Below are 57,671 nucleotides of genomic sequence, written 5' to 3' on the forward strand. Positions count from 1 at the left end.
GTCGCGTCCGAATGCGCGCCCGATGGCCTCGAACGTCAGGCCAAACCCGACATGGGCGAGATACATCGCGATCTGCCGCGCGAGAGCGGCGCGCTGCGAGCCGCGCAGCCCGTTTTCAAGATCGGCGGCGGCGAGGCCAAAGTCGGCCGCAACGCAGGCGATGACCAAACGGCAAATGTCGTTCGGACGCAGCTCAGCGGAACTGGAGGATTGCGGCGGGGAAAAACCGGAAGCGGGCGATCGGACTTCAAGCATCGGAACCTCACTAGGAATTTATACCTATATCCTAGTGACGATGCAAACAGCGGGGATAGCGATCCCCGAAAAAAATCGAGGCGATCCCGGCTTGACTCCGGGATCGCCTCAATGTGGAATTATTCCTAGGCCAAAACAAGCCTGTCGTCCAAGCCTGTATTGGCCAGCCAGCCCGTTATTTCCGGCGGCGGCGCTGCTGGCCGAGACCCATCTTCTTGGCGAGCTGGGAACGGGCCACGGCGTAGTTCGGAGCCACCATCGGATAATCAGCTGGCAGGCCCCATTTCTCGCGGTATTGCTCCGGGCTCATGTTGTACTGCGTCCGAAGGTGCCGCTTCAGCGACTTGAAGCGCTTTCCGTCCTCGAGGCATACGAGGTAGTCCGAGGTCATCGATTTCTTGATGGAGACCGCGGGCCTGGCCGGCTCGGCCGCGGCCTCGGTGCCGCCGGTTGAGACCCGCACCAGCGCGGCATGGATCTGACTGATCAGGGCCGGGATTTCGGCCGCCGTCGTCGCGTTGTTGCTGACATAGGCCGACACGATCGACGCGGTCAGCTCGACGAATCCCTTGGGGGCGGTTTCGCTCATGGTGATGTCTTTCAGACGCGATCGGATGCGCAGTCGAAAACGAGCCGGCCCAAGCAAACAGATGCCCGGCGGCGGCCGTCTATACTTGGCAAGTTACTTGCCAAGTATGGAAGAACTATTGCCAGTCTGACAAGAAGAACTGAATACTGCGGCGCTTTATTTAAAGCCGCAGCGGTTCGCGCCACGTACCGAAAGCTGCCGTGCATTATCCGCGTATGTTAAGCCGCCTTGAAAGGAATACCCTCCATGAGCACAGCGAGCGATGCCCGTTTCTGGGACCGGAGTTCACGGAAGTACGCCGTCAGTGCGATTGCGGATCAGGCCGGCTATGAGCGCACGCTGGACCGGACCCGCGCCCTGCTGGGACCAAACGACCGGGTGTTGGAGTTGGGCTGCGGTACAGGGACAACGGCGCTTCGGCTCGCGGACATGTTCAAAGCTATCTTGCGACGGATATTTCCGCTGAAATGATCGCGATTGCCAATGAGAAACACGCCGCCGGCCCCATCCCGGCCCTTGTCTTCCGCACCGCGACTGCAGAAGCGCTTACACCCGATGCGGCACAGTTCAACGCGGTTCTGGGATTCAATTATCTCCATCTGGTCCGCGACCTGCCTGGCACGCTGCGCCGCATCCACGCCGTGCTGGCGGCGGAGGGCTTGTTTATCTCCAAGACACCCTGCATCGGGGATATGAATCCACTCATCAAATTTGCGCTGCCCGCGATGCGCGCGATCGGCAAAGCACCCTATGCAGGAGTCTTTCGGGCGGCGGACCTGAGGCAGCATATACGTGCCGCAGGCTTCGACATTCTTGCCACTGAAAACCACGCAACCAAGGGCAACGAGGCCCGTCCCTACATCGTGGCGCGCAAGAGATGACATGAGCGGGCGAAGCTGGGACGACGCTTCGCAGCCGTTACGGCAGACATCAAACGCCGCGCTGATCCGCGCCTAGTTGCGCTGATCCAGATGCGCGCGCAGTTCGTCGATGGAGGCGAACCGCACCATGCCTTCGGGCATCTGCGCCTCGATCGAGCCATCGGAATACAGCGAGTACGCCATCGAATCGACCACACCCGATTTCACGATCGTCACCGACGACGCATCGGCGCGCCGTGGAAATCGTTCGCGGACAGGCTCAGGCGTCTCCTGCTCATCATCGGCGGCTGGCGGCGGCGGAGTCCGGCCGTTTGGAAACAAGGATGATTCCTGCCGCGGTCTGCCGGACTGCGGCCACGCGCTCTCGAACGGACTGGGCGCATTCGTTTCAGCGTCACCGCGCTGGGTATCCTCTCCGGAGGACTGATGCTGACCTTCATCCGGCGACACCGACGAATCGCGCGGCGACAGTTCGCGGTTCTTGTCGCGCCGGGACGATGAAAACATGATGTTGCGCCGCTGGCGCGGCGTGGGTTCGGCAGGCGGCTCGAACGGTTCGCTCGATGCTCCGAGATTGCGGTTGCGGGTGATCGGATGTTCGTCCCAGGCAGCCGGTTCTGACGGCGCGCGGCCGGCATCGTGGCTATCGTCGGCAGCAAAATCATCCTGATCCCTGTCGGACGGCTGATCGCGGGTGAACAGCGTATCCTCGCGGCCAAGCCTTTCCTCGCGGCCAGTTCTTTCTTCGCGGATGGGAGACCTTGGGGGTATCGGACGGGGTGCCGCCGGCGGTTCAGGGACCGCAGCGCGCGCCGGACGAATGACTGGAACCTCAAGCTCAGCCGCCGGTTCGCGCGGCAATACAGCCGGCGTCGGCAGGCCAGTTTCCAGACGGCGGGCGAGGTTCCTGAATTCCCGGCCAACGAAATACAGCCCGATCAGGACCAGCCCGGTGCAGGACACCACGGCTCCTGCCAGGATCATCGTGTTGCCGAAGCTGAATTCCTTGATCGGAATCCCGAAAACGACCGTGAGAAGGCCGATACACAGGACGACCGTTCCGCCGATCAATAGCGCAATCATTACAAGCTCCAAACCCGCGCCAGCGGACTCAACAGGTAGAGTTCCATAATAGTTTCAAGTCAGCGCGTTACCAATCGGTAATTGAGCGCCCTTTCAACGAAAGATGCCCCGTCGGTCAGGCGCCATTCAGATTCAGGAGCCTAATCTGTCAGGCGTGCAAGAAAGCGTTCGGACCGTGGTTGTAATTTTACCCTGACCGCAATGTTGCGTTGCAATCTAAGAAAATGTGCCACAATTCACAATTACCTAAACACCGAACTGAGATACAAAGTTCCCGGGAAGCCTGCCCGGAAGATATGCAGGCGCGGGAACGCTGGATCCATTAGCTAGATGTCATCCGTCACAACATCGGCACTCGACTCGCCAGCCGGGCGCTCGATCGAGCAGACGTGCGATGACCTCGCGCTCGCTGTGCTGGCTGTTGTGACAGTCATCGCGGGTCTGACATTCAAAGACTATGGCCTTGGCTGGGACGATTACACCCACGCTGAATATGCCGATCTGCTGCTGAAGATGTTCGGCAGCGGCTTCACCGACACCAGCGCCCTCGGGTTCGCGAACCTCTACATGTATGGCGGCGGCTTCGACATGGCCGCCGCGCTGCTGCACAAGATCGTTCCGCTCGAACTGTTCGAGACGCGGCGGCTGCTGGGCGCCATCGTGGGCGTGATCGGCCTCGGCGTCACATGGCGGCTCGCGCGGCGCGTCGGCGGGCCCGTGGCCGGCCTCGCCGCGATCGTTCTGCTCGCGCTGTGTCCGACATTCTACGGGCACATGTTCATGAATCCGAAGGATGCGCCCTTCGCGGTGGCGATGGCGATCCTGATGCTCGGGCTGGTGCGGCTCGCGCAGGAATATCCGTCACCGACGCCGCACACGATCCTGATCATCGGGCTCGGCGCAGGTCTGTCGGTCGGTTGCCGCATCCTTGGCGGTCTGGCGCTGATCTATGCCGTGATCGGCTTCCTGCCGCTCTGGATTTCCGACATCCGCGTGCACGGCGCGCGTGAAACCGCGCGCCGGCTCGGCCATGTCGTTTATGTTCTGCTGCCCGGCCTGCTGCTGGGCTATCTGATCATGGGCCTCATCTGGCCCTGGGCGATTATCGACGTTGCCAATCCGTTTCGCGCGCTGACGTACTTCTCGCATTTCTTCGAGAAGCCATGGAAGGAATTATTCAACGGCGCGATCGTCTCGGTGCCGGACATGCCGTGGTCCTATCTGCCGACGCTGTTCGCGTTGCAGCTTCCGGAAGTCATGCTCGGCCTGCTCGGCGCGGGCGTCGTCGGCACGCTCGTTGCGCTGATGCGATCGGAAGTCGATTCCAGGCGGAAGACCATCCTGCTGATGCTGACGCTGGCCGCGACGCTGCCGCTGATCATCGCGATGGTGAAGCGCCCTGCTCTCTACAACGGCATCCGTCATTTCATCTTCGTCATCCCGCCGATGGCGGTCCTTGCCGGCGTCGCCTTCGCCGCCATCGTCGGCTGGCTGAAGCAGCACAGCCGCGGCGCGCAGGCGGTGTTTGCCCTGCTGTTCATGCTGGGACTGATGTTGCCGCTCAATGAAATGATCCGGCTGCATCCCTATCAGTACACGCACTTCAACCACATCGCCGGCACCGTTCGCGGCGCCGACGACCGCTACATGCTCGATTACTGGGGTCTCGCGCTCAAGCAGGCCTCCGAAGGGCTGCGGCAGGAAATCGAGGAGCGTCAGGAACCCGCGCCCCGGAACCGCAAGTGGCGTGTCGCGGTGTGCGGTCCGCAGCGCCCGGCGCAGGTCGCGCTTGGCCCTGACTTCACGATTGGCTGGGACAGTCACGCCGCCGACTTCGCCATGACGCTCGGCGAATTCTACTGCAAGGGCCTCAACGCGCCCGTGGTCGTCGAGATCAAACGTGACGACGTGGTGTTCGCGCGGGTTTACGACATCCGCGGCAAGAGCATCGCCAGCCTGCTCGCCATCCCCGCGCCCTGATCTGCCACATGGCGCCCCTGCGGCGACCGCATGTTGCGATGGCGGGATCGCAGGGCTAGGCTCTAGTGGAGTGGATTTGACATTCGCTACCCAATGGGCGGCGAGTCCGTAAAGCGAATGTCAAATCCAAACTCCACTAGAAACTTATATTTGCTAGTGGTCCGTCGATTCTAACATTCGCAAGAATGCCTGCTGAAATGGGATGCGAATGTTAGAATCGGACCACTAGGCACGAAAGATCAATAAATCGCGGGAGAAAACAGCCATGTCACCGGCCGAAGCACGCCTCAAGGAAGTCAAATCCACCATGTCGGACGCGGAATGGGAACAGCGTGTCAATCTCGCTGCCTGCTACCGCCTCGTCGCGCTGTACGGCTGGGACGATCTCGTCGACACGCATATCTCGGCGCGGGTGCCCGGTCCTGAGCATCATTTCCTGATCAATCCCTACGGACTGATGTTCGACGAAATCACCGCGTCGAGCCTAGTCAAGGTCGATCTCGACGGCAACCAGTTGAGCGAGAGCGACTACAGCATCAATCCCGCCGGCTTTACGATTCACTCCGCCGTTCACGAAGTGCGCGAGGATGCCGGCTGCGTGATGCATCTCCACACTGCGGACGGCACCGCCGTTGCAAGCTGCATGGAAGGCCTGCTGCCGCTGAACCAGACCGCGCAGCTCGTCACCGGCGACCTCGCCTATCACGACTACGAAGGCATCGCGCTCGATCACGACGAGCGCCCGCGCATCCAGAAGGATCTCGGCACCAAGAACCATCTTCTGCTGCGCAATCACGGCACGCTGACCGTCGGCCGTTCGGTCGCCTCGGCGTTCGAGCGCATGTATCACCTCGAGCGCGCCTGCACGATGCAGGTCCGCACCCGCATGCTTGGGCCGACCGCCTATCCGGTCGACAAGCTGGTGATCGAGAAGAACGAAAAACTGGTGACCGACCCGGTGCGCTCGGATCTGCGTTCGACCAAACTTGTCTGGCCTCCGCTGCTGCGCAAGCTGGACAGGATCGATCCAAGCTACAGGACTTGAACAGGATCTATCCGGGTTATAGATATTGATCCGTCAGCCTCTACACTGACCGGACTGCAAACGCCGCCCAATTCCGGGCGGCGTTTTTGCGTTTGGCGCAGACGCGTCAACACCCACAGTCGTCATCACCGGGCTTGACCCGGTGATCCACGCCTTGCTTGCGACATTGATGGAAGACGTGGATGGCCGGGACAAGCCCGGCCATGACGAAATGTGGGACGTGTAAAACTCGCCACATATGCAATGTCGTCCCCGCGCGAAACATTTCGTGATGGGGATAGCAATCCCCGTGCCCCGAACCACGCTTAAGTTCGCGATGTCCTGTTCGTGAGGGGCGCTTCTCGAGGGCGCTTTGAAGCGGAGCAGGATGCGGCGCCTGCGCGCACGGTTCGCACCCGTTGCGTCCGGGAGGCTGGGGGGTCAGCGTCCGGGCCAACTACGTGGCTCTGCCTTGAGTGGCTGGACGCGGACAGGATGAACGCGGCGAAAGCCGCCGGATCGGGGCGTGAAAGCGCTCGTCCTGTCCCGGAAGAACGCTCCCCTCGTCCAAAATCGCCGGAATGGAGCGCTGCAAGGCGATGCGCTTCCGGAGTTCACCGCCTCGCAAGCGGTGCCGGAAGCGAAACGATATCAAGGCGCGCCTCGCGGCGCTCCATGCCCCTCATTTCGGGGGCACACCTCAAAGCTCACCTCGCGCATGGCGCGAGAGCAATGACGCGTGGCTGTTTGAAAGCTGAATCAGAAATGACGCGAGATACGCGCAGCTCACACAATGTCGTCCCCGCGAAAGCGGGGATCCATAACCACCGAAGGTCGTCGTGATGGCGAAAAAGATTGCTCCAGCATTTCGACCAACTCCATCACTTAGGGAGTATGGGTCCCCGCCTTCGCGGGGACGACGCGGAGGGATACCGCGCGACACTTACTTCACATCGAAACCTCAGCGCGGTGTGTCGGCGAACGCCGCCAGAATACGCGCCCACGAGCGGATGCCTTTGTGGAAGCTCTTGAGGTCATACTTCTCGTTCGGCGAATGAATGTTGTCGTCCTCAAGTCCGAACCCGATCAACACGGTTTCCAGCCCCAGCGTCTTCTTGAAATCCGCGACAATCGGAATCGACGCTCCAGAACCGATCAGGAGCGCGTCCTTGCCCCATTCGTCGGTCAGCGCACGCTTCGCCGCCGCCAGCGGCTTCATGCCCCAGTCGAGCGCAATTGCGGGGGCACCGGCATGATCGATGAACTCGGCGGTGCAGTCCGCAGGCAACCGCGAGGTGACGAAATCGCGGAAGGCCCTGCGGATTTTTTCCGGCTGCTGGCCCTCCACCAGCCGGAACGAAACCTTCGCGGACGCCTCCGCCGGAATCACCGTCTTGGAGCCTTCGCCGGTATAGCCGCCAACAATGCCGTTGATGTCGCAGGCCGGACGCGACGATACCTGCTCGATTAGCAGCCGGTCTTTTTCACCGGCAGGCACCGACAGCCCAATCGGCTTCAGGAAAGTTTCCGGAGAGAGATTGAGATTTTTCCACTGCGCCAGGATGTCGGGCGGCAGATCCTTCACCCCGTCGTAAAAGCCTGGAATGGTGATGTGGCCGTTCTCGTCATGCAGGCTTCCCAGAATGCGCGTCAGCACGCGGATCGGGTTCTGCGCGCCGCCGCCGAAGATGCCCGAATGCAGATCGCGATTCGCCGCCTTGATCTTGACCTCGTCGTAGACGAGGCCGCGCAGCGAGGTCGTGATCGCGGGCGTGTTCTGGTCCCACATGCCGGTGTCGCAAACCAGCACGAAGTCGGCGGCGAGGTCCTTCTTGTGCTTGTCGAGGAAAGGACCGAAATTCTTCGAGCCGATTTCCTCTTCGCCCTCGATCAGGATCGTCACATTGAGCGGCAGCGATCCGGTGACATTCTTCCAGGCCCGGCAGGCCTCAACAAAGGTCATCAACTGGCCCTTGTCGTCCTCGGCGCCACGCGCAACGATGATCTTGCGGCCATCGGCGTGATCGGTCACCACCGGCTCGAACGGCGGCCGGTGCCACAGATCGAGCGGATCGACCGGCTGCACATCATAATGGCCGTAGAAAAGAACATGCGCGCCAGCGCTGCCGTTGCTCTTGCCGACGATGGCCGGATGCCCGGCGGTCGGACGCACATCGGTCGCAAAGCCGATGGAAGCGATGTCGGCGGCGAGATGATCCGCGGCCTTTTTGCAATCGTCGGTAAAGGCAGGATCGGCCGAAATCGACTTGATCCGGAGCAGCGTGAACAGCCGCTCGAGGCTCTTGTCGAAATCCTTGTCGATATGATCGAGGACGGCGGCGAGTTGGGGCGTGGCGGACATATCTTGTTCTTCCCTGAGACCGGAGATAGCGACGGCGCGACAGCTATCGCCGCAACAACCCGCCAAGCGCGCCGCGCACGATGGAGCGGCCGATCGATCCTCCGATCGAACCGGCCACCGACTTGCCGAGGCTGGCCGCGACGCTACCGGCAACCTTGTTTGTGACCGAGCGCGTGACGTCGCGCGCGATGACCTGCCCTGTCGACAGCTTCTGGCCGCGCGGACGCGTCGTGCCGAAAATGGATCCGACGATCGAGCCAAGCTGGCCCAACACTCCGCCTTCCGAACTTCCTTCAGCGGCTGGGGCCGCGGTCTGGGTAAGGCGCTCGCGCAGCATCTCGAAGGCAGAGTCGGAATCGATGGTGGTGTCGTATTTGCCCCGCACCGGGCTCGCCGCCATGATCGCCTTGCGCTCCTCGGGCGTAATCGGTCCCATCCGGGCGGTCGGCGGACGGATCATGACGCGCTCGACCATGGCCGGCGTGCCGTTGCCCTCAAGGAACGACACCAGCGCCTCGCCCTTGCCCAGTTCGGTGATGACCTGTGCGGTATCGAGATTGGGGTTCGGCCGGAACGTCTGTGCGGCGGCCTGCACCGCCTTCTGATCGCGCGGGGTGAACGCGCGCAGCGCATGCTGGACGCGGTTGCCAAGCTGGGCAAGAACGCGATCAGGAACATCGATCGGGTTTTGCGTGACGAAATAGACGCCGACGCCCTTTGAACGAATGAGGCGCACGACCTGCTCGATCTTGTCGAGCAGCGCTTTTGGGGCATCGGTAAAAAGAAGATGCGCTTCGTCAAAGAAGAACACGAGTTTCGGTTGCGGCGGGTCGCCGACCTCAGGCAATTCCTCGAACAGCTCGGACAGCATCCAGAGGAGGAACGTTGCGTACAAACGCGGGCTCTGCATCAGCTTGTCCGCGACCAGGATGTTGACCATGCCCCGGCCGTTGGAGTCGGTGCGCATGAAATCCTTCAACTGAAGCGCCGGCTCGCCGAAAAACTGCTCGCCGCCCTGGTTCTGCAGCACCAGAAGCTGGCGCTGGATGGTGCCGATAGTCTGTTTCGTGACGTTGCCGAACTGCTGGGCCGTCCGTTTGAGTTCCAGAATGGCGTCGCTGGTGTCATCCGCGTCCTTCTTTCCGTTGGCGGGGGATATGGCATCCAGAATTGCGCGCAAATCCTTGAAGTCGACCAGCGGAAGGCCACCTTCGTCGGCGACCTTGAAAGCGACATTGAGCACGCCTTCCTGCACGTCGTTGAGATCGAGCATGCGCGACAGCAGCAGCGGTCCCATTTCGGAGACCGTGGCGCGCACCGGATGGCCCTGCTCGCCGAACACGTCCCAGAACACTGTCGAAAACTGGTCCGGCTTGAAATCCAGTCCCATCGTCTTGGAGCGGCTGAGAATGAAATCCTTGGCCTCGCCCACCTCGGAGATGCCCGACAGGTCGCCCTTGATATCCGCGGCGAAGACCGAAACACCTGCGCGCGCAAAACCCTCGGCCATGACCTGAAGCGAGACCGTCTTGCCGGTGCCGGTCGCTCCCGTGACGAGACCGTGCCGGTTCGCGAGCCCAAGCGTCAGAAATGTGGGCTGATCGCCCTTCCCGATAAAGATCGTCTTGTCGGTATCGGCGGACGCAGCGCCTCCGGCAGCAGCCGGCGCGGGCTTTGCCGCCTTGTCAGAAGCAGTTTTGGACGCTCTCTTTGCCATCTCTCGCCTCGTGCAGACTCTATTGTCCCGCCGTCGAAACGCGGCGCATGATGTGTGATCTTGCAGTATGGAACCCGCCGGTCAACCCGCAGATCGCTTGGCGCGACAATAGCCGATGCCGCGCTGCATGATGCACTGGCATAATATATGTCGCTCCACCGCAGCGATTGAGTGAAATTTTGCTCCAAGGCGTCAATTCGTCCTTGTGAATCTCGACTGCGACGATCTGAACCGCATCACAATTCGGACGATGGATTGAAACGAATTCGCATCCGCTGCGTAGTTTGAAACCGCGCTAACCAATTTGTCACCTTTGGAACGGCAAATGATCGCGAAATCGACGATGATTCGTGCACGGGTGCAACACTTCACGGTCGATTGCGCTCAACTGCGGTCTGAAAAAGCGTCATCGCTTGTAATTCGCAAAACACGCGCTCAAGATAAAATCACAAATAAAGATCCGGTGGGCAACCGGTGGGTAACGGGGCAATTTAATGAACGAGTTCATTGGCGAGCTGGCTGCAAAAGCCGGCATAGACAACGCTGTGGCCGAAAAAGCTGTCGGTGCCATGCTTGGGTTCCTTCGCAAGGAGGGGCCGGCTGAACAGGTGCGTTCGCTGATCGAGCAAATACCGGGCGCAGAAGACGCGATCAAAGCCTCTGGTTCCGGCGGCGGTCTCGCGGGCATGCTTGGCGGTGGCATCATGGCGCTTGGCGCCAAGCTGATGGGGTTGGGCCTGGGAATGAGCGAGATTCAGAACCTTGCGCGTGAACTGTTCAAGTTCGGCCGCGACAAAATTGGCGCGGACGGGATGCGTGCGATCATTGCCGAGACGCCTGGCCTTTCCAAGTTCGCGTAAAATTCATTTTTCAAGTTCGAGTATCATGTCCAATCCTCTTTCAGCGTATCCTCTCTCGAAGATTGACGGCCTTGGCGCGCAAGCTCAGGCCAAGCTCAAGGCACAGGGTATTCGCACGATGGCCGCGCTGCTCGACAATGCCAGCACCCCAAAGGGCCGGAAGTTGCTCGCGACAAAGACCGGCCTCAGCGAGCAACAGTTGCTGGCCTGGGCGAACATCGCAGACTGCATGCGCATCAAGGGGATGGGCAAGGCCAAGGCTGAGCTGCTGCGAGCGGCAGGCGTCGTGACCGTGCGCGAGTTCGTGCAACGCAACCCTCAGCGCCTCGCGCAGGCCATGAAGGAAGCCAACGACAAGCGCAAGCTGGTCCAGGTTCTCCCATCGGACAAATCCGTCGCCGAACTGATCCAGCGCGCCCGGAAGCTGCCGTTAAAAATTTCCTACTGAAACGGCCCACGGCCCCGGCTGCAGTGGCCACTCAGGGCTCCTTGGGCCATAGCCCGCTTCACCATCGCTTGACTCGCCAGCAGGGACCGCGCAAAGCCACCGCATGATGGCCGCCCCGTCCCGATCGTCAAATCCGGCTGCCGCGCAGCTTCATCCGGTGCTGCGCAGCCTGTTCGCACGTCCCTTTCCCGTGGTCATGGGCGTGCTCAATGTCACCCCGGACTCGTTCTCTGACGGCGGCCAATTCATCACGCCCGAACTGGCCCTCGCGCAGGCAAAGCGGATGGCCGCAGAGGGCGCAGGCATTCTCGATGTCGGCGCGGAGTCCACCCGGCCCTATGGCTCGAAGCCGGTTTCGGCCGACGAGGAACTGCAACGGCTGCAAAATGTCCTGCCTGCGGTTGCTGCCCTCGGGGTCCCGGTCTCCATCGACACCATGAAAGCATCCGTGGCCGCGTGGGCGCTGAGCAACGGCGCGGTCATTGCCAACGACGTCTGGGGTCTGCAGCGCGATCCGGACATGGCGCGGATGATCGCGAATTATAATGCGCCGGTGGTCGTCATGCACAACCGTGACAACGTCGATCCTGCCATCGATATCGTGGCAGACATGGTGGCGTTTTTCGCGCGTTCGCTCGACATCGCAGCCAAGGCGAATATCCCGCCGGGAAATATCGTACTCGATCCGGGCATCGGCTTCGGCAAGACGCCGGAGCAGAGCATGACCGCAATCGCCCGGCTCAATGACCTGAACCAGTTCGGCCTGCCATTGCTGGTTGGTGCGTCGCGCAAACGATTTATCTCGACCGTATCACCGTCCGAACCGGATCAGAGGATCGGCGGCTCCCTTGCGGCACATCTACTGGCGGCGCAGCGCGGCGCAAAAATCATCCGCGCGCACGACGTGGCGGAAACGGTGCAGGCCCTGCGCGTGGCATCGGCAATCGAGGATAAGCGATGAGCGACGTGATCTTCATCAAGGGACTTTTGATCCACGCCCGTCATGGTGTCATGGACCATGAAGCCGAAGTCGGCCAGCGGTTCGTGATCGACCTCGAATTGTCGATCGATCTCGCGGAGTCTTCCCGCACCGACAAGCTCGCCGACACCGTGTCCTATTCGGACGTTGTCGCGACCGCGAGCGCGGCTTTCAAGGGCCATAACTACTATCTGCTCGAACGCGCGGCCGGTGCGGTGGCGGAATCGATCCTTGCCGCCTTCACCCGCGTCAGCGCGGTGAAAGTGACGGTCCACAAGCCGCATGCGCCCATCGCCGCGATCTTCGACGATGTTGGCGTCGTCATCACACGTACGCGGACTTGAGCCGAGTGGTCCGGTTCTCGGGAGGCGCTGCACAGTGAAGCGAACGTCGGATACGGAACACTAGCATGGCGAGCGTCCTGATCGCCCTCGGCGGCAATGTCGGCGATGTCCGCGCAACCTTCGTGAAAGCCATCGCCAACATCTGCGGCATGACGCAGGCTGCACTGATCGCTCGCTCCTCGGACTACACGACGCCGCCTTGGGGCGACGAGCATCAGGAGCCGTTCGTCAATGCCTGCATCGAGATCGAGACCAGTCTCGATCCGCACGCGCTGCTGTTCACACTGCACAAGATCGAGAAGAAGTTCGGCCGTGACCGGGCCAATGAACGGCGCTGGGGTCCGCGCACGCTGGACCTCGACATGATCGCCTATGATGACGTGCGCCTCGACAAGCCAGAACTGACGCTGCCGCACCCTCGCCTGTTCGAACGGGCCTTCGTCCTGGTGCCGCTGGCGGAGATCGCGCCGGATCGCCCGATTGCGGGACAAACCGCGCGTGAGGCCCTTGCGCGGCTCACCGCTGATGGTATCGAACGCCTGCCTGATTTGCGTTAAACGCCTGAAACAACCAATTGGCTTGCGCGCCGCCGCGTGGCATTTTCAGGCCAACAAAGTAATGTTTACTGGGAGCTAACCCCCTGAATGTCCACTAAGACTGACGATCTGCCGCTCGCGGCCGACTTCGCCCCTGCCTCCCGCGATGACTGGCGGAAGCTGGCCGATGGCGTCCTCAAAGGCGCGCCGTTCGAAAAGCTGGTCGGCAAGACTTACGATGGGCTGCGGATCGATCCGATCTATGAGCGCGCGCGCGATGCAACAGCCATTCCCGCTCGTCTTGCCGGCGCACCATGGCAGATCATGCAGCGTGTGGATCACCCCGATGCCGCGATCGCCAACGCTCAGGCGCTTCATGATCTTGAGAACGGCGCGACAGGCCTGACCATCGTCTTCGCAGGTGCCAATGCCGCGCGGGGATTTGGTTTGCCGCCGACCAAGGAAGCGCTGGCGCGTGTCCTCGATGGTATCTACCTCGACGCCGGCATCGGCATTGAGTTCGAAATCGGTCCGCAGTCGCGCGACATGGGACAGCACCTCGCCGAACTGCTGGCCGCGCGAAAGATCGCGCCCTCAACAGTGAATGTCCGCTTTGGTCTCGATCCGATCGGCGGCGGTGGCGTGCGCGGCAGCAGCCACGGCAGCTGGGATTCGATCGCAAAGGTGTTCGGCGGAAAGATTACGCAACTCGCAAAGATCGGATTCCGCGGCCCGTTCGCTCCTGCCGATGGCCGGGTGATCCACGACGCAGGCGGTTCGGAAGCACAGGAACTGGCTTGCGTCCTCGCCGTCGGTGTCGCCTATCTGCGGGCGCTGGAAGCTGCCGGCATCGCACTCGACGCCGCACGGCGAATGGTCTACGCGCGCCTCAGCGCTGACGCCGACCAGTTTCTTACCATGGCGAAATTCCGCGCGTTGCGGCTGCTGTGGGCGCGGATCGAGCAAAGCTGCGGACTGACACCCGAGCCGATGTTCGTTGTGGCGGAAACCTCGTGGCGGATGCTGACGCAGCGCGATCCCGACGTGAACATGCTGCGCGCGACCATCGCCGCATTCTCGGCAGGACTCGGCGGCGCCAACAGCATCAGCGTCCTCCCGCACACGCTGGCGCTCGGATTGCCGGATGCTTTCGCCCGCCGTGTCGCGCGAAACACCCAGCTTGTGCTGCTGGAAGAATCCAATCTCGACAAGGTGTCGGACCCGGCCGCTGGATCGGGCGGCATCGAGACCCTGACCAGACAGCTTTGCGACGCCGCCTGGACGCAGTTTCAGGAAATCGAAAAGGCCGGCGGTGCATTTGCAGCACTTGAGAAGAATGTCATTCAGTCGAAAGTCGCCGCCGTGCGCACCGCGCGCGATGTCAATATCGCCAAGCGCAAGGACATTCTGACCGGGGCCAGCGAATTCCCGAACCTGAACGAGAAAAAACCCGCAGTGCTTGATGTAAAGCCCGCGGTTCTGCCGTCATCGGATGAGGTCGTCACGACGTTTGATGCGCTCGCGCCCATTCGTCTGGCCGCATCGTTTGAGAAACTGCGCGATGCCTCGGATCAAATGCTGGCGAAATCCGGCAAGCGCCCGGCGGTATTCCTCGCCAATCTCGGCACGCCAGCGGATTTTACCGCGCGAGCAACATTCGCGAAGAGCTTCTTTGAGACTGGCGGCATCGAAGCTCCCGGCAACGACGGCTTTTCCGATCCAGCTGCGCTCACGGCCGCCTTCACGGCTTCCGGCGCAAACCTCGTTTGTCTTTGTTCCTCCGACAAGGTCTACGCGATGCAGGCCGTTGCCGCGTCGCAGGCCCTTCACGCCGCGGGCGCGAAGCATATCTATCTCGCAGGCCGGCCCGGCGAACTCGAAGCCACGCTGCGGGCTGCGGGTGTCGGCGAGTTTATTTTTGCCGGAGGCGATGCCCTCGCAATGCTCAAGGCGGCCTACGAACGTATGGGGTGAAGCCATGAAGGAACGAGTTCCCGTTCTCACCGGCGGTTGCCAATGTGGCGCTGTGCGTTTTGCGTCCTACTCCAAACCGGGACGGATCAGCGTCTGCCACTGCCGGATGTGCCAGAAGGCGGTGGCCGGGCCGTTCGCATCGTTCGTTGAAATACCGCATGGCGATTTCGCGTGGACGCGCGGCGCGCCGGCGACGTTTCGCTCGTCATCGATGGCGGAGCGCGATTTTTGCGCGGCCTGCGGAACGCCGCTGAGCTATCGCAAAGTTGACGGTACGGTGATCGAGCTGTTGACCGGTGCTTTCGATCGGCCGGATCACGTCATTCCAACCTATCAAATCGGCGTTGAATCGAAGCTTGCCTGGATCAGCCATCTGCACAACCTTCCCGGCAAGACAACCTCGGAAGCTGCCGGTTCTGCCGAAGCCGGCAGCATTGTCAGCTATCAGCATCCAGACCATAATACGTAGCCGCGCGTCGCCGCGATGATTGCGCGCAAACCTGAGACAGCAGAATGACCCGCATTCCGAATTTCGCAGACGTTGCATTCGAACCCGCTGCCATCACGGGCGGCGAAAGCAGCGCTGCACCGTGGCTGACACCCGAAGGCCTTCTGGTGAAGCCCGGCTACTCCGAGGCCGATCTGCAAGGCATCGACTTCCTCGACACCTGGCCCGGCATCGCGCCCTATCTGCGCGGCCCCTACCCGACCATGTATGTCAACCAGCCGTGGACCGTACGTCAGTATGCAGGCTTCTCGACGGCGGAAGACTCTAACGCCTTCTATCGCCGCAACCTCGCGGCGGGTCAAAAGGGCCTTTCGGTCGCTTTCGATCTCGCCACCCATCGCGGCTATGACTCCGATCATCCCCGCGTGTCCGGCGACGTCGGCATGGCCGGCGTGGCGATCGATTCCATCTACGACATGCGCACGCTGTTCGCCGGCATTCCGCTCGATCAGATGAGCGTGTCGATGACCATGAACGGTGCGGTGTTGCCGATCCTCGCGCTGTTCGTGGCTGCTGCCGAGGAACAGGGCGTGCCGCCGGAAAAACTGTCGGGAACGATTCAGAACGACATTCTGAAAGAGTTCATGGTGCGTAACACCTACATCTATCCGCCGACGCCATCGATGCGGATCATCTCCGACATTTTCGCATACACGTCGCAGAAGATGCCGAAGTACAATTCGATTTCCATTTCCGGCTATCACATGCAGGAAGCCGGCGCGACGCAGGATCTTGAGCTCGCCTATACGCTGGCCGACGGCGTCGAGTATCTCCGCGCCGGATTGGCCGCCGGACTCGATGTCGATCGCTTCGCGCCGCGACTGTCGTTCTTCTGGGCCATCGGCATGAACTTCTTCATGGAAGTTGCCAAGATGCGCGCCGCCCGGCTGCTGTGGGCCAAGCTCCTGAAGCCGTTCAATCCCAAGGACCCGCGCTCGCTGTCGCTGCGCACGCATTGCCAGACCTCGGGCTGGTCGCTCACCGCGCAGGATGTGTTCAACAACGTGGTTCGCACCAATATCGAAGCGATGGCAGCGACGCAGGGTCATACCCAGTCGCTGCACACCAACGCACTCGATGAGGCGCTGGCCCTGCCGACGGATTTCTCCGCGCGCATCGCGCGCAACACTCAGCTGTTCCTGCAGCAGGAAAGCGGCACCACGCGGATCATCGATCCATGGGGCGGTTCCTATTATGTGGAGCGCCTGACCCACGATCTCGCTGCCAAGGCATGGGCGCATATTCAGGAAGTCGAGGAACTCGGCGGCATGGCCAAGGCCATCGAGGCCGGCGTTCCCAAACTGCGGATCGAGGAAGCCTCCGCCAAGACGCAGGCGCGCATCGATGCCGGGAAGCAGTCCGTGATCGGCGTCAACAAGTACAAGCCCGAGAACGAAGCCGCGATCGACGTACTCAAGGTGGAGAACTCCACCGTGCGCCGCCTGCAGATCGACAAGCTGTCGCGCCTTCGCTCCGAGCGGAAGCAGGCGGACGTCGATGCGGCGCTCGCGGCGCTGACCCGCAGCGCAGGCGACGGCAACGGCAACCTTCTGGCGCTCGCCATCGATGCGGCGCGCGCGAAAGCCACGGTCGGCGAAATTTCCGACGCGATGGAAAAGGTGTTTGGCCGTCATCGCGCCGAAATCAAATCCATTACCGGCGTTTACAAACGCGAGGCCGCCACCATGTCCGACCGGGTCGAAAAACTTGCAGCTCTTATCGATGCGTTCGAGGATGCGGAAGGCCGCCGCCCACGCATTCTGGTCGCAAAGATCGGTCAGGATGGCCATGACCGCGGGCAAAAGGTGATTGCCTCGGCTTTCGCTGACGTCGGGTTCGACGTCGATATCGGGCCGCTGTTCGCGACAGCCGACGAAGCAGCACGTCAGGCGGTCGAGAACGACGTTCACATGCTCGGGCTGTCGTCGCTGGCAGCAGCGCACCTCACCGCCGTGCCGGAATTGAAGGAAGCGCTGAAGAAGCGCGGCCGCGAGGACATCATGATTATTATCGGCGGCGTGATCCCGCCGCAGGATTACGATGAACTCTACAAGGCGGGCGCCGAAGCGATCTTCCCGCCGGGCACCGTGATCGCGGACGCGGCGGAAGAACTGATCCGCAAGCTCAACGTGCGGCTCGGGCATTCCAGCGAAGCGGCGGAGTGAGCAACGGGTGGCACACTGTCATCCATGCCGGCTCACGCGATGAATTCCGACAGCGCGTCCCGCCTCGCCTCCGACGTGCGCTCCGGCGACCGCGCCGCACTCGCGCGCGCCATCACCTTGATCGAAAGCCGCCGTGCCGACCATCAGGCGCAGGCGCGCGAGCTGGTGCAGGCGTTGCTGCCGCTCACCGGCAAAGCGGTTCGCGTCGGGATCACCGGCTCTCCGGGCGTCGGCAAATCCACCACCATCGATGCACTCGGCATGGCGCTGATCGCCAAGGGCCACAAGGTCGCGGTGCTGGCGGTCGACCCGTCGTCTGCGCGCACCGGCGGTTCGATCCTTGGCGACAAGACGCGAATGGCGCTGCTTTCCGCCGAGGACAATGCGTTCATCCGCCCTTCCCCGTCGTCCGGCACGCTCGGCGGCGTCGCTGCCAAGACCCGCGAGGCGATGCTGTTGTGCGAAGCTGCCGGCTTCGACGTGGTGCTGGTGGAGACGGTCGGTATCGGCCAGTCGGAAACGGCTGTCTGCGACATGACCGATTTCTTCCTGGCGCTGATGCTGCCGGGCGCAGGCGACGAATTGCAGGGCATCAAGAAAGGCCTCGTCGAGCTTGCCGACATGATCGCCGTCAATAAGGCCGACGGCGACAACCTCAAGCGAGCGAAAGCCGCCGCCGCCGAATACAACGCCGCGCTTCATATTCTCGCGCCGCGCTCCGAACACTGGTTTCCGCCGGTCCTCACCTATTCTGCGCTGACCGGCGATGGAATCGAGGCCGTGTGGGAGAAAGTTCTCGCACATCGCACCGCGATGATTGCGTCCGGCGACTTCGAGACCCGGCGGCGTCACCAGCAGGTCAAGTGGATGTGGACCATCCTCGAGGACCGGCTGCACGCGCGGCTGCGCTCCGATCCGGCGATCCGCGCCAAGGTGAAGCAGACCGAGGCCGCCGTTGCCAACGGCCGCATGACGCCCGCGCTCGCAGCGGAAACAATTTCGGCGCTGCTGGACTAGTGTGGTGGTTCGCAAGTCCGTAGTATTTACTCAGCACGCCCATTTACGGACTTGCGAACCAAAACCACACTAGAATTGTTATTTTCTAGTGTCCCTTTTGAATCCGAAGTTCGCTATGGAACGCGCTGCAAATGAGGCGAACTTCGGATTCAGGACACTAGTGATGGGCGACAAGCCGCGCATTCTCGTCACCGGCTTTCAGCCCTTCCCGGGCGCTCCTTACAATCCGACAGAAAAGCTGGTCGAAAGGCTGCTGCGCCTGCGCCGCCCGGCGCTCGACAGTATCGAGCGGATCGGACATGTTTTCCCGGTGACCTACAGCGCCGTCGATCGCGAATTGCCCGCGCTGATCGCAACTCATCGCCCCGATGCACTGCTGATGTTCGGCCTCGCGACCCGCACACCTTTCGTTCGCATCGAGACCCGCGCGCGCAACACCGTCACCCAGATCTGGCCCGATGCCGAACATGCTCAGGTTCGCAGCCGGACCATCGTCAACAGCCCGGATTCAACGCAGCGTTTCGGATCGCACACGCTCAGGCTGCTCCGCGCCGCGCAACGAACCGGTGTAGATGCCCGCGTCTCGCTGAGCGCCGGATATTATCTCTGCAACTATCTGAGCTGGCGCGCCATCGAAGCCACCCATGTCAGCGGCGGCCCTCGCCTCGCCGCTTTCCTCCATGTGCCGCTGGTGCCGCGCGGCACAGTGGAACGCCGCGCAGGTTCGCCGAACCGGGTGACCTTCGAGCAACTGGTCGATGCGGGCGAAGCGATGCTGATGGAAATGGCGGGACTTGCAATTCGCTCACGCCTTTGCGGCTAATCGTAACCCGTCCCCGGTCGGCTTCCGGGAATTTCAAAATTCCGGAATCGCGCGGGCAGATATTGCCGCTGCAAGCCGTCGATAATCTCGTGCTTGCGGATCGTGACACCCATCGGGGGCCATTCCTTTTCCTTTTCGACCACATCTACGACAAGCACGATTTCCCAGCCCGGATAGTCGTCGAGGAAACGGTGAGCCGCCTTGACGATTGCGGGAGTCAGCAAGTCAAGATTAAAAAGATAGACGTAATGCCTCCGCCAACCATAGTTGTCATCAACGACCCAGAAGTCGCCTCGGCCGCATGCGTCTTCAGTGCCATAGTGCTTAAAAAAATTGACAAGCTGGCGATAGAGCCGGCTCCATATCTTGTCTCTTCTGTCGTCTTCAGCGGTCATAGTTTTGCCCCCTATTCCCTGCCGCGAAAGTACCGAAGGCTGCGCATGATCTCGCGCATATATACGCGTCTGTTGAATTGGCGGATCCTGGGTTCGTCTGACCTCCTGATTTCGGAGGCAAAAGACCTGGCCTCATCCGGCGTCATTTGCCCCCTTCCGATACTATTGTTTTTCATGAAGCGATCGAGCGCCTCTTCAACCGCATCATTGTACTCACGGTGCATGGTGTCATATCGATTGCTCGTCGGGTCCTTCAATTGCCCGGTCGTTTCCTTCTTAAAAATCTCCAATACCTCGGAAGTAAAACCATACTTTTCCTTTCCGAAAACACCCCGTGGCACAAAGTGATGTCCATCCGCGGCCGCATATTCCGCGCCAAGTATCCAACCATCAGGCGTCGCATCCGATATGATGCGGGAATCATTGATACCTTCACCTCTGGCAATTTTCCGACGATTTTCGTCCGTCCATCGGCCATGCTCATCACGCGGCTGAGCCGGATTGAAGTTGGCCTTTAACGCTCGCACCAATCTGCGGAATTTCAATTCCCATAGGACGCTGACAAGCTGGAATTTCAGTTCAGCAAGGAGAGTCCTTTCTTCGTTCACCCCTGTCATCCGATCTCTCTCACCTCAATTATTCAGAATATAGTCCTGTAGGAATATATTCTGATACTCAAGAGTATTTGCTCTCAGGCTTGTCGATTACTTCATTGACGGAAACGGCCTAACGACCGACGGACGACCTCGGCCTCATTCCCAATTCCGTCTGGCAGCCATTCGGGAAGCGGCGTTGTGCGTCGCAATATCGCGACCTAAATGAAGACCTCCTCTTTGCGAGCGATTTCTTCATGACCGATACCAGTGCCAACGCTTGGGTTTCATCGACCCATCGCCCGATGGGCTTTCGCGAGTTCGTGGCCATCGTGGCTGCGATCATGGCGCTCAATCCGCTGGCCATGGACCTGATGCTACCTGCCCTGCCTGACGTGGCCTCGGCATTCCACATCAGCAACGCCAACCGGGTGCAGGCCGTCCTGTCCGTGTTCCTGACCGGCTTCGGAGCGGGCCAGTTCATCATCGGGCCGCTGGCCGATCGTTTCGGGCGTCGGCCGGTCCTGATCGGCGGATTGATCGTCTACGGTATCGCCAGCCTGCTCGCGATCATCGCGCCATCCTTCGAGACGCTTTTGCTTGCGCGCGGATTGCAGGGATTGAGCACCGCGGCGGCGCGGGTGATCGCCACGTCCATCGTGCGCGACTGCTACAGCGGCCGCCGCATGGCGAGCGTGATGTCGCTGGCCATGATGATCTTCATTTCGGTGCCGGTGATCGCGCCGTCATTCGGCCAGGCCATCATGCTGCTCGCGGAATGGCACGGAATTTTCATCGTGCTGCTGGTCTATGGCGTGCTGACGCTGAGCTGGATCATCGTCCGCCTGCCGGAAACATTGCCGCTCACCGAGCGCAAATCCCTCGCCGTCGGCGCGGTGGCGAACAACTTTCTTCAGACAATAAAGAACCCGCAGACCTTTGGTTACGCATTAGCCGCCGGCAGCGTGCAGGGCATCTTGTTCGGTTACGTCTTGTCGTCGCAGCAGATCTTCACGGGCATCTACGGGCTCGGCCACTACTTCCCGCTCGCCTTCGCCGCGATTGCCATCGGGATCGCGGTCGCCGGCTTCCTGAATTCACGGATTGTCGGCCGCTACGGCATGCGCATGATCTCTCATATCGCCCTCGTCGGCCAACTGGCTATCGCCGCCGTCATGCTGGCTGCAGCACTCACCGGCTGGCTTTCGCTCTCCCTGTTCATGATCCTCGCCGCAGCCAGCCTCTTTACATTCGGGTTGATGTTTTCCAATTTTGCCGCACTGGCGATGGAGCCTCAGGGACATATCGCAGGAACAGCCTCGTCACTGTTCGGATCGATCACAACGCTGATCGGAATCGCGATCGGCACCGCGATCGGCCAGTACTATGACGGCACGCTGGTTCCACTCGCGACCGGCGGGTTGCTGAGTTCGTTGGTGGCGCTTGCCGTCGTGTTCGTGGTGGAAAAAGGCCGTCTGTTCACGCCGCACAACGCGCCGATTTGAGCGGTTCTCAAGCTCGATTCCATTAACCCTACCATCGACAATCGTGCGCGAACGCGCGTGCGTGGGCATCGTTCGCTGTATTCCTGTATTAGGTCTTACGATTATTAGGTCTTACGATGCGATTCCGTTCGGAAAAGCAGTCAGACCGATCGGGCCGCCGCATGGACATCAGCCGCCGCAATCTCATCAACGCAACCGCCGCCGGTGCGGCAGCAGGTGCGCTGACAACGGCACCTGCGCCCGCACGCGCCGCCCCGCTGACATCGACGCTCGGACGTGATGCCACCCAATACGGTGTGCGTCCGAATAGCCCCGATGACCAGACCCGCGCCCTCCAGCGTGCCATCAATGAATCGTCCAATGCGCAGATGCCGTTGGCGCTGCCGCCGGGCATTTATCGCACCGGCCCATTGAAGCTGCCGAACGGCGCCCGGCTTGTAGGCGTCCACGGCGCGACGGTGCTGCAATTCACGGGCGGATCGTCGCTGGTCGGCAGCGACGGCGCGAGCGGTATCGCCCTCATCGGCCTCACGCTCGACGGCTTCGGAATCAAACTCCCCAACCGGCGCGGCCTGGTGCATTTCCAGAACGGCCTCGATGTCCGTGTCCAGGACTGCGACATCGTCGGCAGCGGCGGAAACGGCATCTGGTTCGAAAGCATCGCGGGCGAAGTCAGCGGCAACACCATCCGCAAGACAGCGAACACGGCATTCACGTCGTTCGACGCGCTTGGGCTGTTGGTCGCGCAGAACACCATTCAGGACGCGTCAGACAACGGCATCGAAATCCTGCGTCATACGATCGGCGATGACGGCACCATCGTCGTCAACAACCGTATCGATGACATCAAGGCAGGTCCCGGCGGCTCCGGCCAGCACGGCAACGCCATCAATGCCTTCCGCGCCGGCAACGTCATTGTCAGCGGAAACCGCGTCCGCAACTGCGATTATTCGGCCGTGCGCGGCAACTCGGCATCGAACATCCAGATCACCGGCAACAGCATCAGCAACGTCCGCGAGGTGGCGCTCTATTCGGAGTTCGCATTCGAAGGTGCGGTGATCGCCAACAATACCGTCGACATCTGCGCCGTCGGCGTATCGGTGGCGAATTTCAACGAAGGCGGCCGCATAGTGACCGTTCATGGCAACGTCATCCGGAATATGCTGCCGAAGCGCCCGATCGGCACCGCGCCGGACGATGATGCGGGCATTGGCATCGTCGTGGAAGCAGACGCCGCGGTCACTGGCAACGTGATCGAGAACGCGCCCTCATTCGGAATCATGGCCGGCTGGGGAAGATACCTGCGCGATGTGACTATCACCGGCAACGTGGTGCGCAACGCCTTCGTCGGGATCGGCGTATCGGTGGTGTCCGGCGCCGGCACGGCACTGGTCAGCAACAACCTGATTTCAGGATCGAGAGGCTCCGCGATTGTCGGGCTCGATCATGCGAAGACCGTGACCGCCGACCTGGGTAAGGAAGGAACCTCACGCTTTGCGCAAATCGCCCTGGGCCTCAACGCCGTGCGTTGACGGCATCTGCGTAAATGGCGACGGCAGAACGGCGGCGTCTTCCATTTGCGCGATCGCCACCTCGACCGGCTTGTCCTGAACCGGATCGGGGGGCGCAAGCTGCTCCCATGTGGCCAGCGCCACCCGGGCCTCCTGAATGACTTTCAGGAATTCCGGCTCCTTGTAATAGACCTTCCAGCGGCCGGTCTCGTAAAGTTCAATCAGATAATTAAGCCGTCGCTCCGCCAGCATGCGCCAGCGCGCTACGACACTTCGCCCACGATCGGCATCGCCGGAATTGGCCATTTCGATTCCAAGAAAGATCGCTGAAAAAAGACGTTCAGAAAATCACGCAACCGCAACGAATCGCTCAAGCTTCACAACAAGCACAATACGTATCTCAACTATTGCCACAGATACATGCAACTTTCGTGACCCGGACTGACCGCAGGCCCGAAAACTCACGGATGATTAACGCACCTGAAGCCTGATCGCGGCGCGGAGTGACGTCCGCGACCCCGCCGATGGCGGCTCACGGCCGGAGACAGCAGCCGTGCCGGTATTGGTCGTACCCGCGACCGAGGGCGTGCCGGGTCTGACGGATTCGACCGCAATCGAGCGCGCCAGCGTCCGGGTGTAATTCGGTACCGGCGTGAACTGGTTATTGTTGAAGTCGTGCTGGATGCGGTCGCCGCCCCCCGCCTGGGTGGCGCACACAGCAGTCACGGTCTCGATCCCCTTGTCCTTCATCCGGAACTGAAACGGCGCACCGGCACCGGGGAATTGGATCGGCACGCCGGCCTTGATGAAGTTGTCTCGTTGAAAGGTGTTCGGCAGCAGCACGGTCCCCTCACCCCGCTCATCGATATCGGTCAGGGTCAGGAAGCAGTCACGTGGCGCCACGATGGTAAAGACCGGCGTATCGCCGAGACGGTAGCTGTCCCGGTCCGACGTCAGGGACAGGTCGTCGCTGTTGCGAATCGGTTGTGGCACGGGCTGGGGCGGTCGCGCATTCCTGATGGCGACGATCTTGAGATCCGTAAGGTCAGGCGCGATTCCGCGAAACGACACCTCGAACTGATCACGCGGAACGGCACCCTGCGCGAGCCGCCGAACCAGCGGCCGGTACTTCTGATCGACATCCGCGACGCCTTCATTGAACTCGGACTTCTTGAGGCCAAGCTCTGACGCTGCCATCGTCAGATCGAGATCGTCCTCGTAGCGCTTGGCCAGCGCGTTGATCATTTCAATGCCGTTCAGTTTCAGCGTCGAATCGAGGCCTGCGCGCTTCATTGCATCCGCGAACCGCTTCGCATCGTCTTCGATCAGCGCATCCATCTTGTCATGCGGCGGATACAATCCCTCCACCGCATCGCGGACGTCCTTCGGGAAGACCCGTCCCTTCAGGACCAGTTCGCGAACGTCGTCCTTGGCCTTGCGCATGCCCTGATCGTGGCAGCCCATGCAGGAAATGCCGTTCGTCACCGAAAAGTCCTTGCGCGACGGATCGCGCACGATAGCAGTCGGCCCCTTGTCGATCCGGTCGCCTTTCGCCGTGTTCAGATAGTAGGCCTGAAAGCCATTGGGCAGGCTGTAGATCGTCTCGCCGCCATCATGATGGAAAGCGTTCGGGCCAGTGGGGCCGAGCGGAAAGTCGAACAGGCTCTGACGGTCGCGGTTGCCCGCGAAGTCATACGAGGTCCAGAAAAAACCACTGCGCGAGGGATGCCGCTCGATCAGGCGATTGTTCTGGCTGACGCCGGAGCGCTGGAAGGCCGCTCGCTGCGCGACGAAGTTGCGGATGTTTCCCTCGACGTCGACGCCCTGCTCTCTCGCGAGCTGCTGGAAGGTGTTCGGCAGTTGCAGCAGCACGTCATAGAGCGGCGGCTGCGACGCAGTGAACGCGAACCAGTCGGCGCGCACATATGGTATCGGCGTTGCCGCCCCCGAGGCCAGCGTGCGACTGGCTTCCGAATCCGGCACGGCATTATAGGGATACACAGCGATCACATTGTCCCAGTCGGCGGATTTCCAGCCGAGATCGACAAGATTGAAACGCAGGATGCTGCCTTCTGGATCGATCGTTTCCAGCTTGACCACGTCGGACGAACGGCTAAGCGAGTTGAGAAATTTCACCGCGGCCTGCTGATAGACTTTCATCGCAGCCGGATCGACGCAGATATTGGTGAGATGGGTCAGAGTCAGGTAGCGCGTCGTCGCCCGGCGTTGCGGCCGCTGCTTGCCGAGGTCCGATGCCATGAAAGAGACCATGTCGTCGGGCGTGATGAACTTGTGCGTCTCGCAACTGGCGACGGCCTTGGTGCCAAGCGCACTGACCCAGTTCTCAAGCGCCTTGAGGTCGGCCTCGGAAGGCGGAACATGTGACGAGCCCTCGTAATAGATGTCGTACGGCATCTCCTTGTCGACGATCTGGCGGAACAGCTTCGACCCCAGCGGATTTCCCGGCAGGACGTAGTGCGGATTGACGGCAAGCTGATCGAGTTGGAGAACGTTGCCGAAATTCTTCGCAGGCCGCTCGCGGTCGACCAGCTTGTCTTGCTGATGACAACGCGCGCAGTGCTTGTCGAGGACGTCGAATGCGGCCTTCGCAACCGGATCAGTTGGCAGAACGATCGCGTTTGCCACCGCTGCGTTATCCTTCGGCTTCGCATCCTGCGCGATTGACGGCGCGGCGGCGCCGAGAACCAATCCCGCCGCGACCGCTATGCCAAACGCACGCAGAGCAACCTCCGCAAACCCGCTCATCAAGTATGTCCCCTCAAAACCGTTGGCTTCACAATCAACGCCACGGATTAGTCGTGTCAGAAATCGCACGGGTTCAGGCATCAACGCCCCGCCGCTGCCTGTACGGTGGTATTCACGATTTGCACACGGCGATTTTCCTGGCCTAGCGGATTGGCCGGGTTCTTCAGCTGCTCCTTGCCGAAGCCTGCCGCGATCAGAGTATCGGGCACGAGCCTGTATTGTTCGATCAGAACGCGCCGCACTGAATTGGCGCGCCGTTGCGACAGCATCTGGTTGTAGTCCGCACCACCCGCAGCATCAGTATGGCCGTTAATGAAGAACACCGATCCCTTCAGATCCTGCCGCGACAACGCATTGCCGAGCGCAACCAACGCCGGCACCGCCTTCGGGCTGATGTCAGCTGAGTTGTATTCAAACAGGATTTCGAGATCGATGGCCGGCTTGTCGCGCGCGATGTCCGCGATCTGCGCCCGTTCCTCGGCAGTCGGCGCCTGAGCAGGTTCGACACTGATCGAGCGTGCCCGCAAGCGATCGACAATCTGCTTCTCTGCGACAGCCGCCGGGTCCGGCACTGCCGTAATGCTGCGCGTCAGCGGCTTCTTCGCTTGCAGCGCGGTGCCGATCTGGTCCTCGAGCGACTGTGCGTAAAGCGACGCGGGACAGAAAGCGAGAGCCAACGCCAATATCAGTGCCGTCCTGGTCACAAAATCCGCTCCCGCCAATTGATTCTGCATGTCCGCAGTGTCTTTCACAAAGATACGTTTCGCAGCAAAATTCGGTAGGAAATCCGCCCTCACCCAAGAGGCAACCCAGATTGCAGAACAGAGAAATGACGGCCCGTCCGTGGGACATCGGACGGGCCGAACCGGGACGGCACGAGGGTGGATGGGCGCCCGTACCGTTCAGGCTGCTGGAACGAAGGTTTCGTCATCAACCGGGATTGGTCGAGCGGAAAGTGCACGGGGTTCAGGCCAAATGTCAGCTTCGCGCAATCCCTGCAATATCGTCAGCGTTTTGACGTGTCGTCCGATGCGGCCGCTACCGGCGCAGGTATGACCGCCGAAACAGCGCTGAACGCATCGGCCTGCCCCGCGCCGAACTGGTCGTCGCGCCCCTTTGGCCCGAGATCGCGCGCCGTCGACGTGAGCGTTGCGCGCACGTCAGCAGATGAGATCTGAGGATTGCGCGCAATCATCAGCGCCGCCACGCCACTGACATAGGCCGCGGACAGGGAGGTGCCCGACGACATCTGGTACTTGCCGTCAGGCGCCGGCGACAGAATGTCCACGCCAGGCGCCGAGATCGCGACGTAGCTGCCGCGATTCGACTGCGCGAACAGCCGATCCGACTGGTCGGTGGCCGTCACGGCGATCACGTTGCGATCGGCCGCAGGATAGAGCGGCGGCGACTTCACGCCCGCGTTGCCGGCGGCAGCCACCAGCACGATGCCCTTTGCGGCGGCGGCGGCAAGCCCACGCTCCATCGCTGGATCGTGCGGCCCCGCGAAGCTCATATTGATGATCCGCGCATTCTTCGCCAGCGCGTAGTCGAGACTTTTCAGAATCAGGAAAGATGTGCTTTCCGCACCGCTCTTCTGGGAGCCGAACGCCCGGATCGCCAGCAGATGCGACGACGGGGCCGTTCCCATCAAGCGTGCATGGGAGGCAATGACGCCCGCGATGCTGGTGCCGTGAGGATGCGGTCCTTCGCCATTGTTGAGCGCATCGAACGTACCGGTGATCACGCCGGCCAGTTCGGGATGGGTCACGTCGATTCCAGAGTCGATCACTGCGATCGTCACATCGGCCCCGACCGAGAGCGCATGCGCTTCGGGCAGCCGCATCTTGGCGAGCGCATATTGCACAGGGTCGCCCTGGGATTTTGCACCCGCGGGGGTCGCGTCCTGTTGCAGCTTGAAGATGTTGTTTCGCTGCGCCGCCTTGACGTTTCCGCCGGCAACCAGTTCACGCACCACCGTATCGACCGAGCGTGAGTCGGTTATCCGCCAGCGGAAAAACGTGCTGTTTGTCAGGGGGAAATTTTGCGATTGAACTCGCGTCAGACGGTGACGCCGTGCGAGTTCATCGGCCTGCGCATCCGTCGGGGTACCCGCGATCTCGATCAATACTTCCTTCGCGACGTAAGTATTGTCAGCCGCGGCAGGCGCGGATTTCTTCCCAGCGTTTTTATTTGGCTGCTGCTTCTTGCGATAGTTAGGCGGCGGGTCATCGTAATAGTCCGCTGGCGGACCGTCGTATTCACGCACGATATATGGACGCGGTTTCGGACGGATACGGTCATATCCGTCGTATCCAATGTTGGGCCGTATCGTCGGATTGATGTTGATGCGCGGCCCAACGTTCATGCTGGGACCAGTCCGCATGCTCATGCCGCTGTACTGCGCGAATGCCTGCGGGGTTGCCAGGCTGAGGATCGCTGCTGCGACAGCGATCGATCGCGCGGACCGCATAAGGCGGGCCTTTCGGATGAAATCCCCTTTGCCTGTCTCGGTCATCTGACGTCCTCGCAAATTTATGCGTGCGCCGGCGCGGCGCGCGGGTGAGGTCCCCTCTCCTCCCGAAGCTTGACGCCGTGGACGGCGGCCAAGCCCGGGATACAACCTAGCGCGGCATCCGAACGGATGCCCGGACCAAGAACTAATCGGCGCTCACGACGAGGCTGATAATCTTTTCAGCCTGAAGGCGCGTCATAAGCTGCGCCGCGTCCTGCTTTGACAGAGCCTTGTCGCCGAACTGAACGCGGAACATGCCTGCCTTTGGACCAGAAACGATGGACGCGTTGTAATTGTTAAGCAACTGCGCAATGTCATCGGCCTTGGCGTCGGGCGCAAAGCGAATCAGACCAAACGTTCCGGCTGTCGACTGGGCCGGAAATGCGGCCGTCTGAAAATTACCGCCCGCGCGATCCTTGACCAGCACGGTTCCGATCACCCCTGCCTGCAGCAGGACCAGCACCGCACCAGCGACACCTGCATAAGCCAGCGTGCGCGGTGACAGGCTCGAGAAAAACCCGGCGATACGCATCACCGGATTAAACGCCGCGCCCTTGCGCGCCGGCTCGGCATCGATGGCGGCAAACAGTTTCTGCATGGCTCGCGACGACGGCGCACCAAGGCTCTCGTTCAGCAGGATGGTTTCTGCGTATTCATCCTGAATCGCCGCATATTGCCGCGCAAGATCGGGATCACTGGCGAGCGCCTCATCGACACGGCGGGCGTCACGCAGGTTGAGCGTGCCCGCAGCATGGAACGGCAACAGAGCCTCAATCTCGGTGGGCTCGCGATCGGTTTGCTTGCTCGTGGCAGTCATGGCCAACCTCGCTCTATGCCGGCTGCCTTGAGCAGCTCGGCCAATTTCTTTCGCGCGTAGAACAGGCGCGTCTTCACCGTATTCTCCGGGATGCCCACGATTTCGGCCACTTCTTCCACGGATTTCTCGTGGTAGTAGACGAGATCGACAATCTCCCGATGTTCTGGCGAAAGTGCGGTCAGGCAATTCCGCAATGCGTTACTCGTGTCCTTCTTCGCGGCCGTGACCTCCGGATTGTCGGACGTGTCCTCGATCGCGGCAGCCGTCTCGTCGTCCAGTTCCGCGTCCTTCCTCTTGCGAAGGGCGGACAGGGCCTTGAACCGGGTGATCGCCAGCAGCCACGTAGAAACGGCGGACCGGCCTTCAAACTTGCCGGCCTGACGCCACACATCGAGGAAAACCTCACTGATGAGATCTTCCGCGATTGACTCGTTTCGAACGAGCCGCAGCGAGAAGCGAAACACCCGTACATGGTGCCTTCCGTAAAGCACCTGCATGGCGAGCCGGTCACCTTGGGCGATGCGACCGATCAGAACCTCGTCCGATGTCGCGTGGGTTGCACTCAATGGCCGTCTCGCAAGGTTGGTCGCATGCGACTGGGAACTGGTTCGATCAAATCGGTGAAAATCTTCGCGATTTCCCGAAATTGTCCGGATTGGCGATGCGCAAAATGCCCCTGAATCATGAACAAGGGCAAGTCGCCCGGTCCTTGTGACCGAAAGAGGTATATTTTTACCTAAATTCAACCATTCCTGGCGAACGGCGACCGATCCGGAGACGGCCGGCCTGTTCAAAGTTCCCACCGCATCCCAATGATACCAAACCTAAAGGCTTTCCCGCCTACAGTCCCGCATTGCATTCCTTCACGGCGAGTTCATGCGCGGCGCAACGTCATCGGCCCCCGTATCCCTGATAGGCGGTCTCGACCGAAAGCATTCGGCCGTCGAGATCGAATTGTCACCAGAGATTCTCGCACGCCGCGCAAAGCAGCGGCGGCAAATGCTCGATATGACCGGCGTCAGCTACATGATCGACGCCGGGATCCTGCTGATCTACGCTTACGCTGGCGCCACCAGCTTCGTGATCGCACCGGCCTACGCGGCTTGCGGGCTGCTGTCGGTCGCGGTGTATATCGCGATATCCGAAGCCAAGGTGAACGACCGGTTCCGGGATCACTACTTCATTTCGCAGCAAACCAGCATCAGTCTGATGATCATGCTGGTGTTCTTGTACTTCGCGCCGGAAGTCGGCTGCCTGTTCCTCTGCTCGATTTTCCTGGTCTTCACGTTTGGCGCCCTGCGATCCACCCCCCGTCAGACCATCATCGGGTGGACGACGGCTGCTGTCGGCCTGACGGCCTTGTTTCTCCTGACCGACAAACCCATCGGCATGCCTACCGGCACGCCGCTGGAGCGCTTCGCGACCATGCTGGTCTTCATTCTGGTGCTTGGGCGCGGCATGATCGTCGGACTGTTCAGCAGTTCGTTGCACGAATCTCTCTACAGGCGCGGCATCGAACTGAAGAAAGCCTATCAGCGCATCGAGGAACTTGCCGAACTCGACGAGTTGACCGGATCGCTCAACCGCCGCTCCATCATGCAGACGCTCGACGAGGAAATCATCCGCGCCCGGCGCAGCAATGTACCTTGCGCCGTCGCCCTGATCGACCTCGATTGGTTCAAGCGGATCAATGACCGCTTTGGTCACCCCGCGGGCGATGAAGCGTTGCGGGCTTTTGCCATCACCGTATTCGCAAACATTCGCAGCATCGACAAATTCGGCCGTTACGGCGGCGAGGAATTCCTGCTCATTCTTCCGGAGACGTCGGACGGCGCCGCACTGCGCACCGTCGACCGGCTGCGCGGGATCGTAGCGGCCCTCGACTGGAGCGCGATTTCACAGGACATGAGCGTCACGATGTCGGCGGGCCTCGCTACGCTTCGCGCGGACGATACCGCGGACACCATTCTCGCCCGTGCCGACCGGCTTCTCTACCAGGCCAAGGACATGGGGCGGAATCGAGTTGTCGCGGGCTAGTTTACATTTTCGTCAGCCAAGAACCTGGCTGGCATTTCTTGCTTCGGCGTTTCCAGGACAGAAAGTCATGAGTTCGAGACCAACAGCGCGGCCCGCAAATCTTCTCGATGAACTGCAAAATGCTCTCGCGCACGGTACCGTCGCGCGCCGCGTGGAAACGTTACGCCGGGTCACCGATCTCTTTCTGTACGGTGTGGCGGATTACTCCGACGAACAGATCGATGTTTTCGATGACGTCTTTCATTGCCTGATCGAGGAAATCGAGACCTCCGCCAAATCACTGCTCGCAAAACGCCTCGCGCCCGTACCTAAAGCTCCGCCGCGTCTGATCTATACGCTGGCTTTCGATGACGAGATCGAAATTGCTGCGCCGGTGCTGTCGCATTCTGAAAGACTGAATGACGACATGCTGATCGCAAACGCGCGCAGCAAAAGCCAGGGCCATCTGCTTGCGATCTCAAAACGCAAAGTCCTGAGCAACGCGGTGACCGACGTTCTGGTCGAGCGCGGCAACAACGAAGTCGTCGAGAGTGCGGTCAACAATCCAGGCGCGGAATTTTCGGACAAGGGTTTCACAGAGCTTGTTTCTCGCGCAGAGGGCAATGATGAACTTGCGACATGCCTCGGGACAAGGCGGGGAATTCCAAGGCCGCATTATCTCAAGTTGATAGCAAGAGCCTCGGACTCCGTGCGGGAGCGGCTCCAGGCCGCCAACCCGCGCGCGGCGGATGACATCTCGGCGGCCGTCAAGCAGGCAGCCCTTAACGTCGATCCCGGAGCAGGCGGAGAGAAAGCGGCCCACGCCTATCGGCTTGTAAAATCTCTCTCTGACGACGGACGCCTCGACGAAAGGCAGATTGCCGAATTTGCCGCCGCCGGACGGTTCGAGGAAACCTGTGCCGCGCTCGCGATATCTGCGAACGTTCCGGTCACGACCGTCGAAAACATGATGATCGAGTCGCGATCCGAAGGATTGATGGTTCTCGCCAAGGTCGCCGGGCTGTCCTGGATGTCTCTCAAGCTCGTTCTTGAACTGGGCGGCGGCACATCGGAAATCGAGATCGAGAATATCGACGATCACAAATCGAGCTACGATATGCTGCGCCCGTCCACTGCCCAGCAAGTGCTGCGTTTCTACCGCATGCGACAGGACACCGCGCAGACCGAGCCGGCTTGATATCGGTCGCCTGAGCCACCGCGGATCTAGAATCTCAAGACACGAGATCCTGCGAGCGCGCCAATCGCCGCGACGAACCCAATGGCAATCGTGTACCAGGTCGCCACGAACATCGGCGAATCGTCGGTGCAGTGCGCCGCGTATAGCGTCGCAGCCAGCCCCGCCGACAGCAGTCCGGCGAACGCGCCGGCCACGGCCGGTCGCGATGGCGCGCCGCGACGCAAGGCGAACAACGCGGCCACCAGCAACGGCAATGACAGCAGCGGTATGGCTACAAGACAGACCCTCGAATTAGAGCCCATCATCCGTGTCGACATCGGCGCGCGGTGCGGCATCATCATCTCGCTCATCATGCCGATGCCGAGCAATCCGACCGGAATGGCCAGCAGCCACGCCCAGCGTCCAAGCGAGGCTTCAGGTCGCGACAGATGCAGGCTGATGGCGATGGCAGCCGCGGCCAGCGCCATGGTGATCACGAATTTCAGATCGAAGAATGGATTGCGCATGGCGGTCATAACGTCAGACCGCACACCAAGCCCGGCAAGGAACAGCGCGGTCGAGACAGGCACCGCGAGCACCAGTGCAACCAGCAGCAGATTTCCGACAGGGCGTTCATGGACGTCGTTGTCGGCGGCGAGCGTGCGGATGAGATCGTTGGTATCCATGGTCACTATTTCCGCAGTTTGCTGGCGAGGCCCGTCAGCCCCCGATGCAATGCCACGCGCACCGCACCCTCGGTCATCGAAAGCTTCGCCGCCGTTTCCTTGATCGACGCGCTGTCGACGGCGATCGATTGCAGCACGTCCCGCTGCCGCTTCGGCAGTCCGTTGAGATGGGTTGTGACCTCGCTGGCCGGAACGCTCTCCTCAACTGGCGCACCCGCCAACGTCTCCGAAAAGTCGTCGATATTGACGAATATCCGCCGACCGCGACGGCGCAGTGCGTCGATCAGTTTGTTGCGTGCAATTGCGAACAGCCACGGCGCGAACGGGGCGTTCGGATCCCAAGTATGTCGCTTCAGATGCACAGCGAATAAGATGTCCTGCACGATGTCCTCGGATTGGTCGACCGGCTGACCGGCCCGGGCCAGACCTCGACGCGCCCCTGCTCGCAGGACCGGCGTCACGGCCTTGAGGAGGCGATGATATGCGGCGTTGTCTCCGGCATTGGCCGATCGCATCAGATCGGTCCATTCGTCTTCACGTCCGCGCACGCGCGCTCCTATCAAGAAATTCGCTCCTGTTCCTAAAGTGTTACGGGCAGAAACGGCAATCACGCAATCGTGAGCAAGGCTGCTGGGGAACCGGGCGACCCGATCCCGGAGCATCTGCTCTGGGTCGTTTTTAGGGCAAAAGATCACAAGATTCCCTTTTTCTGCCGTCCTGTGGCCATTCCGCACCGGTCTGTTCCCTGTGCTGGAGACTCTGGCAAAAGGGGAAATTGCCATGCGGATAAGGAGTGCAGGTTTAGCGGCCTTGGTTGCTGCTGCCGGAATCTGGATGAGCTTTTCGGGCGAGCCCGCAATGGCTGCCAAATCAACAGCAGCGAAGGCCGCGAAAAGCAGCGTAGCTACCGCCGATCGCCCAATCGTTCTGTCGAAATTCAAGAAGCAGCGCGCTCACGCTGCGAAGAAATCCCGAACGGCCCAGGCGCGGCAAGCTAAAAGAGCAACGTCCAAGGCATCATCGAAAGCTAAAGTTCTCGCGGAAAAGTCTGCCGACAAATCGGGGGCGGCAGAGAACAAGGTCATGGCCGATGCGAGCAAGAGCGAGTTGCCGGTGTCGGTGGCCAATGCCCGTGCCCAGGCGCTGGCCGTTGACCAGGCACGGAATATTGCCGCTCTCGATAGTACCGATGTTGCTGTTGTGGACGGCATGCAACTCGCTTCCGCTGACCAGTTGACCGATGCCGACCGCGCAGCGACGGCAGACGCTGCGGTAGCGCAAGATCTCAACGCTCCAACTCCGCCAGTTGCGTCCCCGCCGTCACCATCGGCCCCAAGCAGCAAGATCCTGCGGCCGGTCTCGACAGGAGACAAGCCGGTGTTCAAGACCGACGACAGCGATCCATGGAGCAAAACCTCGTTGATTGGGAAGATCTTCATCGCCTTCGGAAGCCTGCTGACGCTGGCATCGGCGGCCCGCCTGATGATCGCCTGACGCAAACACCATCTGCATCAGACGCAAACGCCGGTTCGCACCCCGCGAACCGGCGTTTTTGTTGCTTAGGTGACGATCAGTTCTGACATCGCCGGTCTTGCAGAGACAGGCCCCGGAAGGCACATTGCGGCTAACGGCGCGCCACGCGCTGATTTTCAGACATCCTTCAAGGGGCAAACCATGACGGCATTCGAACACATCATCGTTGAGAGCAAGGGCGCGGTCGGCATCGTGAAAATCAACCGACCTAAGATGCTCAATGCCCTCTCCTTCGATGTCTTCAGCGAAATCGCGACAGCCATCGACGACCTCGAGGAAGACGATGCCATCGGCTGTATCGTTGTCACCGGCAACGAAAAGGCCTTCGCCGCCGGCGCCGACATCAAGGAAATGCAGCCGAAGAAATTCATCGACATGTTCAGCCAGGACTTCATGGACATCGGTGGTGACCGCGTCACGACCTGCAAGAAGCCGACCATCGCAGCAGTCAGCGGCTATGCGCTCGGCGGCGGCTGTGAACTCGCCATGATGTGCGACATCATCATCGCTTCAGACACTGCCAAGTTCGGGCAGCCGGAAATCACTCTCGGCACCATTCCGGGGCTGGGCGGTACGCAGCGCCTCACCCGCGCCGTTGGCAAGTCCAAGGCGATGGACCTATGCCTGACCGGACGCATGATGGATGCGGCGGAAGCCGAACGCTCCGGGCTGGTCAGCCGCATCTTCCCGGCCGACAAGCTGATGGACGAGGTGCTTGCGATTGCCGACAAGATCGCTGCGATGTCGCGACCGGTTGCGGCGATGGCGAAGAGCGCAGTCAATCGCGCGCTGGAAACCTCGCTCGCCGAGGGCATGAACGTCGAAGGCGACCTGTTCCACGCGACATTCGCCCTCGAAGATCGCGCCGAAGGCATGGCCGCCTTCATTGACAAGCGGAAGCCGAATTTCAAAAATCGCTGAAGATCGACTTGCCACGCTCGTCATTCCGGGACGCGCTCTTGCGCGGACCCGGAATCTAAATGAGAGATTTCAAAACATCGAGATTCCGGGTTCGCTCGCTGCACTCGCGCCCCGGAATGACGAGTTAACGGCGCGCAAGCGCTGCACTGACCAGCAACCGATAAAGCCAGTCCGAGAACGATTTCGGCTGGTCGAGTTGCATGCGCACGAGGCTTGCAGCCGCGTCTGCATCCGGCGGTCCCGCACGAAAGCCCTGCCAGGCAAGCGCGAGCAGGTTGAGCTTGCTGGCGGTCGCTTCTTTGAGTATCTGCAAGGCTGGGATCAGCCGCTGCTCGACATCGGTGAAATCGCTACCAAACGGAAATGCCGGGAGTAATCCCGCGTCGCGCGATGGCTTCAAGGCCGCATTTATGCGATCCGGAAAATTCTCGCGATGCGCGGCGGGAATTTCATAGGCCTTCGGCAGCTTGCCAGCGTCTTTGGCATGCCGCATCAGTTCGGGTTGAAAGCGCGAATCCGCAACACACAGCATCGCAGCGATGACGTCGGCATCCGATTTGCCCCAGAGATCGGCAACGCCATACTCGGTGATGATAACATCGCGCAGGTGACGCGGAATCGTGGTGTGACCATAGGACCAGCGGATATTTGAGGCCGCTGTCTTGCCGGAGCCCCGCGTCGACTCCAGCGTCAACATCGAGCGCGCGCCTTCAAGCGCAAATGCCTGCGCCACGAAATTGTATTGGCCACCGACGCCGCTGACCACCTGACCCGTATCGAGACCGTCCGAGATCGCAGCGCCCATCAAGGTCGCCATCATCGCATTGTTGACGAACCGCGCGTCAACGCGCGCATGTCGCTTGGCGTCTTCGCCACCATAGAGCTGGTTGGTGAAAGACACCGGGACCATCTGGATGCGTTCGATCTGCCCGGGCTTCATCTCGCGCAGGGCGCGGTAGAAGGATTTCGGCCCGAGGAAGAACGCCGCGTGCAGCAACGCCCCATCGACCTCACGTTTCAACACTCCGGCGTCGATCAGCGCGAGGAACGCTTCGACGAACATTTCGCTGACGCCGTAAAGACCCGCCGTGAATGGCCCCGACTCGCGCGGCGGCTGCGCGGGTGCGAGCCGCGACATGATCTCGCGATAGGCTTTATTGTCACGATGACGGACGATCAGGCCTTGCGCGAGCGCATCGCCAACCTGCCCGATACCGATTTGCAGGGTGCCACCGTCCCGTATCAGTCCCGCAGAATGAAGCCCGATTGCGTATTTCGTATCGGAGACCGGCTCCGACGACGGAGCAAACAGCGGAAAGTCCGTCTTCGGACTGTCGAGCACCGCATGAAATTCATCCGCAGCCAGATCGCCCTGCCCCGGCATGAACGGCAATTCGGAATTCACCTGGGCCACGATCTTGAACGCAATGCGGCCCGCCGCACGCGCCCTCATGAGATCGAGCGTCGTGTCGGTGTTGCTGCTCAGGCTGTAGCGCGTCTGGCCGTCGACCACGCGCTTGGCCACAAGCTGAGCGATCACATTCACGCCACGTGTCAAAAGATACGACGACGCATGGGTATAGTTGGCCGAGATGTAGTGCTGCTGTGGATAGGCATTGCCAAGCCATTTTCCCGCCAGGAAGAAGAACTCGATGACTTCGATGTTCGGCGGCAGTGTTTTGGCATGCAGCGCCCTAGCGTAATCCAGATCGGGATACCCACCAAACAACCGATCGATCACCGGCCCTATGAATCGTCGCTCGAGATCAGCCGATGGCGTCGGCTTCTCCAACGTCAGAGCAGTAAAAATGGTCAGATGGATCGAGCGGTCGCTTGCCGCGCGCTGATAGAGAGCATTGACGATGTGGTTGGCCTTGCCGAGTCCCAGCGGCAGACCAACCACCAGCTTGGTCCCGACCTCGCGAATGATGTCGTCCGCGATTGCTTCAGGGTCGGAAAAAATTCTTGGCATCGGATGTCTGTCGATCCACTGCGCCGGACGTGCCGCCGGAAGACCACGCGGGAGGGCGCGGCAGATTGCTCTTGATGGGCTGCCGCTAATTTCACCACAGGACGTTGATCGGTCAAGAAATTACGGCTCACCGCGACAACAAATCAGTGCAAATTCGTCGAAATTCTATGTCCGGTTTGCCAACACCAACATGATGGTGTTGACGTCACGACCGTGACGGCCACTCCGCTGTGCTCGACCCGAGCGGCATCGCATGACGCTCCCAAAATGCCGGGGTCGCTGACATCACGGCGGCGTGACGAACGCTTCGCAGAGCACCAAATCCTGAAGAGCTCTGCTCAATAAACGGAAGGACGTCGTCCGCGGTGAGGTCCGCCGCCGCGAGGCCACTATCGACTCTGCCGAGATTCCACAGCCAGCGCCCAGTCTGCGCCAGGGAGACTTTCACATGCCAGCTTCCGCCCTCTCGCACCTGCCGCAGCCGCGTCATCATCCCGCCGAACGCCATCAGATACCCCGTGGCGTGGTCGAGAATCTGCATCGGCAGTTCCTTCGGTCCTTCAACTCCAGCGGCATTGCCCAATCCGGTTGAGGTCTGCACCAGGGAATCGAAGCCACGGCGGCCCGCCCACGGACCGGCGTGGCCATAGGCGCACAGCGAGACATAAACGATGCCGGGACTGATCCGAGCGATATCTTCCGGCGAGAAGCCGAGCGCGGCGATGGATTGCGGGCGATAGCCCTGAGAGAAAATATCCGCCGACGTCAGCAAACCGCGCAGCGTATCGCGGCCCTGCCCGGTCTTCAGATCGGCGAAGGCAGCCAGCTTGCCACGCCCGGTATCGATAACCAGCCACGGGATCGACGGCAGTTTCGGCGAGGAAATCAGCATGACGTCCGCGCCGTAGGCGGCCCATGTGCGCCCCGCGACCGGACCTGCGATGACCCGCGACAGATCGAGTACACGCAATCCCGCCAGCGGGCGATGACCGTTTGGCCAAGGTCTCGGCGCGGCGTCGCCAATCTTCTCAATCTGGATTAGCGGCAGTTGCTCTATCGCCTGCGCTTGCGGGGTTGCGAGCCATTCGTCGTGCGAGCGCATCATCGAGACGACGCAGCCGCCGGCATAGGCGGCGGTTTCAAATTCCTCACCCTTCCATTGCATCAGCACGCGCTGCACATCGTCGCGTTCCGGTTTGCAGTTCAAGACCTTGCAGACGTTGTCGCGGTGATGCGGAAAGTTGGTGTGGAGGCGCACGAAGCGACCGTCCCCGGTTGTGTAAACACCAGCGATAACATCCCAGGCCGGTGGCGGCGGCTTGTCGTCGACGCGCAGATAGCGCTCGCTGCGACACTCAACCGCGGCATGCGTCATATCAACGGAGATACCTTGCGCCTCACCGCTGCGGGCTTTCCATATTTCCGCAGCGGCAAGACCGGCGGCGGCAATCGTGGCCTGCGCCGCAGCACCGACGCGAAACGACGACGGCAGCATGGGCTCACTTCCCGTCAGTGTGATGGCATCGAGCGCGGACGGTTCACCACCGCCGAGACTCCAGAGATCAGAGAGGATTTCGCGAGGTGACTGCATGAACGCCTCCGGCGACGGGAATGGCCGCGAAACATCGCGCGGAAAATACATCGCATCAAGGATGATTAATGGAAATCCCGCGAGCGTGGCAGAATGCGTACATTGCGCGGATGGCGCACCTTCTGTGCTGGGTTGTCAGGATGCGCACGGCGATCATCCTCCAGCGGTTCGATGACATCCGCACCGGGAGGGATCTGGTTCTTTCGACCGAGCGCATCGTTGGCAAGGTTCATCAGATCATGGGACCGGTCGAACAAACGCTCGGCCACCAGATGAACCACCTTCTCCGGACTGCTCTGAATGGTCCCCTGCACCTCGATCAGCCGTGCGCCCATCACTTCCTTGCGAAATTTTTCCATCACTTTGGGCCACACCACGATATTGGCGATGCCAGTCTCATCCTCCAGCGTCATGAAGACGACGCCCTTGGCGCTGCCCGGCCGCTGCCGCACCAGCACTACGCCAGCGCAACGGACGCGTTGCTTGTCGCGGGCATGTCCAATCGCCTCACATGCCACCATACCTTCCTGCGAAAACATCGGCCGGAGGAATTCCATCGGGTGCCCCTTCAACGACAGCCTGATGGTCTGATAATCCACCACAACCTGATCAGGTAGCGGCATGACAGGCAATGGCTGTGCGGCTTCGTCGGGTTGCTCGCGCGCCGCGGCTACGGTGAAAAGCGGTAACGGAACATCGTCCGGCAGACGTCGCACCGTCCACAGGGCTTCGCGCCGGTCAAGACCAAGCGAGCGAAATGCGTCCGCATCGGCCAGCAGGATCAGCGCTCGTTTCGGCAGTCGCGTCTCGCGCGCAAAATCTTCCAGCGAGGCGAACAGCTTTTGCGCGCGGGCGGCAACGATCCGCTGATCCCAGTAATCCTTGCGCGGCTTTTTCTCAGATTTTCCAAACTTCTCGGGAAGCCTGTCATCGACATCGAACACTTCGAAACCGTCGATCTGACGGAAGCCGAGCCGGACGGCGCAATAATCGCCAGACCTCTCTTCCAGAGTGTTTTGTCCAAAGCTAAACGACACATCGATCTCGCGCACCTCGACGCCATTTTTGCGCGCATCGCCGACGATCTGCGCCGGCGCATAGAAGCCCATCGGCTGCGAGTTCAGAAGACCACAGCAAAAAGCGTCGGGATGATAATGCTTGAGCCATGACGACACATAGACAAGCTGCGCGAAAGCAGCCGCGTGGCTTTCGGGGAAGCCATAGCTGCCGAAGCCCTTGATCTGGTCGAAGCAACTCACCGCAAATTCAGGATCGTAGCCACGGGCGATCATGCGATCGACCATGCGCCTTTCGAATTTCGGCATCGTGCCGACATTACGAAATGTCGCCATCGCGCGTCGCAAGCCATTGGCCTCCTCGGGTGTGAACTCCGCGGCCTCCATCGCAATGCGCATCGCCTGCTCCTGAAACAGCGGCACGCCGAGAGTCTTGTGCAACACCTGCTTCAGCTCGTCCTTGTTCCCGCCTTTTGGATAAGGATATTCGATCTCTTCCGGCCTCATCTTTCTCCGTTTCAGATAGGGATGCACCATATTGCCCTGGATCGGTCCGGGCCGGACGATGGCGACCTCGATGACAAGATCATAGAAGGTGCGCGGCTTCAGGCGCGGCAGCATATTCATCTGCGCGCGACTCTCAACCTGGAAGACGCCGAGAGATTCGCCCCTGCACAGCATGTCGAACACTTTATCGCTGTCATCGTTTTCCGACTTGATGTCCGAGAGCTGGTAACGCTTTCCCTTGTGATCCTCGATCAGATCGAAGCATTTTCGGATGCAGGTCAGCATGCCGAGTGCCAGCACATCGACCTTCATCATTTTCAGTGTATCGATGTCGTCCTTGTCCCATTCAATGAAGGTGCGGTCGTCCATGGCCGCGTTGCCGATGGGCACATAGGTATCGAGCCGATCCTGCGTCAGTACATAGCCGCCGACATGCTGAGACAGATGCCGCGGGAATTCGATCAGTTCAGTGGCGAGCTCGACAGCACGGCGGATCATCGGATTGCCGGGATCGAAGCCTGCCTGCCTAATCTGCATATCGCTGACATCTGTGCCCCAGCTTCCCCACACCGTATCCGCCAACGCGGCGGTGACGTCTTCCGTCAGGCCAAGCGCCTTGCCGACGTCGCGAATGGCGCTGCGCGGGCGATAGTGAATGACGGTGGCGACAATCGCCGCGCGATGACGGCCATAACGCCTGTAGACATATTGCATCACCTCTTCGCGGCGCGAATGCTCGAAATCGACATCGATGTCCGGCGGCTCAAGCCTCTCTTCGGAGATAAAGCGCTCGAACAGCACATCAGTCTCGGCGGGATTCACCGAAGTGATGCCAAGCATATAACAGACGGCGGAATTCGCTGCCGAACCTCGACCCTGACACAAAATGCTTTGCGAGCGCGCGTAGCAAACAATGTCGTGAACTGTCAGGAAGTAATGTGCGTAATCGAGTTTCTCGATCAGCCTGAGTTCCTTGTTCAGCGTACCCCGCAGCTTGCCGTCGATCCCTTCGGGGAAATATTTGTCGACGCCCGCCCATGTCAGGTCTTCGAGATGCTGTTGCGCCGTCTTGCCCGGCGGCACCGGCTCATCTGGATACTGATATTTCAACTCATCCAGCGTAAAGGTGATGCGATCAGCGAAGCGCATGGTTTCAGTAACCGCATCCGGATAATCGCGAAACAGACGAGCCACCTCGAAGCCGGGTTTCAGATGCCGTTCGGCGTTGGCTTCGAGTCGTTTTCCGACACTCATGATGGTCGTCTTTTCCCGAATACAGGTCAGGACGTCCTGCAGGGCACGGCGCGCCGGGTCATGATAAAGCACCTCGTTGGTCGCGAGCAGCGGAACACGGGCCGTTGAAGCGATGCGCTGAAGCTTCGCCAGACGCCGCCTGTCGTCACCGCGATACAGCAGGCTTGCCGCAAGCCAGACTCCATCGGCACGACTGCGTTTCAATCGATCGAGAATCTTCAGTGCCGCCGGGACATCAAAGCGATGCGACAGCGTCAGAATCAGCAATTGCCCTTCGGCAAAGTCCAGCAGGTCATCGAATGTGAGATGACATTCGCCCTTCCCGGCCGCGAGCTTGCCACGCGTCAGTAACTCGCACAGTCGGCCATAGGCGGCACGGTCGCGCGGATAGACCAGAATATCCGGCGTACCGTCCATGAACACCAGCCGTGAACCGATCAGCAGTTTCGACTTGCATGTGACCTCGGGATTTTCGAGCTCCTTGTAGGCGCGGACGACACCGGCCAGGGTGTTGCGGTCAGCAATGCCAATGACCGGCAAGAGAAGCTCGCTGGCCCGCTTCACATATTCCTGCGGCTGCGATCCGCCGCACAGGAACGAGAAGTTGGTCGTAATGCCGATTTCCGCGTAGTCGGTGGCTTTCATGCGAACAACCCGTGCACAAACCATTTGGGTGGAACGGGTTCATCTTTTTCAGAGACAGGTTCGCTGTAGAGACCGTCGCGATAGATCCAGAAGCGCATGCCTTCCGCATCCTCGACGCGGAAATAATCCCGCGTCAGGGCTTCTCCCTGATGCCTCCACCATTCCATGGCGATCCGTTCCGGGCCTTCCGCCCGCACCACCGCATGGGTCGCGCGACGCCATTTGAATCGCGGCGGATGTCCATCAGGAACAGCCGCGGCTATCACTTCGATTTCCTCAGGCCGCTCGAACAGACGCAGCGGGCGCAGCGGCGGCTCGGCCTCGGCACGAACAGGCCACTCCGCAACGGAAGCCGCAGCAAGATTTTGCTGCGCGGGTGCCGCGATGACAGCGCATTCCGGAATGTGTGTATCCAGCGGCAGATGCACCACGACACGCTTGCCGCCGATCCGTGCAGCGAGACGGTCGACCAGCGCCGCGACTTCATCGTTATCCTGCGCACTGGTGTCGAAGTCGCGCTGTTCCTGCACCACAATCTCGACGCGGCCGGCTGACAGACGAATAAGATCGAAGCCGAATCCCGGATCGAGCGGATCGGCCAGCGCGTCCAGCCGTTCGCGAAACAGACGGTCGACCACATTGACCTTGGTGACAGGCTGTCCCGTCTCCACCGCGATGGTGCGCACCGCGCCGTCGGTGCGGAAAAAACTCGCTTCCAGCCGCCGCGCGCCCTTCCCCTGCTTGTCCATCGCGGCGACCAGCATCTGCGCAAGACCCGACAAGATGGCCGCGATCACGTTGTCGGTTGCGACCGGCTCGGCGAAACGCTTCTCCACCATGAAATCCGGCGGCGGCTTCCGCGGGCTGATCGGCGCATCGCCCTGCCCCAGCGCCTGCTGCAACAGGCTGGTGAACGCAGATCCGAACCTCGCGGAGATTTCATGCGGCGCACGCGATGCCACATCGCCGATGGTCTTCAAACCCGCGCGCCGCAACCCGCGCGTGATTGCATCATCGGCACCGAGCGCGAACACCGGCAGCGGCGCGACGGCGCGCGCTTCTTCACCATCAGGGACGATGCAAGCTCGCGTGGCCCGCGTCATGGTCCGTGCGCAGACCGGCGTACTCGCAACCGCCGCATTGACGATGAAATCCTGCCGCGCCAGCGATGCACAGAACGTACGCAGCATCGTAGCCTCACCGCCGAACAGATGCGCGCAGCCGCTGATATCGAGTAGCAGTCCATAAGGCGGATCGAACGCCACCAGCGGCGTGAAACGGTCGCACCAGTCGGCGACAGCTTCCAGCAGACTCCTATCCGCCGCCTCGTCGGCGTCGAATACCTGCACGTCGGGACAGACAGCACGCGCATTCGCCAGCGGCAGGCCAATCTCGAGGCCGATGTCGGCAGCGGCATCGTTCAGCGCCGAAATCTGCAGCGCGTTGTTCAACTTGGCGACAACGACGCAGGGATGTCCGTCATCCGGCGCGGCGCCTTGCCCCGAAAGCTGGCGCTTCAATCGGTCGGTCGGCAGGCGCGGCAGCCACAGGCTGAGAATACGTCGCGCTTTCACGGAAGAGGCCCTCATCACATTTCCACTCCATGACCCATCGGCCGGTCTGGCCGTGACGATTGCGAACAAGCTGTGCGTCGAGCAGTGGCGTGCCCCATGCCTCCATCGCGGACGGTGATGGTGCTGAGCGCACCGCCCAGCGCGTTTCCGCTGTGCTGGCAGACGGTGTCGCTGCCGTGCGTAGCACCAGACACGCAACGTTCGAGGCGCGCGCCGCGAGCGTCAGCCTGCGGCTCGCCACCAGATCGAGCTGACGCACCTCGCCCCAGACATCCAGCACTACCGCACCCAGCGCGTCGCAAGCGAGCGCATCGGCTGCGGCACGCAGCGCGATCTCGGCATCTGTCGCCCGGACCGTCACCAGCAGGCGCGGATCGAGGCCGAGTTCCTGCAGACCGCTCATCGACAGCGCGCCGGATTCCCGTTCAGCGAAGTCCTGCCGGACCCAGACCAGCGGCCGCCGCCCGGCGAGGCGATGGGCGAGGCCTGCGATGAACCCCGTCGCTGCTGCGCCGTGGCGCCCGCCCTCGGCGAACACCTCATGCAGCGCGCCGCGCACCAGCCCGCCCTGCAACAGGGCGTCCACCCCCGCATGGCCCAGCGCCACGCGCGAAAGCCCACCGGCATCGCCCTCCAGGCGGCCAATGGTCCCTCGCAGGGACGCAAGCGTGTTCATGCGCGCGCCGATCATGCGCCGCTCCTGGAATTCGGGCCCATCATCCGCAGTTGATTGAACGAATGATGGACCTACTTGTTCATGATATGTTCTAATATAAAGCTAATAGACGACCGGGAGTCAATCAGCCTTTTCCATTCAATTTTCTCGAACAAAATCAATGCAGTACAAGGGGCGGACCTTCCCCCAATTCGGTGACGGTGGGAATTGCAGCAATCTTGAAAGACAAAAGTCCACCGGCTGCCCCGCAGCCGATGGACCGGTCACCAATCAACCTGCTCTCAAGCCGCCATTGCTTCTGTATTGACCTCGGCCAGTGCGAGAGTCGTCAACGCCTCGTCGGTGTTGTGTTCCTGTTGCAGCGTTTCGTCGAGCAGCCGGACAGCTTCGGTCATACCAAGCTTGCTCGCCCATGCCTTCAAGGTTCCATAGCGCGCGATTTCGTAATGCTCGACCGCCTGCGCTGCCGCAAGCAGGCCAGCATCGAGCGCTTCGGTGCCCTTGTACTCGTCCATAATTTCCTTGCCCTCGTCGAGGATTCCCATGATCGCGTCACAGGTTTTGGCCTTAGCGGGCTTGTCGATCAGTTCGAAGACCTGCTCAAGGCGATCGACCTGGCCTTCGGTCTCGATGTGATGTTTCTTGAATGCGGCGCTCAAATCCGCCGAGTGAGCCGCCTTCGCCATCTTGGGCAGCGCCTTCAGAATCTGCTTCTCGGCGAAGTAGATGTCCTTGAGAGTGTCGTGAAAAAGATCGCTGAGATCCTTGTCGTTCGGCGCAGCTCGCTTGGCCGCCATTCGCTTGGGTGCCGATTTCCTGACTGGTTTTTTCGCTGATTTCTTGGCTGACTTTTTCGCTGATTTCTTCGTTGCCATGTGTCCACTCCGCGATCTTGAAAGGGAGAGTTCCCGCCTCCCAACGCGATGTGATGATCATGGTTCCGAACCAATCAGCCTGCGAGTTGGGTCTCGACCAGTTTGATCCAGTAGGACGAGCCGTAAATGATGGCGTCATCATTGAAGTTATAGGCCGGGTGATGAAGCCCCGCGCTGTCGCCGTTGCCGATAAAGATGAAGGCGCCCGGTCGCGCTTCCAGCATATAAGCGAAGTCTTCTGCGCCCATCACCGGCGGGATCTCTGAACTGACATTGCCCTCGCCTGCGATATCGGCCGCGACCCGCGCGGCGATGCCGGTTTCGGCAGGATGATTGACCAGCACCGGATAGCTGCGTTCGTAGTCGAGCGTGATCTTCGCACCCGAGAGCTGCGCGACACCATTTACGACCTCACGCACCCGCTGCTCGATCAGGTCTCGCACCTCGGGCGTCAGCGTGCGCGCCGTGCCGAACAGTTCCGCGGTCTGTGGGATCACGTTGCGGGCGTTCCCGGCATGGAACTCGCAGATCGAAATCACCGCTGCGTCGAGAGGATCAACGCTGCGGGAGACAATCGACTGCAAGGCGGTGATTAACTGCGCGCCGACCAGCACCGAGTCGATGCTCTTGTGCGGACGCGCCGCATGGCCGCCCAGACCTTCGATATGAATGTTGATGTGATCGGTCGCCGCCATCGCAGGCCCGACGCGAGTCGCAAATGTACCAATCGGCATGCCCGGACTGTTGTGCATGCCGTAGACCTGCTCAATCTTGAAACGGTCCATCAGACCGTCCTTGATCATGGCCTCGGCCCCTGCACCACCCTCTTCGGCGGGCTGGAAAATCATCACCGCGTCGCCCGCGAAATTTCGCGTCTCGGCAAGATAACGGGCAGCACCCAGCAGCATCGCGGTATGACCGTCGTGGCCGCAGGCGTGCATCTTGCCGGGCACGGTCGAGCTATAGGCAACGCCGGTTTCTTCCTCGATCGGCAACGCGTCCATGTCGGCGCGCAGGCCGATGGCTTTCAGGTCGCCGCCGTTGACGGGCTTTCGCCCCTTGATGACGCCAACCACACCGGTGCGTCCGAGACCCGTCGCAACTTCATCGCAACCGAACTCCCGCAGGCGGTCGGCAACGAATGCCGCAGTGCGATGCACATCGTACATCAACTCCGGATGCGCGTGCAGATCGCGGCGCCAGCCCATGATTTCGGGTTGCAGATCGGCGATGCGGTTGAGGATGGGCACGGCGGTAACCTCACAGGATCAAGACGACAAAAGCTAGCATGAGCCCGCAGGGGACCCAACATCCGCGCAAACGGGAATTGCACGGAACCACACTGTACAGCGAACCCCGGCCGGGGCCATAAGAAGAAGTGTCGAATTTGAATAGAGAAACGCAGGACAGGGAATGGCGAAACGTCTCGAAGGGGATTTCGACTATATCGTCGTCGGTGCCGGTACCGCCGGCTGCATCGTTGCCAATCGCCTCTCGGCAGATCCCCGTAAACGCGTGTTGATTCTGGAAGCCGGCGGCAAGGACAACTGGATCTGGTTTCACATCCCGGTCGGCTATCTGTTCGCCATCGGCAATCCCCGCTCCGACTGGATGTTCAAGACCGAACCGGAGGCCGGGCTCAACGGCCGTGCGCTGGCCTATCCGCGTGGCAAGGTGATCGGCGGATCGTCAGCGATCAACGCCATGATCTCCATGCGCGGACAGGCCGCCGACTACGATCACTGGCGACAGCTTGGGCTGAGCGGCTGGGGCTGGGACGATGTGCTGCCCGCATTCAAGAAACTTGAAGATCATTTTCTTGGCGAGAGTGAGCATCACGGCACCGGCGGTGGCTGGCGGATCGAAGCGCCGCGCCTGTCATGGAAAGTGCTGGATGCCGTCGGAGAAGCCGCGCACGAAATGGGCATACGAAAGACGCCGGACTTCAATACCGGCGACAACGAAGGCATCGGATATTTCCACGTCAACCAGAAACGGGGACGGCGCTGGTCATCGGCGCGCGGATTTCTGAAGCCCGCGCTGGCGCGACCCAATCTTCGTCTCGAAACCAATGTGCTGGTCGACAAGGTGATCGTCGAGAACGGACGCGCTGTCGGTGTTCGTTTCAGCCGGGGTGGTGAAACCATCGAGGCACGGACACAAGGCGAAGTAATCCTGTGTTCCGGCTCGATCGGATCGACGCAGGTGCTGCATCGCTCCGGCATTGGCCCGCAGGAATGGCTGTCGCCACTCGGGATCGACACCGTGCTCGACCGGCAAGGCCTCGGCCGCAACCTGCAGGATCATTTGCAGCAACGCGCAATCTACAAGGTGGAGGGCGTGCGCACACTGAACGAGACGTATTACAATCTATTCCGGCGTGGCTGGATGGGCGTCGATTATCTCCTGCGGCGACGCGGGCCGCTGACCATGGCGCCGTCGCAACTCGGCATCTTCACGCGCTCCGATGCGCGTCAGGAGCGCGCGAACATCCAGTTTCACGTCCAGCCGCTGTCGCTCGACAAGTTCGGCGAGCCGCTGCATCGCTTCCCCGCCATCACCATAGCTGCCTGCAACCTGCGGCCGACATCGCGCGGCAGCGTGCGCATCAAGTCGAGCGCCGCCGATGATGCACCCGCGATCGCGCCGAACTACCTGTCGACGCCCGAAGACCGGCAAGTCGCCGCCGATGCCATCCGTGTCACGCGGCGACTGATGAAACAGCACGCACTCGCGGCCTATCATCCGCAGGAATATCTCCCCGGCCCGTCCGTCGGCGATGACGATGCGTCTTTGGCGAAAGCCGCTGGCGACATCGGCACCACGATCTTTCATCCGGTCGGCACCGCCAAGATGGGTACGTCGAGCGATCCTCTTGCCGTGGTCGATGAACGCCTGCGCTTTCACGGCCTCAAGGGGCTGCGCGTGGTCGATGCATCGGTGATGCCGACGATTACATCCGGCAACACCAACACACCCACCGCGATGATCGCGGAGAAAGGCGCGGCGATGATTATAGAGGACGGGCGGTAGCACCGACGAAATTAGGCGCGGAGCCTCAACGTACTCAGTCGTCATCACCGGGCTTGTCCCGGTGATCCACGTCTTGCTCGCGACGCTGTAAGAAAAGACGTGGATGGCCGGGACAAGCCCGGCCATGACGAACTTTATGTTTGCGGTCCTTGATGATCATCACGGCCGCATCGCCATGCGCGCCACGCCCGGCGTGCGCAGCGGCTCCGCCAGCCGCGCGAACTCGCAAATCAGCGAACGGGTCTTGCGCGGATCGATGATCTCCTCGACCCAGAATTTCTCGGCCGAGCGAAACGGCGACCGCAGCTTGTTCAGCCGGTCCTCGATCTCGGCCAGCTTTGCCTTGGGGTCTTCCGCGGCCTCGATGTCGGCGCGGTAAGCAGCCTCGATGCCGCCCTCGAGCGGCAGCGACCCCCAGTACGCCGATGGCCACGCATAACGCATCGAGAACCGGCCCGCCGGCTGATGCACGACGCCCGCAACACCGAAGGAGTTGCGAACGATGATCGTGCACCACGGCACCGTGGTCTGATTGACGGCGGTCATCGCCCGCACGCCATGCCGGATCGTCGCAGCCTTTTCGGCTTCAAGTCCGATCATGAAACCCGGGCAATCCATCAGATAGACCACCGGAAGATGGAAGGTTTCCGCGAGATCGACGAAACGCACCACCTTCTGGCACGCTTCAGCAGTCCATGATCCTCCATAAATGTAAGGATCGCTTGCCAGCAGCAGCACGGCGCGACCGTCAAAGCGCGCGAACCCGGCGATGACCGAGCGTCCGAAATTCTGGCCCATCTCGAAGAACGATCCCTTGTCGACCACCGACTCGATAATGGGCCGCATTTTGTAGATCTGCTTGCGGCTGCGCGGGACGATGTTGAGCAGCGCTTCGTCGCTGCGCTCCGGATCATCGCTGCAAGGAGTGGTCGGCGGCAGGTCAAATACAGATGACGGCAGGTAAGACAGAAACTTCCGCGCACACTCGAACGCTTCTTCCTCGGTATCGACTGCGTGATCGACGCCGCCCGCCTTGGTCTGAATCTGCCAGCCGCCAAGCTCCTGCTTGTCGAGCGACTGGCCGAGACGTGCCACCACCGGCGGACCTGCGACGAACATCGCGGATGATTTGGTCATGACTGAATAATGGCTGGCTGCGAGGCGCGCCGCGCCAAGACCTGCAACCGATCCAAGGCCGAGACCCACGACAGGTACACGCGCCATGTTCGTGGTGGTGTACCAATACCAGGTTGTGCCACCGACGCCGCCCGGCAGATTCGCGGCGCCTTTCGTTTCGATTGTTTTGACCGAACCGCCGCCGCCGGATCCTTCGATCACGCGAATGATCGGCATCCGGAAATCGTGCGCCATCTGCTCGGCCATTGTCGGCTTTGCAGAGATCGATGCGTCCGCCGAACCGCCGCGCACGGTGAAGTCGTCACCGACGACGACGACGGGGCGCTTGTCAATCTTGCCGCGGCCGAACACGCAGTTGGCCGGCGTGAGTGTCTTCAGCTCATTCTTGTCGTCATACTCGGCTATGCCGGAAATCGCTCCCATCTCGTGAAAGCTCTTCGGATCGACCAGTTTGTCGATACGCTCGCGAACGGTCAGCCGGCCCTGATCGTGCTGTCGCTTGACCTTGTCGGCGCCGCCCATCTCTTTCGCAAACGCTTCGCGCCGCGCGAGTTCATCGAGTTCAGGCTTCCAGTTCATCTTCGCTCCTTGCCGTACGCGTTGCGAACGCGTTTTTGTTCTACTCTGCGGAATAAAGTTTCCTCTTGCGGAACACGCTACCTCGGGCAATCTTTCGTCACAACAACAAGCCGCGCGTGCATGCCCTGCTCAAAGCGGATAGGGGGAAATCAATGGCAGAGATCAAGATCGTCACCGAGGTTGCCGGGCGCGTCTGCGCGATTGCGGCCAGCGCCGGCGGCGATATCAGAAGCGGTGACGACGTCATCTTCGTCGAAGCCATGAAGATGGAAATTCCCATCCCCTCACCTGCGGCAGGAAAAATCAAATCGATTCTCGTCAGCGTCGATGATGTCGTGGCAGAGGGACAGGCAATCGCCACGCTCGAAGCGTGATGCGCGAAGTCTCCGCGACAAACTGTCTAGTACACCTTAGTAGGCTTGCGGGCGTTGCGCTGGCGCCTGCACGATGACATGATCCGGCAAAATCAAAACGCATTTCGCACAGCGAAAGCAAATGGGAGGGATACTTCATGACGCGATATATTACGACGGTTGCAGCCGTGGTTCTTGCAGGAACCGCTGCGATATCGGCTGCGCAAGCTCAAGATATCAAGCTGCCGACCACAATGGCCTTCACGGCTTATGACACCGGAACGTCTGGCTTCAACATCGCCGTCGGCGTCGGCAAGATGATGAAGGATAAGTATGGCTCCGACATCCGCGTGCTTCCGGCTGGTAACGACGTGGCGCGCCTGGCTCCGCTGCGCACAAACCGCGCGGTTCTGGCCTGGATGGGCACCGGCGTCTACTTCGCGCAGGAAGGCGTATTCGAATTCGGCGTCAAGGAGTGGGGTCCGCAAGCGCTGCAGATGACCCTTTCGACGATCGATTGTAATGGCCTGTCGGTCGGCGTCACAAAAGATTCCGGCGTGAAAGAGTGGAAGGATTTCCGCGGCAAGCGTCTCGGCTTCGTGGTCGGCTCGCCCGCCCTGAACCAGAACGCACTCGCGATCATCGCCTATGGCGGCCTCACCCAGAAAGACGTCAAGATTGTTGAATTCGCCAGCTACGGCGCGATGTGGAAAGGCCTCGTCAACAACGACGCCGACGGCGCGTTCGCATCGACCGTAACCGGTCCGGCCAAGGAAGTGGAAACCTCGCCCCGCGGCCTTGTTTGGCCAGAGCTGCCACCGGAGGACAAGGCCGCGTGGGAGCGGGTCAAGAAGGTCGGCGCTTTCTTCAATCCGCACGTAACCACGTGCGGCGCGGGTATCACTGCATCGACTCCGCTGAAGCTTGCCGCCTATCCCTACCCCATCGCCACGACCTACGCGACGCAGCCCGCGGATCAAGTCTATGCAATCACCAAGGCGATGATCACTGGCTACGATGCCTATAAGGATTCAGCTCCGGGCGCGTCGGGCCTCGACGTCAAACGTCAGACCAAGCAGTGGGTCATTCCATATCATCCCGGTGCGGCCAAGGCTCTGAAGGAAGCCGGTAACTGGACCGACGCAGACGAGAAGTACAACAACGACCTGATCAAGCGGCAAGGTGTTCTGGCTGACGCATGGAAAGCCTACAACACCGCAAGCGCACCAGGAGAACCGGCAGCATTTCTCTCCGGTTGGATGGCGGCACGCAAGGCAGCCCTCGCGAAAGCGAACATGCCGAACGGCTTCGAGGATTAAGCTTTAGTCCGAAGAGCGGGCGTCGTTAACATCCAGGATATCGCAAATGTCAGCTTCGTCCGATAACACCGAAAATGCGGCAGCCGCTCCCGTTGCGGCTGCCGCTATTGCCTCAGCTCAGAAGAAAGTCGTGTTCGACGATCCGCATGCCGGTGTCGGCGGCTTGCAGGAAGCGGAAGTCACGCGGGTGCGCGCCCTCAGCGGCGGCTGGCGCTGGGCGCTGATCATCGCCACTGCGGCGACGATCCTGCTTTGTATCAACCAGCAATTCGCGCTCCGCTTCTTCGTCGGTTACACCCAGCTCAACACCGAATACTTCTATCTGTTGATCGCGCTAATGCTGCCGTTCACGTTCCTGATTTTTCCAGGCACTGAGAAGGCTCCGCTCGATCGCATCCCTTGGTATGACATTGTTCTGTTTGCCGCGACGTTCTGTTCGGCAATCTGGCTGATGATGAACATCCGCAAGGCAGCTTCGCTGGGTTGGGAATTCGCAGGCGCACCGATGCCGGTGATCGCTGGCGGTTTGATCATGTGGGCCGTTCTGATGGAGGCGCTGCGCCGCACCGGCGGCTGGAGCCTCCTGCTTTGCGTCCTGCCGTTCACCGTTTACCCGCTGTTTGCAGACGCACGCTGGCTGGGACCGTTTCGCGGAACTGAATCCACGCTCGATCAAGCCACGGCCTATCATGTTCTGTCGGGTGAGAGCCTGCTCGGCATTCCGATCCAGGCGTTCGCCGACACAGTAATCGGCTTTCTGGTGTTCGGCACGGCGCTCATGATGACAGGTGCCGGCAAGTTCTTCATCAACATCTCTTTCGCGCTTTGCGGAACATTCCGCGGCGGCGCCGCCAAGGTCTGCATTTTCGCGAGCGGACTTCTCGGCATGATGTCGGGCTCAATCATCTCCAACGTGCTGACCGCGGGCACGATGACGATTCCTGTCATGAAGAAAAGCGGCTTCCGCGCGTCCTACGCCGCAGCCATCGAAGCCTGCGCTTCGACCGGCGCGGTGCTCGCGCCGCCGGTGATGGGCGCGACTGCGTTCGTGATCGCCCAGTTCCTGAACGTCAGCTACGCGGAAGTCGCACTCGCGGCGATCATTCCGGCCGTCCTGTATTATCTCGGCCTTTTCATGCAGGTGGATTCTTACGCCGCGCGCCACAACCTTGCGGGCATCTCCCGCTCGGAATTGCCGCGCGTATGGGATACCGTCAAGGAAGGCTGGTATTACATCTTCGTCATCGCGCTGTTGATCGTGATGTTGCTGTACTTCAAGCGCGAAAGTCACGCTCCATTCTACGCGACCGCGCTTCTGCTGGTCCTCAACCAGTTGTTCTCGAAAGACACTCGTTGGACGTCTTCAACCATTAGCAAATTCCTGGAAGTGAACGGACGGACATTCGTCGAACTGGTTGGCATTCTGGCAGGGTGCGGCCTGCTGATCGGCGCATTCTCGATGACAGGCGTTATCTCCAGCCTCGCTAACGATCTGCTGAGAATCGCCGGCGACAACGCGCTCCTGCTGCTGGTGATGTGCGCCTTCACAAGCCTGGTGCTGGGGCTCGGTCTGACCACGACCGCCTGCTATATCTTTCTCGCCATTCTCGTCGCTCCCGCGCTCGAGAAAGCCGGCCTCAACAAGATGGCCGTACACATGTTCATCTTCTACTGGGGCATGCTGTCATCGATCACGCCACCTGTGGCCATCGCGTCATTTGCTGCAGCTGGCATCGCCGGCTCCCCGGCGATGAGAACGGGGTGGGAATCGATGTGGGTCGGCAGCATCATCTACTTCATTCCCTTCTTCTTTGTGCTCAACCCCGCACTCGTTCTGCAAGGCGACGCGCCTTATCTCACCGCGGTGGGTCTGATGTCTCTAGCCGGGATTGGCACTCTGTTCATTTGCGGCGGCATTCAGGGCTATCAGGCTTTCGTCGGAGACTTGCGGCGCACGAAAGCGTTGGAGTGGCCAATCCGCGTGCTGCTGATAATCGGAGGATTCGTTCTCGCAACGCCGGGCGGCGGCATTATGCCTGTCTCGCAGTGGCAGATCATGGCGATCGCGCTTGCGATCTTGGTTCCGACGCTGATCGTGGCCTTCACTCTGGTACAACGGAACCCGCTGGCGCCGGTGAAAGTTTCCTCTCGCTAGTCGGGATTCGAAGCCGGCGCGCTGCGCAACCGTCGAAAGCCGCCAACAGAAATGTGGCGGCAATTCGCGCCACACTATGCTGCTGACGCGAAGGAGATCGTGCATCCACGCCACACCCTGTCGAAATAGGCCACCCTTTCGGCGTGAATGGCTTGTATCTGGCATTCTGATGTGTTCGACCTATGGTTCGTCGAACGCTAGACCTGATAAGGGATAACGATGTTCAAAGCACTTCTCGCGACCACCCTGCTTGTCTCGGCAACTGTTGGCGCGTTTGCGCAGGCCCCACAGCGCAGCGGCACACCTGAAGAACAGAAGGCCTGCGCTCCGGACGTCTCGCGCTATTGCCGCGCCGTCATGAACGATGGTGACTTCGTGATCTTGGGCTGCCTGCAGGCCAACCGCACGAAGATCAGCAAGAAATGTGATGCGGTTCTGCGCAGCCACGGCCAGTAAACGGCCGCGCTTCCACGCATTTCCTTACATACCTGAATGAGCCAAACCAATCAGCCTGACATCGTCAGGCTGATTTTCTTGCTGCGTTATCGACCAAAGTCTTGCCCAACGACCAGATCGCACCGGGCACACGATGGCTGCTTTCGATCACGGTGTCGAACGAACTGGTAATCCAGTTGCAGTCTTCCTGCGTGATCGTGAGCGACGGCAGCAGCTTGATCGTGTGGCTGGCATGGCCCGACACCTGGCTGAGAATCTTGTGATCCTTGAACAGCGGAATGGTGATCAGCTGGCAGAACAGACCCTTGCTCGCCGTCTCCAGCATGGTCCAGGACGCCTTGAGCGCCAGCGACTTCGGCGGTCCGAACTCGACGCCGATCATGAGCCCCTTGCCGCGAACATTCTTGAGCAACTCGTAGCGCGGAACCATTGCGGACAGCGTCGCAAGAAGCTCAGCGCCACGCGCCGCCGCGTTCTCGATCACCTTTTCCTGCTTGAGCGCTTCCAGCGTCGCGATGCCGGCAGCCATGGCGAGATCGTTCTTGGAGAACGTCGATCCGTGCACGACGGCGCGGTCCATTCGGTCGAAAATCTTGTCGAAGATCGCCTTGCGCGTCAGCACGGCGCCGACCGGGACGTGACCGCCGGAAAGAGACTTCGACAGCAGCACCATGTCCGGTTCGACATTCCAGTGCTCGACGGCAAGGAAACGCCCTGTGCGACCCATTCCGGTCTGGATTTCGTCCGCCACGAACAACGTGCCATAGCGCTTGCACAGCGCAGCCGCATCCGCGAGAAACCCGTCGTCGGGTATGTTGACGCCCTTGCCCTGAATCGGCTCAACGATGAAGGCTGCAACCTGCCGAGAGGTCAGCGCCTTTTCGAGCGCCGGAAGGTCGTTGAACGGAATCGAGAAGCAGTCTGGCAACAGCGGCCCGAAACCGTCACGGAAGTTCTTGTCGCCGGTCAGAGACAACGAACCGTAGGACAGCCCGTGATAGCCGTGGTCGCAATAGACGATGCCGGTCCGGCCAGTGGCGCCGCGCGCGAATTTGATCGCAGCTTCGACACATTCCGTCCCTGAATTCGCAAAAAATACCTTGTCGAGATAGGGCACATGCGCGATCAGGCGCTCCGCCAGAATACCGGCAAGCGTGGACAGATCGAGCTGAACGAGATTGGGCAGATCACTGTCGAGCACGCTCTTGAGAGCGTTCTTGACAGTCGGATGATTGCGGCCGAGTGCGAAGACACCAAAGCCGCTCAGGAGATCGAGATAGCGATCGCCATCGCGGTCAAACAGATATTGCCCTTGGGCCCGCTGGAAGCCGACGTCATAACCGATGGTCTTGAGGACCCGAACAAGCTGCTCGTTGAGGTACCGCGTGTGCAGAGCGTTCCGCTGGAATTGGCGATCCGCGAACATCTCTGAAATGTCTAGATTTGGCTGCATGATGTCATACATACTTCGTTTGCCGGGCGTGTAGTCAACTGAAATTAGTGTATGCGTCGATTTGTCAATCTCTGGAACAACGAACGGCTTTTGTGTTTAAATTGGTTGCAATGCACGCGAGGATTCATGCGAAAAATAGCCCTTAGTGGAATGTTCCTGCTCGCCGCTGCTGGTGCTGCCTCCGCGGCAGAACCGCTCGGTGAATGGCGCGATGAAGACGGCAAGGCGACAATCCGAATCGTCGATTGCAATTCGCGGCTTTGGGGCGTCGTCGCATCCGAATCCATCCCCGGTGGTCTCGACAAGAACAATCCCGACAAGGCCAAGCGGACACGTCCCCTGCTTGGCATGCCCATCCTTCTGAACATGAAGAAAGTCGAGGACGAGAAGGACAAGTGGGAAGGCAAGGTTTACGACGCGACGAGCGGCAAAACCTACGATTCCTCGATTCAGGTCAAAGCGGCCAACTCACTGCGCATCGAGGGCTGCGTGGCCATGATCCTCTGTGGCGGCCAGACCTGGACCCGTGTCGTTGAGGGCGCTCCCGCGCCCGGCGGCCAGAAGACCACTGCACCTGCGCCCAAGAGCACCGCAGCGCCATTTCCGACGCCCATCGGAAGCCCCAAGACGGCTGCTCCGCCAAAGGCCGGAGCCAAGGCGGGATCGCCCGATGCTGTGACCTCCGAGGTCTGTATGCTCCCGGAGATCGCTAACGCTCCTCGTTAGTGTCGCGGGGGCGTCCCATCAGCGCAGGCTGAAACAGCACTGCGGCTGCGAGCGTCGTGACCAGCGACAGCGCCAGCAACTTGCCCATGCTCGACGTACCTGGGTGGCTCGATAGCCAAAGGCTGCCGAATGCCGTCGCGGTCGTCAGCGCGCTGAAGAAGATCGCGCGCGTCAGGCTTGATTGCAGCAGGTCTGTCTGCCCTGCCCGCCACGCCGTCACATAGTAGATCTTGAACGCGACGCCGATGCCGAGCAGCAGCGGCAACGCGATGATGTTGGCGAAATTCATCGGCAGTCCGATAAGGACGCAGATCTCGAGCGTCACAACACCTGCCAGCACAAGCGGCACCAGAGTGAGCAGCACGTCACCAAT

The 57,671-nt window shown here is 60.8% G+C and carries 49 protein-coding genes and 1 pseudogene (2 of these 50 running past the window's edge); 25 read left to right on the top strand and 25 right to left on the bottom strand.

The annotated features are described in order from the left end of the window. Positions 1-255: the 5' portion of a helix-turn-helix domain-containing protein gene (locus tag HNQ36_RS02705; RefSeq protein WP_184082395.1), read on the bottom strand. It extends 123 nt beyond the left edge of the window; 255 of the gene's 378 nt are visible here — the first part of the coding sequence; its start codon is at positions 253-255; its stop codon lies off the left edge, out of view. A 175-nt stretch (positions 256-430) separates the two neighbouring features. Next, the gene (locus HNQ36_RS02710) at positions 431-844 is read right to left on the bottom strand and encodes a Ros/MucR family transcriptional regulator (RefSeq protein ID WP_046830223.1); all 414 of its coding nucleotides are present in this window, start codon (positions 842-844) and stop codon (positions 431-433) included. Positions 845-1,090: 246 nt separating this feature from the next. Between HNQ36_RS02710 and HNQ36_RS02715 the strand changes: the two are divergent. Continuing rightward, positions 1,091-1,725 (top strand): annotated as a pseudogene (locus tag HNQ36_RS02715) (class I SAM-dependent methyltransferase). Positions 1,726-1,797: 72 nt separating this feature from the next. Here HNQ36_RS02715 and HNQ36_RS02720 read toward each other — a convergent pair. Further along, a complete protein-coding gene (locus HNQ36_RS02720) occupies positions 1,798-2,808 on the bottom strand; it encodes a hypothetical protein (RefSeq protein ID WP_184082396.1) in 1,011 nt (336 codons plus the stop codon). A gap of 330 nt (positions 2,809-3,138) precedes the next feature. Here HNQ36_RS02720 and HNQ36_RS02725 point away from each other — a divergent pair, with 330 nt between their 5' ends. Further along, the gene (locus HNQ36_RS02725) at positions 3,139-4,788 is read left to right on the top strand and encodes an ArnT family glycosyltransferase (protein ID WP_184082397.1); all 1,650 of its coding nucleotides are present in this window, start codon (positions 3,139-3,141) and stop codon (positions 4,786-4,788) included. 265 nt (positions 4,789-5,053) lie between these two features. Then, positions 5,054-5,833 carry a class II aldolase/adducin family protein gene (locus HNQ36_RS02730; RefSeq protein WP_184082398.1) on the top strand — a complete coding sequence of 260 codons (780 nt, stop codon included), beginning with the start codon at positions 5,054-5,056 and terminating at the stop codon, positions 5,831-5,833. A 940-nt stretch (positions 5,834-6,773) separates the two neighbouring features. Here HNQ36_RS02730 and HNQ36_RS02735 read toward each other — a convergent pair. Together HNQ36_RS02735 and HNQ36_RS02740 are read right to left on the bottom strand one after the other, a co-directional pair. After that, complete coding sequence (locus HNQ36_RS02735; RefSeq protein WP_184082399.1) at positions 6,774-8,174, bottom strand: M20/M25/M40 family metallo-hydrolase; 1,401 nt, start codon at positions 8,172-8,174, stop codon at positions 6,774-6,776. Between the two features lie 43 nt (positions 8,175-8,217). Continuing rightward, positions 8,218-9,891 carry a helicase HerA-like domain-containing protein gene (locus HNQ36_RS02740; RefSeq protein WP_184082400.1) on the bottom strand — a complete coding sequence of 558 codons (1,674 nt, stop codon included), beginning with the start codon at positions 9,889-9,891 and terminating at the stop codon, positions 8,218-8,220. 494 nt (positions 9,892-10,385) lie between these two features. Between HNQ36_RS02740 and HNQ36_RS02745 the strand changes: the two genes are divergently transcribed. The 10 genes from HNQ36_RS02745 (at position 10,386) to HNQ36_RS02790 (ending at position 19,545) form a co-directional block, all read left to right on the top strand. Next, positions 10,386-10,751, top strand: coding sequence for a DUF2267 domain-containing protein (locus HNQ36_RS02745; RefSeq protein WP_184082401.1), 366 nt, complete (start codon positions 10,386-10,388; stop codon positions 10,749-10,751). Positions 10,752-10,776: 25 nt separating this feature from the next. After that, a complete protein-coding gene (locus HNQ36_RS02750) occupies positions 10,777-11,199 on the top strand; it encodes a DUF4332 domain-containing protein (RefSeq protein WP_184082402.1) in 423 nt (140 codons plus the stop codon). Positions 11,200-11,302: 103 nt separating this feature from the next. Further along, positions 11,303-12,160: a dihydropteroate synthase gene (folP, locus tag HNQ36_RS02755; RefSeq protein WP_184082403.1), complete on the top strand. Its 858-nt coding sequence runs from the start codon at positions 11,303-11,305 to the stop codon at positions 12,158-12,160. Next, positions 12,157-12,522: a dihydroneopterin aldolase gene (gene folB, locus HNQ36_RS02760; RefSeq protein WP_184082404.1), complete on the top strand. Its 366-nt coding sequence runs from the start codon at positions 12,157-12,159 to the stop codon at positions 12,520-12,522. The genes folP and folB overlap by 4 nt, the downstream gene beginning before the upstream one ends. 65 nt (positions 12,523-12,587) lie before the next feature. Further along, positions 12,588-13,079, top strand: a complete 492-nt coding sequence (gene folK, locus HNQ36_RS02765) for a 2-amino-4-hydroxy-6-hydroxymethyldihydropteridine diphosphokinase (RefSeq protein WP_184082405.1) — start codon at positions 12,588-12,590, stop codon at positions 13,077-13,079. Between the two features lie 87 nt (positions 13,080-13,166). Beyond that, complete coding sequence (locus HNQ36_RS02770; RefSeq protein ID WP_184082406.1) at positions 13,167-15,032, top strand: methylmalonyl-CoA mutase family protein; 1,866 nt, start codon at positions 13,167-13,169, stop codon at positions 15,030-15,032. A 4-nt stretch (positions 15,033-15,036) separates the two neighbouring features. Beyond that, entirely contained in the window at positions 15,037-15,501 is a 465-nt protein-coding gene (locus tag HNQ36_RS02775) for a GFA family protein (RefSeq protein WP_184082407.1), read from the top strand. 44 nt (positions 15,502-15,545) lie between these two features. Further along, a complete protein-coding gene (scpA, locus tag HNQ36_RS02780; protein WP_184082408.1) occupies positions 15,546-17,705 on the top strand; it encodes a methylmalonyl-CoA mutase in 2,160 nt (719 codons plus the stop codon). 24 nt (positions 17,706-17,729) lie between these two features. Continuing rightward, positions 17,730-18,722 (top strand): methylmalonyl Co-A mutase-associated GTPase MeaB, encoded by a 993-nt coding sequence (gene meaB, locus HNQ36_RS02785; protein ID WP_184082409.1) that lies wholly within the window; start codon positions 17,730-17,732, stop codon positions 18,720-18,722. A 163-nt stretch (positions 18,723-18,885) separates the two neighbouring features. Further along, positions 18,886-19,545 carry a pyroglutamyl-peptidase I gene (locus HNQ36_RS02790; RefSeq protein WP_184082410.1) on the top strand — a complete coding sequence of 220 codons (660 nt, stop codon included), beginning with the start codon at positions 18,886-18,888 and terminating at the stop codon, positions 19,543-19,545. Here the strand turns inward: HNQ36_RS02790 and HNQ36_RS02795 are convergent. Together HNQ36_RS02795 and HNQ36_RS02800 are read right to left on the bottom strand one after the other, a co-directional pair. Next, positions 19,542-19,940, bottom strand: coding sequence for a hypothetical protein (locus tag HNQ36_RS02795; protein ID WP_184082411.1), 399 nt, complete (start codon positions 19,938-19,940; stop codon positions 19,542-19,544). The two genes, HNQ36_RS02790 and HNQ36_RS02795, sit on opposite strands and share 4 nt — an antisense overlap. An 11-nt stretch (positions 19,941-19,951) precedes the next feature. Further along, positions 19,952-20,557: a hypothetical protein gene (locus HNQ36_RS02800; RefSeq protein WP_184082412.1), complete on the bottom strand. Its 606-nt coding sequence runs from the start codon at positions 20,555-20,557 to the stop codon at positions 19,952-19,954. Between the two features lie 233 nt (positions 20,558-20,790). Between HNQ36_RS02800 and HNQ36_RS02805 the strand changes: the two genes are divergently transcribed. Together HNQ36_RS02805 and HNQ36_RS02810 are read left to right on the top strand one after the other, a co-directional pair. Further along, on the top strand, positions 20,791-22,038 hold the full coding sequence (locus HNQ36_RS02805) for a multidrug effflux MFS transporter (protein ID WP_184082413.1): 1,248 nt from the start codon (positions 20,791-20,793) through the stop codon (positions 22,036-22,038). 161 nt (positions 22,039-22,199) lie between these two features. After that, positions 22,200-23,570, top strand: a complete 1,371-nt coding sequence (locus HNQ36_RS02810; protein WP_184082414.1) for a TIGR03808 family TAT-translocated repetitive protein — start codon at positions 22,200-22,202, stop codon at positions 23,568-23,570. Here HNQ36_RS02810 and HNQ36_RS02815 read toward each other — a convergent pair. From HNQ36_RS02815 to HNQ36_RS02840, 6 genes are all read right to left on the bottom strand, one after another. Further along, positions 23,526-23,855, bottom strand: coding sequence for a TIGR03809 family protein (locus HNQ36_RS02815; protein ID WP_046830242.1), 330 nt, complete (start codon positions 23,853-23,855; stop codon positions 23,526-23,528). The genes HNQ36_RS02810 and HNQ36_RS02815 overlap by 45 nt on opposite strands. Positions 23,856-24,020: 165 nt before the next feature. Further along, positions 24,021-26,315 (bottom strand): DUF4384 domain-containing protein, encoded by a 2,295-nt coding sequence (locus HNQ36_RS02820; RefSeq protein ID WP_184082415.1) that lies wholly within the window; start codon positions 26,313-26,315, stop codon positions 24,021-24,023. A gap of 80 nt (positions 26,316-26,395) precedes the next feature. Then, positions 26,396-27,049, bottom strand: a complete 654-nt coding sequence (locus HNQ36_RS02825) for an OmpA family protein (RefSeq protein WP_184082416.1) — start codon at positions 27,047-27,049, stop codon at positions 26,396-26,398. A gap of 272 nt (positions 27,050-27,321) precedes the next feature. After that, positions 27,322-28,830 (bottom strand): S8 family serine peptidase, encoded by a 1,509-nt coding sequence (locus HNQ36_RS02830; RefSeq protein ID WP_184082417.1) that lies wholly within the window; start codon positions 28,828-28,830, stop codon positions 27,322-27,324. Between the two features lie 142 nt (positions 28,831-28,972). Further along, positions 28,973-29,644 carry a hypothetical protein gene (locus HNQ36_RS02835; protein ID WP_046830245.1) on the bottom strand — a complete coding sequence of 224 codons (672 nt, stop codon included), beginning with the start codon at positions 29,642-29,644 and terminating at the stop codon, positions 28,973-28,975. After that, on the bottom strand, positions 29,641-30,210 hold the full coding sequence (locus tag HNQ36_RS02840; RefSeq protein WP_046830246.1) for a sigma-70 family RNA polymerase sigma factor: 570 nt from the start codon (positions 30,208-30,210) through the stop codon (positions 29,641-29,643). Before HNQ36_RS02840 ends, HNQ36_RS02835 begins: the two co-directional genes overlap by 4 nt. Before the next feature lie 310 nt (positions 30,211-30,520). Between HNQ36_RS02840 and HNQ36_RS02845 the strand changes: the two genes are divergently transcribed. Both HNQ36_RS02845 and HNQ36_RS02850 read left to right on the top strand, forming a co-directional pair. Next, positions 30,521-31,681, top strand: a complete 1,161-nt coding sequence (locus HNQ36_RS02845; RefSeq protein ID WP_184082418.1) for a GGDEF domain-containing protein — start codon at positions 30,521-30,523, stop codon at positions 31,679-31,681. 67 nt (positions 31,682-31,748) lie between these two features. Then, the gene (locus HNQ36_RS02850) at positions 31,749-32,858 is read left to right on the top strand and encodes a DUF2336 domain-containing protein (protein WP_184082419.1); all 1,110 of its coding nucleotides are present in this window, start codon (positions 31,749-31,751) and stop codon (positions 32,856-32,858) included. Between the two features lie 26 nt (positions 32,859-32,884). Here HNQ36_RS02850 and HNQ36_RS02855 read toward each other — a convergent pair whose 3' ends face one another. Both HNQ36_RS02855 and HNQ36_RS02860 read right to left on the bottom strand, forming a co-directional pair. After that, positions 32,885-33,523 (bottom strand): NrsF family protein, encoded by a 639-nt coding sequence (locus HNQ36_RS02855; RefSeq protein ID WP_184082420.1) that lies wholly within the window; start codon positions 33,521-33,523, stop codon positions 32,885-32,887. 5 nt (positions 33,524-33,528) lie between these two features. Next, entirely contained in the window at positions 33,529-34,071 is a 543-nt protein-coding gene (locus tag HNQ36_RS02860) for a sigma-70 family RNA polymerase sigma factor (RefSeq protein WP_184082774.1), read from the bottom strand. A gap of 535 nt (positions 34,072-34,606) precedes the next feature. Here HNQ36_RS02860 and HNQ36_RS26060 point away from each other — a divergent pair. After that, positions 34,607-35,017 carry a hypothetical protein gene (locus HNQ36_RS26060; RefSeq protein WP_246395220.1) on the top strand — a complete coding sequence of 137 codons (411 nt, stop codon included), beginning with the start codon at positions 34,607-34,609 and terminating at the stop codon, positions 35,015-35,017. A 180-nt stretch (positions 35,018-35,197) separates the two neighbouring features. After that, positions 35,198-35,977, top strand: a complete 780-nt coding sequence (locus HNQ36_RS02870) for an enoyl-CoA hydratase (RefSeq protein WP_184082422.1) — start codon at positions 35,198-35,200, stop codon at positions 35,975-35,977. A gap of 124 nt (positions 35,978-36,101) precedes the next feature. On the opposite strand, the gene HNQ36_RS02875 is transcribed toward HNQ36_RS02870, so the two are convergent. From HNQ36_RS02875 to HNQ36_RS02905, 7 genes are all read right to left on the bottom strand, one after another. Then, positions 36,102-37,949, bottom strand: coding sequence for an acetyl-CoA hydrolase/transferase C-terminal domain-containing protein (locus HNQ36_RS02875; RefSeq protein ID WP_184082423.1), 1,848 nt, complete (start codon positions 37,947-37,949; stop codon positions 36,102-36,104). A 205-nt stretch (positions 37,950-38,154) separates the two neighbouring features. Next, on the bottom strand, positions 38,155-39,540 hold the full coding sequence (locus HNQ36_RS02880; protein ID WP_184082424.1) for a CoA transferase: 1,386 nt from the start codon (positions 39,538-39,540) through the stop codon (positions 38,155-38,157). Between the two features lie 65 nt (positions 39,541-39,605). After that, positions 39,606-42,962 (bottom strand): error-prone DNA polymerase, encoded by a 3,357-nt coding sequence (locus HNQ36_RS02885; protein WP_184082425.1) that lies wholly within the window; start codon positions 42,960-42,962, stop codon positions 39,606-39,608. After that, positions 42,959-44,551: a Y-family DNA polymerase gene (locus tag HNQ36_RS02890; protein ID WP_184082426.1), complete on the bottom strand. Its 1,593-nt coding sequence runs from the start codon at positions 44,549-44,551 to the stop codon at positions 42,959-42,961. The genes HNQ36_RS02885 and HNQ36_RS02890 overlap by 4 nt, the downstream gene beginning before the upstream one ends. Then, entirely contained in the window at positions 44,442-45,227 is a 786-nt protein-coding gene (locus tag HNQ36_RS02895; RefSeq protein WP_184082427.1) for an ImuA family protein, read from the bottom strand. The genes HNQ36_RS02890 and HNQ36_RS02895 overlap by 110 nt, the downstream gene beginning before the upstream one ends. A 266-nt stretch (positions 45,228-45,493) precedes the next feature. After that, positions 45,494-46,009 (bottom strand): YciE/YciF ferroxidase family protein, encoded by a 516-nt coding sequence (locus tag HNQ36_RS02900; RefSeq protein ID WP_246395273.1) that lies wholly within the window; start codon positions 46,007-46,009, stop codon positions 45,494-45,496. A gap of 152 nt (positions 46,010-46,161) precedes the next feature. Next, positions 46,162-47,337, bottom strand: coding sequence for an amidohydrolase (locus HNQ36_RS02905; protein ID WP_184082429.1), 1,176 nt, complete (start codon positions 47,335-47,337; stop codon positions 46,162-46,164). A 163-nt stretch (positions 47,338-47,500) separates the two neighbouring features. Between HNQ36_RS02905 and HNQ36_RS02910 the strand changes: the two genes are divergently transcribed. Then, positions 47,501-49,120 carry a GMC family oxidoreductase gene (locus HNQ36_RS02910; protein WP_184082430.1) on the top strand — a complete coding sequence of 540 codons (1,620 nt, stop codon included), beginning with the start codon at positions 47,501-47,503 and terminating at the stop codon, positions 49,118-49,120. 159 nt (positions 49,121-49,279) lie between these two features. Here the strand turns inward: HNQ36_RS02910 and HNQ36_RS02915 are convergent, their stop codons facing one another. Further along, entirely contained in the window at positions 49,280-50,836 is a 1,557-nt protein-coding gene (locus HNQ36_RS02915; RefSeq protein WP_184082431.1) for an acyl-CoA carboxylase subunit beta, read from the bottom strand. 152 nt (positions 50,837-50,988) lie between these two features. Between HNQ36_RS02915 and HNQ36_RS02920 the strand changes: the two genes are divergently transcribed. From HNQ36_RS02920 to HNQ36_RS02935, 4 genes are all read left to right on the top strand, one after another. Continuing rightward, positions 50,989-51,210, top strand: coding sequence for an acyl-CoA carboxylase biotin carboxyl carrier protein subunit (locus HNQ36_RS02920; RefSeq protein WP_184082432.1), 222 nt, complete (start codon positions 50,989-50,991; stop codon positions 51,208-51,210). A 137-nt stretch (positions 51,211-51,347) separates the two neighbouring features. Beyond that, positions 51,348-52,508 carry a TAXI family TRAP transporter solute-binding subunit gene (locus HNQ36_RS02925; protein WP_184082433.1) on the top strand — a complete coding sequence of 387 codons (1,161 nt, stop codon included), beginning with the start codon at positions 51,348-51,350 and terminating at the stop codon, positions 52,506-52,508. A 46-nt stretch (positions 52,509-52,554) separates the two neighbouring features. Next, a complete protein-coding gene (locus HNQ36_RS02930) occupies positions 52,555-54,663 on the top strand; it encodes a TRAP transporter permease (RefSeq protein WP_184082434.1) in 2,109 nt (702 codons plus the stop codon). Positions 54,664-54,882: 219 nt separating this feature from the next. Beyond that, positions 54,883-55,119: a hypothetical protein gene (locus HNQ36_RS02935; protein WP_184082435.1), complete on the top strand. Its 237-nt coding sequence runs from the start codon at positions 54,883-54,885 to the stop codon at positions 55,117-55,119. Between the two features lie 64 nt (positions 55,120-55,183). Here the strand turns inward: HNQ36_RS02935 and hpnO are convergent, their stop codons facing one another. Next, positions 55,184-56,575, bottom strand: a complete 1,392-nt coding sequence (hpnO, locus tag HNQ36_RS02940) for an aminobacteriohopanetriol synthase HpnO (protein ID WP_184082775.1) — start codon at positions 56,573-56,575, stop codon at positions 55,184-55,186. Between the two features lie 123 nt (positions 56,576-56,698). Here hpnO and HNQ36_RS02945 point away from each other — a divergent pair, with 123 nt between their 5' ends. Then, the gene (locus tag HNQ36_RS02945; protein WP_046830264.1) at positions 56,699-57,298 is read left to right on the top strand and encodes a DUF2147 domain-containing protein; all 600 of its coding nucleotides are present in this window, start codon (positions 56,699-56,701) and stop codon (positions 57,296-57,298) included. Here HNQ36_RS02945 and hpnN read toward each other — a convergent pair. Then, positions 57,282-57,671: the final stretch of a hopanoid transporter HpnN gene (hpnN, locus tag HNQ36_RS02950; RefSeq protein ID WP_184082436.1), read on the bottom strand. 2,208 nt of this gene lie beyond the right edge of the window; the window shows 390 of its 2,598 coding nt (coding positions 2,209-2,598); the start codon falls outside the window, past its right edge — the gene reads right to left on this strand; its stop codon occupies positions 57,282-57,284. The genes HNQ36_RS02945 and hpnN overlap by 17 nt on opposite strands.

The sequence above is a fragment of the Afipia massiliensis genome (genome assembly GCF_014203115.1).
GTDB lineage: Bacteria > Pseudomonadota > Alphaproteobacteria > Rhizobiales > Xanthobacteraceae > Afipia > Afipia massiliensis.

Excerpts from the sequence above, each read along its gene's own strand:
- HNQ36_RS02710 (WP_046830223.1), bottom strand. The coding sequence starts at position 844 with ATGAGCGAAACCGCCCCCAAGGGATTCGTCGAGCTGACCGCGTCGATC.
- HNQ36_RS02720 (WP_184082396.1), bottom strand. The coding sequence starts at position 2,808 with ATGATTGCGCTATTGATCGGCGGAACGGTCGTCCTGTGTATCGGCCTT.
- HNQ36_RS02725 (WP_184082397.1), top strand. The coding sequence starts at position 3,139 with ATGTCATCCGTCACAACATCGGCACTCGACTCGCCAGCCGGGCGCTCG.
- HNQ36_RS02730 (WP_184082398.1), top strand. The coding sequence starts at position 5,054 with ATGTCACCGGCCGAAGCACGCCTCAAGGAAGTCAAATCCACCATGTCG.
- HNQ36_RS02735 (WP_184082399.1), bottom strand. The coding sequence starts at position 8,174 with ATGTCCGCCACGCCCCAACTCGCCGCCGTCCTCGATCATATCGACAAG.
- HNQ36_RS02740 (WP_184082400.1), bottom strand. The coding sequence starts at position 9,891 with ATGGCAAAGAGAGCGTCCAAAACTGCTTCTGACAAGGCGGCAAAGCCC.
- HNQ36_RS02745 (WP_184082401.1), top strand. The coding sequence starts at position 10,386 with ATGAACGAGTTCATTGGCGAGCTGGCTGCAAAAGCCGGCATAGACAAC.
- HNQ36_RS02750 (WP_184082402.1), top strand. The coding sequence starts at position 10,777 with ATGTCCAATCCTCTTTCAGCGTATCCTCTCTCGAAGATTGACGGCCTT.
- folP (WP_184082403.1), top strand. The coding sequence starts at position 11,303 with ATGATGGCCGCCCCGTCCCGATCGTCAAATCCGGCTGCCGCGCAGCTT.
- folB (WP_184082404.1), top strand. The coding sequence starts at position 12,157 with ATGAGCGACGTGATCTTCATCAAGGGACTTTTGATCCACGCCCGTCAT.
- folK (WP_184082405.1), top strand. The coding sequence starts at position 12,588 with ATGGCGAGCGTCCTGATCGCCCTCGGCGGCAATGTCGGCGATGTCCGC.
- HNQ36_RS02770 (WP_184082406.1), top strand. The coding sequence starts at position 13,167 with ATGTCCACTAAGACTGACGATCTGCCGCTCGCGGCCGACTTCGCCCCT.
- HNQ36_RS02775 (WP_184082407.1), top strand. The coding sequence starts at position 15,037 with ATGAAGGAACGAGTTCCCGTTCTCACCGGCGGTTGCCAATGTGGCGCT.
- scpA (WP_184082408.1), top strand. The coding sequence starts at position 15,546 with ATGACCCGCATTCCGAATTTCGCAGACGTTGCATTCGAACCCGCTGCC.
- meaB (WP_184082409.1), top strand. The coding sequence starts at position 17,730 with ATGCCGGCTCACGCGATGAATTCCGACAGCGCGTCCCGCCTCGCCTCC.
- HNQ36_RS02790 (WP_184082410.1), top strand. The coding sequence starts at position 18,886 with ATGGGCGACAAGCCGCGCATTCTCGTCACCGGCTTTCAGCCCTTCCCG.
- HNQ36_RS02795 (WP_184082411.1), bottom strand. The coding sequence starts at position 19,940 with ATGACCGCTGAAGACGACAGAAGAGACAAGATATGGAGCCGGCTCTAT.
- HNQ36_RS02800 (WP_184082412.1), bottom strand. The coding sequence starts at position 20,557 with ATGACAGGGGTGAACGAAGAAAGGACTCTCCTTGCTGAACTGAAATTC.
- HNQ36_RS02805 (WP_184082413.1), top strand. The coding sequence starts at position 20,791 with ATGACCGATACCAGTGCCAACGCTTGGGTTTCATCGACCCATCGCCCG.
- HNQ36_RS02810 (WP_184082414.1), top strand. The coding sequence starts at position 22,200 with ATGGACATCAGCCGCCGCAATCTCATCAACGCAACCGCCGCCGGTGCG.
- HNQ36_RS02815 (WP_046830242.1), bottom strand. The coding sequence starts at position 23,855 with ATGGCCAATTCCGGCGATGCCGATCGTGGGCGAAGTGTCGTAGCGCGC.
- HNQ36_RS02820 (WP_184082415.1), bottom strand. The coding sequence starts at position 26,315 with ATGAGCGGGTTTGCGGAGGTTGCTCTGCGTGCGTTTGGCATAGCGGTC.
- HNQ36_RS02825 (WP_184082416.1), bottom strand. The coding sequence starts at position 27,049 with ATGCAGAATCAATTGGCGGGAGCGGATTTTGTGACCAGGACGGCACTG.
- HNQ36_RS02830 (WP_184082417.1), bottom strand. The coding sequence starts at position 28,830 with ATGACCGAGACAGGCAAAGGGGATTTCATCCGAAAGGCCCGCCTTATG.
- HNQ36_RS02835 (WP_046830245.1), bottom strand. The coding sequence starts at position 29,644 with ATGACTGCCACGAGCAAGCAAACCGATCGCGAGCCCACCGAGATTGAG.
- HNQ36_RS02845 (WP_184082418.1), top strand. The coding sequence starts at position 30,521 with ATGCGCGGCGCAACGTCATCGGCCCCCGTATCCCTGATAGGCGGTCTC.
- HNQ36_RS02850 (WP_184082419.1), top strand. The coding sequence starts at position 31,749 with ATGAGTTCGAGACCAACAGCGCGGCCCGCAAATCTTCTCGATGAACTG.
- HNQ36_RS02855 (WP_184082420.1), bottom strand. The coding sequence starts at position 33,523 with ATGGATACCAACGATCTCATCCGCACGCTCGCCGCCGACAACGACGTC.
- HNQ36_RS26060 (WP_246395220.1), top strand. The coding sequence starts at position 34,607 with ATGGCCGATGCGAGCAAGAGCGAGTTGCCGGTGTCGGTGGCCAATGCC.
- HNQ36_RS02870 (WP_184082422.1), top strand. The coding sequence starts at position 35,198 with ATGACGGCATTCGAACACATCATCGTTGAGAGCAAGGGCGCGGTCGGC.
- HNQ36_RS02875 (WP_184082423.1), bottom strand. The coding sequence starts at position 37,949 with ATGCCAAGAATTTTTTCCGACCCTGAAGCAATCGCGGACGACATCATT.
- HNQ36_RS02880 (WP_184082424.1), bottom strand. The coding sequence starts at position 39,540 with ATGCAGTCACCTCGCGAAATCCTCTCTGATCTCTGGAGTCTCGGCGGT.
- HNQ36_RS02885 (WP_184082425.1), bottom strand. The coding sequence starts at position 42,962 with ATGAAAGCCACCGACTACGCGGAAATCGGCATTACGACCAACTTCTCG.
- HNQ36_RS02890 (WP_184082426.1), bottom strand. The coding sequence starts at position 44,551 with ATGAGGGCCTCTTCCGTGAAAGCGCGACGTATTCTCAGCCTGTGGCTG.
- HNQ36_RS02895 (WP_184082427.1), bottom strand. The coding sequence starts at position 45,227 with ATGATCGGCGCGCGCATGAACACGCTTGCGTCCCTGCGAGGGACCATT.
- HNQ36_RS02900 (WP_246395273.1), bottom strand. The coding sequence starts at position 46,009 with ATGGCGGCCAAGCGAGCTGCGCCGAACGACAAGGATCTCAGCGATCTT.
- HNQ36_RS02910 (WP_184082430.1), top strand. The coding sequence starts at position 47,501 with ATGGCGAAACGTCTCGAAGGGGATTTCGACTATATCGTCGTCGGTGCC.
- HNQ36_RS02915 (WP_184082431.1), bottom strand. The coding sequence starts at position 50,836 with ATGAACTGGAAGCCTGAACTCGATGAACTCGCGCGGCGCGAAGCGTTT.
- HNQ36_RS02920 (WP_184082432.1), top strand. The coding sequence starts at position 50,989 with ATGGCAGAGATCAAGATCGTCACCGAGGTTGCCGGGCGCGTCTGCGCG.
- HNQ36_RS02925 (WP_184082433.1), top strand. The coding sequence starts at position 51,348 with ATGACGCGATATATTACGACGGTTGCAGCCGTGGTTCTTGCAGGAACC.
- HNQ36_RS02930 (WP_184082434.1), top strand. The coding sequence starts at position 52,555 with ATGTCAGCTTCGTCCGATAACACCGAAAATGCGGCAGCCGCTCCCGTT.
- HNQ36_RS02935 (WP_184082435.1), top strand. The coding sequence starts at position 54,883 with ATGTTCAAAGCACTTCTCGCGACCACCCTGCTTGTCTCGGCAACTGTT.
- HNQ36_RS02945 (WP_046830264.1), top strand. The coding sequence starts at position 56,699 with ATGCGAAAAATAGCCCTTAGTGGAATGTTCCTGCTCGCCGCTGCTGGT.